Here is a 53,686-nt window from a genome sequence, read left to right as displayed (position 1 = left end):
GCACGAACGCTGCCAGTTAATACTGACGCAGCTTGTGATGGCGGGTTTATCAGATTATCAGTTCGGATGTTATAAACGCCTCCAATAATGGAGGCCCTGCTGTGGAAATGGGCGGCTGGTGGGTGTTGACGCACCCGGCCAGCCATTCGCTCATGTAAGAAGGTCACAAGCGAACCAGGGCCCACCGCTTTAGCGCTAAAGCAAAGTGAGCCTACCAGAGAGCCGCTTACTGATCTATGAAAAATACTGTAAAAATAAACAGTGTTGAGTTATTCAACGCCGATTGCCTGCACGTCCTTTCCCAAACGCCTGATAATTCCATCGACCTTATATGTACTGATCCCCTTATTTCCGGGTAAAGCCTGAGGGGTGGGATAACCAGTGGCGGGCGATGCCGATTATCTGGCCTGGCTGGATAAATGCCTGGCCGAGTTCTGGCGGGTGTTGAAGCCAAACGGCAGCATTTACCTTTTTAGTGGTCACCGCCTGGCGGCAGATATTGAGCTGCTGATGCGCAACCGCTTCAACATCCTGAATCATATCATATGGGCGAAACCGTCCGGTCGCTGGAATGGATGCAACAAAGAAAGCCTGCGGGCTTACTTCCCGGCGACCGAGCGCATTCTTCGCAGAGCATTACCCTGGGCCGTATAAACCCGACGGTTACGCGAAAGAATGTGACAGCGCCAAGCAGCACATTATGACGCCGCTGATTGATTATTTCCGTAATGCGCGTTCGTCGCTGGGCGTTACGTCGAAGCAGATAGCAGACGCCACGGGAAAGAAAAACATGGTTTCGCACTGGTTCGGTGCCAGCCAGTGGCAACTACCAAACGAGGCCGATTACCTGAAATTGCAGGAACTGTTTACGCAGCTTGCAATTGAGAAGCATCAGCGCCTCGAGCTGGACAAGCCTCACCATCAGTTGGTGGCCACATGGCAATCGCTGAACCGAAAATATTCAGAGCTTCTGGAAGAATTCAAGACGCTACGCCGCCCGTTTGCTGTTACATCTGCGTTCCTTACACAGACGTTTGGACACATAAGCCCGTCCAGTTTTATCCGGGTAAGCACCCATGTGAGAAGCCAGCCGACATGCTGAAGCAAATTATCAGCGCCAGCAGCAGGCCGGGTGACGTGGTAGCCGATTTCTTTATGGGCTCCGGATCCACAATCAAAGCGGCAATCGAATTAGGGCGTCGGGAATCGGTGTTGAGCTTGAAGAGGAACGCTTCAACCAGACTGTTGAGGAGGTAAAACGTTGGTCGCCATAGGGCGGCCTTTTTGCTACCTCTCATTGGTAATATTCAGAAATATCATCATAGTTTACATGGGTAAATGATCGCCTTAAGCTTCGTGGCTAGGTTCTTTAGCTCAGCGGTTGGAGCTCATGACTCATAATCGCCGGTTGTTGTTTCAAAACCTACAAGGACCACTAACCGCCACTAGCTCACAGGGAAGAGCGACAACCTCGATGTTGTAGTTCGGGGTTCGAGTCCCCGGTGGCGGACCAAATATATCCTGCTATACTCATTAATGTGTTTGAGGTAGCAGTAAGAGCAAGTGTAGACCTGCTGAAAGCATTCCTACTGACGCTATAGTCCGGGCGCGAAGGACTGAAAAGCTACGCAGCCAGCGCGAAGCCTGGCTCGCAGTTTGCGTCCATTGTATAATGGCTATTACCTCAGCCTTCCAAGCTGATGATGTGGGTTCGATTCCCACCGGTCGCTCCAACAAAGCTTTTCAGTCTGCGATGAAGGGATTTCCCGGAGCGACTGGAAAGCGCCTTACATTTATCTTTTATTTACATCTTATTGCCTAGAATTTGCGCATTACGGTTTGAAAGAGTTTGAACATGACCAATTGGCTTACTGTGGTTTTAGTGTGTTTTTGCCTTGCCGGTGCTGCGGGCTATATTTCGCTGCATTTCATAGCGTGAAATGCCAGAAGAGTATGGAATTTAACGCCTACGAGTTTTACGTAAGATGAGTGTTAATGCGGAATTTATTGATCATGATTTTACTCATAGCATCATTCCTTTGTGGGCTTGCAATTTACTATGATGTGATTCTCTCTTTTGAAAAAGACGCCCCTTTTATTGTTAATTAGTTAATCACTGTAATTCGCTTAGATGCATCCGCATGAGCACTGGATTTTAAATTGATATTACACTTATCAGCCTTTTCGAGCGCAAATTCCAGTGCTCAGCCGAATACAAACTTAACTCGCCATCAGTGCGGTATTTTTCATTTAAGGGCTGCCTACGTGCGGTTTTTTATGCAGCATAATCTATATTCCACCTGAGGGGAGCGCTGCTGCATAAATCAACCACTGGCGTGGGTCGTTTGAGTGGTGGGGGCGTCTCACGCTTCAGTAATATTCAGAAATACCCATATAGTTTACAAGGTAAAATGTTCTCCTTAAGCTTCACGGGTAGGTCCTTTAGTTTAGCGGCTAGAGTGAGTGACTCATAATCGCCAGGTCGCTGGTTCAAGCCCAGCAAGGGGCACCAACCGCCACTAGCTCACTGGGAAGAACGACAACCACGGTGTTGTAGTACGAGATTCGAGGCCCCGGTGGCGGACCAACAAAGCTTTCCAGTCTGCGATGAAGGGGTTGCCTGGAGTGACTGGAAAGCTACTCAGTCTTTAGACTACATTTAAAAAACAGATGGTTATTATTAGCTCCATCATAGATGGGAAGCGTGTCACTATGAGAATTTGGCTGATTGTATTCTTATTCTGCTGCTGTCTGATTGGCACAGGGTTAGTGTATTACAAAATTTTCTCAAAAGTGACTTCACAGTCAGAACATAGATATAACGCGGGTGACTTCCTGGTTGGCCCGTGAATTTATTGCTGTTCTTGCGTCACAAAAATATCTACATCCGCATGAGCACTGGGTTTTAACTGATATCGCACTTATCAGCCCTGTCGACCGCAAGCTCCAGTGCTCAGCCGAATGCAAACTCAACCCGCCTTGTGCGGGTTTTTTTCATTAAAGGGCTGCCATCGGGCGGCCTTTTTTGTTTCCCTCACACAGCACCCCGAACACGGAGGTGTGGAATGCACAGAACTATGCCTGACAAAATCGCATCGATAGCGGGGTACTGTACATCCGGCAGCCTCATTTGTTGGGGTGGCATAGCTAAATGGATGCATGACCTTGACTGGAACCTTGTTGCAGTTGTTGGCGGCTTCGTTATTGGCTTGCTGACTTTTTTCGTTAACTTTTATTTCAAACGTCGCCAGACAAAGGCCTATGAGAACGCGCTGGCGCGCGGCTATGTAACACCTCCGCCCCAGGACAACTAATCATGGCTTCAACTAAAAGTAAGCTCAGTGCCCTGATGCTGGGACTGCTGCTGGCCGGCGCATCTGCGCCTGTGCTCATGAGTCAGTTTCAGGATGAAAAAAGAGGGAACCAGCCCGATTGCTTACGCTGATGCTGGTGGTGGACGATTTGCGGCGTGTGACACGCGTTGACGGCAAGCCCGTTGTTAAGGGTATGCAGCTGACGCGCCAACAGTGCGACAAAATCGACAAAGCAGAGCAGTCAAAGGCTTTAGCATGGGTGGAGAAAAATGTTCGCGTATCCCTGACCGAGCCTCAAAAGGTCGGCATCGCTTCTTTCTGCCCCTGGAACATCGGCCCCGGTAAATGTCTGCCGTCCACGTTCTGGCGAAAGCTCAATGCGGGTGACAGGCACGGAGCATGCGCAGAGATAAAACGCTGGACGTATGACGGCGGCCGCGATTGTCATATCCGTTCGAACAACTGCTACGGACAGGTTCTACGGCGACCAGGAATCTGAGCTGGCATGTTGGGGGATAGACCTGTGAAAAATCCATTCTGGCTAATTCTGGCGTTTTTGGTGGCTTGCCTGGCTGGTGGCCTTATCTGGTCGGCAAATCACTACCACAGCAAGTATCTGGCAGAGCAAAAGCGTGCTGATCATGCGAGCTACTGGCAACGCGGCGCCAGCAAACGATCAACGAAATGCAGACCGCCAGCGCGATGTGGCCGCTCTGGACTCGAAATACACTCAGGAACTGGCCGATGCCAAACAGACTATTGAGCAGTTGCAGCTTGACGTTGCTGCTGGTGATAAGCGGCTGCGCCTCAACGCCACCTGCCAGCCAGTGCGTTCCTCCACCAGCACCACCGGCGTGGATGATGCAACCGGCCCCGGACTTACTGACGCCGCTGAACGGGATTATTTCCGTCTCAGGGAACGAATCGAAACCAGCAACAAGCAAATAGCAGGGCTGCAAGAATACATCCGGCAGCAGTGCCTGAAATGAATATGTTGTTGTAGCCCGACTGGCTGTAGGCGCTGGCATCAGATAAATAATCAGACGGCATCTGATGCAAATTGGTCTTTAGGAAATAGGTGCTATGGAATAAATCAGCAACAAGTGTAGCCATTAAATAACATAAAACCGAAATTGGAGTGATAATGTTTCAGATAGATACCGTAACCAATTTAAAAAAAATACTTTCCCGTTATTAAAAGGGGGCTTGCTGCAACTTTATATTCTCATCGTTTTTTGTGTGCGGAGAATGACTCTTCAATAATCCCTTTGGATTCAGTCAAGTATGAATCTGAATATTCAATTGAAAATACGTTAAGTTTACTTAAAACCTTTAGGGGTTTTTATGTAGATAGTAATGGTGCGTATTTTACAGGGGGATCACCTAATGACAATGATGGTAAATCAGGTGGTGGTCAAAGAAATCAGGGTGAAGCAGGAAGTGATAATAGTGTTACTATGAGTGCAACTAATAACAGGCCACATATTTCAGGTAATAACAGTTATTTTAATAATTATTATAATAACTTCTATAACAATAATTATAATAATCATTATAACAATAACTACAACAATCACTATAACAATGATTACAACAATAATTACAATAATAACTACAACAACAATAATAATAACGGGAATAACAATCATATAATACAACCATAATGGCAATCATAATAAATGCTCTGACTTGAAATAAAGCCACTGGCATCCGCTGGTGGCTTTCATGCATGGCACACGAGATGGTCTTTAATTGATGGTAGTGATAATCAATATCATTGACGGGTCCTCCCGGTGGGGTAGCCTGCCACGGGGCGGCTTGCTCGCGGGAATCGGCTAGTTTTTCGGATCCATGGGCATCATCATCATGTGGTAGGTTCTTGTTTTTATGAGGGCCGTTTTTCAAAGATGTCGAATCGTTTAAAAAGTGTTCACCATCATGGCCAGGAAATTGCCTCTCTCAAACTCAATATCAACCAACTGGCGGCCATTACCGATGTTCACCGCCAGACGGTCGCCGCCCGGCTTAAAAATGTAGAGCCCGCGGCGGGCAGTAACAGCAAATTAAAGCTCTACCTCATCACGATATTCTGACCGAACTGATGATCCCGACGGTATCAACCAACCTGGAAGATATGCCGCCGTCCGATCGCCTGGCTCACTGGAAGGCCGAAAACGAAAGGCTCAAATTCGAGCAAGATACCGGCCAGCTTATCCCCGCGGATGAGGTCGCCAGAGAGTTTTCACTGATGGCAAAGCCGTCGTTATGGTGCTCGAAACCCTTCCCGATATTCTTGAACGCGACTGCGCTCTGCCGCCGGTGGCGGTTTCTCGCGTCCAGAGCGTGATGATGATTACGTGACCAGCTGGCTCAAAAAGTCCTGGATGCAAGAAGAGGAGGCCGAAACAGAGGAGGACTGATGGCTAAGCGGGCATCAGCAAGTGGTATCCGCCGCGACGTTTCCGGCATCCTTCGCGCGCCGCGCAGAATGGAAGTTGCCGATGCGGTCAGTGCTTATATGCGTGTCCCCATGGGGCAGGTAACTCCGTTCCATGGGATCCTGATCTGGCGCCCTATGTCATTGAGCCGATGAACTGCCTGGCGTCGCGTGAATATGATGCCGTGTCTTTGTTGGCCCGGCGCGAACGGGTAAACGATTGGCCTGATTGATGGCTGGATCGTCTACACATTGTGTGCGACCCGGCAGATATGCTGGTAATTCAGGTTTCAGAAGAAAAGGCCAGGGAGCATTCGAAGAAGCGCCTGGACCGACGTTCCGCAGTAGCCCGGAAGTGAAAACACGGTTAAGCCCGCGAAGAAACGATAACAACGTATATGACCGCACATTCCGCGCCGGGAACTACCTGAAGCTGGGCTGGCCGTCGGTCAATATCATGTCGTCCTCTGATTATAAAAGCGTGGCGCTCACTGATTACGACCGCTTCCGGAAGATATTGACGGTGAAGGTGATGCATTCTCGTTGGCCTCCAAGCGAACAACTACTTTCATGTCGTCGGGCATGACGTTGGTGGAGAGCTCACCAGGGCGTGACGTGCGCGATACGAAATGGCGTCGAAGCTCGCCACATGAGCTCCTCCCACCACGGGGATCCTTTCGTTATACAACCGCGGTGATCGCCGCCGGCTTTACTGGCCTGCCACATTGCGGGGAATATTTTCAGCCAGAAATGGACAACATGGCCGGTTACCGTGAAGTGGCCGACCCTGTTGCTGCCAGCGAGGCGGCCGTGCTCCAGTGCCCGGCCTGTAAAGGCAAAATCACACCGGATATGAAGCGTTCCCTGAACATGAAATGCGTGTGGCTCCGCGACGGGCAACGTATTGATGCTGATGGAGGCATATCGGGGGAGGGGCGGCGGTCCCGTATTGCTTCCTTCTGGATGGAGGGGCCGGCAGCCGCTTACCAGACCTGGGCGCAGTTGATTTACAAGTTTCTTACCGCTGAGCAGGAGTACGAGGCCACGCGCAGCGAAGAAACGTTAAAAACAGTGGTAAACACCGACTTTGGCGGCCATACCTCCCGCGATCCAGCATGGAGCAACGGAAAAGCGAACTGCTGGAACAGCGCGCTGAAGATGTCCTAAGCGAAGCGTTCCCGATGGTGTCTGCTTCCTGACCGCGACAGTGGACGTTCAGGCCGGGCGAAACCGCCGGTTTGTGGTCCAGATTACCGGTTATGGAGCCATGGGGAGCGCTGGCTGGTGGACAGGTACAACATAAAGCAGTCGCTACGCTGCGATGGTAATGGTGAAAGCCTGCAAATTGATCCGGCAAGTTACCCCGAGGACTGGGATCTACTGCTGACCGACGTTTTCAATAAAACGTGGCCACTGGCCTCCGACCCGACAAAGGGCATGCGGTTAATGGCGATGGGTGTCGATTCCGGCGGCGAAGATGGGTGACCGATAACGCCTATAAATTCTGGCGGAAATGCCGCCGGGATGGACTGGGTAAAAAGGTCTACCTCTTCAAAGGCGACAGTACCACCCGCGCTCAACTCATTAAACGCACGATGCCTGATAACACTAACCGACCGGACGCCGTGCGCTGGCTGCCGGTGACGTTCCTCTCTACCTCCTGCAGACCAATGCCCTGAAAGACCGTGTGACAATGCGCTCTGGCGTGATTCGCCTGGCCCTGGCTATGTGCATTTCCCGTCATGGCTGGGAAGCTGGTTCTATGAAGACTGACCTATGAGGAGCGGCGGTGACGGTAAGTGGAGCAAGCCCGGGCGGGGCGCGACGAAGCGTTCGACCTGCTGGTTTACGCGGATGCTCTGGTGATCCTGCACGGCTACGAAAAAATTAAATGGCCGGATGCCCCTGAATGGGCGCAGCGGAACACATGGATTGAATCCTTACCTGGAGAGATGCTGCTCCGCCGCTCCCGGCAACGATCGCTAAGCCAGCCAGTAAAAAGAACGGCGCAAGCGCGACAAAACTGAACAAACTAACCCATGGAAAACCTCAGGAGGCTGGGTATGAACCAAAGCGATATTGAAGCCATGATCCAGCGCTACAGTCAGGCGGAAATGGCCGTCCTGGACGGAAAATCAATCCGGTTTAACGGTCAGGAAATGACGATGGAAAACCTCTCCGAGATTCGAAAAGGGCGGCAGGAATGGGAGCGGCGCCTCTCTTCACTGAATCAGAAAAGCAGGGGCGGCCCGGTTACCGCCTGGCGAGGTTTAAATGACAATTCTGGATAACGTAATCGGCGCCTTTTCACCGGGCTGGAAGCAGCCCGGCTGCGCGCCAGGGCCATGATTCAGCCTATGAAGCGGTAACACTACCCGAACACATAAAGCGCGCCGGAAACAGGACGGCTGACCAGCTAAGCCAGATGGGTCCGTGTCGCTCCGGGAGCAGGCCCGTTTTCTCGATAACAACCATGACCTGGTGATTGGCATCTTCGATAAGCTTGAAGAGCGGGTTGTGGGATCAAAGGGGATTGTTGTTGACCCTCACCCAAAGCTGGCGAACGGAACGGTTGCCAAGAAACTGGCGAAGGAAATTCGTAAGAAATGGGAGAATGGTCTGTCAGGCCGGAGGTTACCGGGCAGTTTACCCGCCCCATGCTGGAACGCCTGATGCTGAGGACCTGGCTCCGCGACGGGGAAGTTTTTGCTCAACTGGTACAGGGGAGCGCCACAGGACTGGTTCCCGTGGCCGGGGTGCCTTTCTGGCTTGAAGCTCTGGAGCCTGATTTTGTCCCAATGACCAGTGATGCCGCAAAAAAGCTGAATCAGGGCATCGTGGTTGATGACTGGGGGCGGCCTAAAGCGTATCAGGTTTATAAAAGCCTGCCAGTGGCTGGCCGGCAGTTCGATACGAAAGAAATTGACGCGGCCAATATGCTGCACCTCAAATTTACCCGTCGTTTGCACCAGACCCGCGGCACGTCATTGCTCTCTGGGGTGTTAATGCGTCTGAGTGCTCTCAAAGAGTATGAAGATTCTGAACTGACGGCGGCGCGTATTGCGGCAGCCCTTGGGATGTACATCAAAAAGGGGATGGTCAGAGCTTCGACACAGAAGATAAAGCGAGCGTGACAGAGAGCTGGAGATAACACCGGGCATGTTGTACGACGAGCTACAGGCCGGTGAAGAAATCGGGATGATTAAATCCGACCGGCCAAACCCCAACCTTGAAACCTTCCGAAACGGCCAGCTACGCGCTGTTGCCGCTGGCAGTCGGCTCAGCTTTCCAGCACGGCCCGGAATTATAACGGCACTTATAGCGCTCAGCGCAGGAGCTGGTGGAGTCAACGGACGGCTATCTGATCCTGCAGGACTGGTTTATTGGCGCTGTTACCCGACCCATGTACCGGGCCTGGCTGAAATGGCGATTGCCAGCGGCGAGATTAAAGTTCCTCGCGGCGTTGATATGGACTCCCTCTATAGCGCGGTTTATTCAGGGCCGGTTATGCCATGGATTGACCCGGTGAAAGAGGCCAATGCCTGGAAAACGCAAATCCGGGGCGGCGCCGCTACCGAATCTGATTGGGTACGCGCCAGCGGCGTAACCCGGATGAAGTTAAGAGCCGCCGAAAAGCTGAAATTGACGAAAACAAAGAACTGGGACTGGTGTATGACACCGACCCCGCCAACGACAAAGGAGGCACCAGTGCCGAAGCTAACCACAGGACGGCCGCCGTCCGAAAGCCAGCGTAAAAAATAGCTGGTTTCGTATGCAAGCCGGCACCACAGGGGATGCCGATATTTTTATCTATGACGAGATTGGTTATTGGGGGTAACGGCGAAACAGTTTGTCAGCGATCTGAAAGCACTCGGTGAAGTCAGCCACATCAATCTTCACATTAACTCGCCCGGTGGCGATGTTTTTGATGGCATCGCCATTTTTAATGCGCTGAAGCACCACGGCGCGGCGATCACGGTGCATATCGATGGACTTGCTGCGTCTATGGCGTCGGTCATTGCCATGGTGGGTAACCCGGTCATCATGCCGGAAAACACGATGATGATGATCCATTATCCATCACACTACCTCATGGGACGCATGAAGAACCGGATTCATTCATTAACTACTTGTTAATTATGGAGAAGAAAGAAATGTTGTTTGCATTGCTTTTCTACTGTTTTCGGCGTTGCAGCTGAGTGTGTATTGCAATGTGTATTGCAGAATGAGGTTTTATGGCTGGCGAGAACAAGTTAAGCGACAAGGCGTTAAAAGCCTTACATGGTAAACCCCAGCGGCGTCAAAAGATGGTGGCCGATGGTCGGGGACTGTCTGTCAGAGTCAGCATGAGTGGCACTGTAAGCTTTGTTTATTTCTTCAGACATTCTGGCCGACAGAGTTCCCCTGTCTGGATGACGTTAGGCAAGTATCCAGATATGACACTCAAACAGGCCAGGGAGAAAAGGACGAGTGCAGGGGATGGCTGTCACAGGGTCTTGATCCACGGATAGAGAACAAACTCACCAAAGAGAGCCTGTTCACGCCTGTGACTGTTAAGAACGCTATCGATTACTGGTTTGATAACTATGCCAGGGAAAAACGCAAAGAGACGGTGCGCCTCTATCGCCGTTATGAGAGATACATCTTTCCCTACATCGGTGGGTTTCCTGTCGAAAAATGTGGACTGTCTGACTGGATAAAATGCTTTGATCGGGTAAAGAAAGTAGCACCGGTTCAATCTGCAGCGATGCTTATCGAGCTTAAACAGATCTTCAAATACTGCCGGGTACGTCAGTATGTGCGGTGTAATGTGCTGGATGATTTGAGTCCTGGCGATATCGGTAAGTATCAGAACAAGAGAGAGCGGCTGCTTGAGGAAAGCTATGTTGCTGACCTGTGGGGTGTTTACTTTCATGGTAAGGGTAAAACCCGCGTAATGAATTACAAAAAACGGATGGCGATTTTGTGTCTTGTGTTTGGATGCCGACTCAGTGAGGTTCGCCTATCCAGGTGGGATGAATGGGACTTCGATAAATGGCTTTGGACGGTGCCGAAAGAGCACAGTAAAAACGGTGAAGAGATTATTCGTCCCGTTCCTCAAAAAATGCGTCAGTGGTTTGTAAACCTGCACGAAGAGACGAAAAGGCGCAGTTGCATACTTGGCGAACTGAAATCTGATTCAACCGTCAGCACAATGGGGTGTACAAACTTTACCTCCCTGAAACATGAAAAACGTTGGTCACTACATGATTTGAGACGCACGTTTTCTACAAGTCTTAATGAGATGGGCGTTGATTTTATTGTCGTAGAGCAGTTGCTGGGCCACACAATAAAAGGAGTGGCCGGTATCTATAACCGCAGCAAGTATATTTCTCAAAAGCAAGAAGCGCTGGACCGATGGGTTGATTACCTTGATGGGCTGGTGGGTGAAGAAAATACAGTTAAGGTGATTAAGAAAAGGAGTGCCTGATATGGCTATGTTGTCCGTTGTGAAAAAGAAGATCTCCAGTACATTCCTGAGCTTGACCGAATGATTCGCGAACCTGAATGCCGTGCGATGACTACGTTGTCTAACTCAACACGCTGGCGTATGGAACAGGAAGGAAAATTTCCTAGACGTATTAAAATTGGACCTTCAGCTGTTGCATATCGGCTGTCTGAAGTGCAGATGTGGATTAGTGGTAAGTGGTGCGCAAAATAATGAACCGAGTATAATTTAATATTCCCAGCTAAAATAGCTGGGAATAAATAAATCTCATCATACTTTACGGTATGAATTTCTCATCAATAGTGAAGATTTTATTTAATTTGTCTTTAACTGGGATGCGATAAAATGTTATGTAAATTTCCCCGAACTCTTTTGGACAATGTAACTTTTCAGTTACTTTGTGGTTGATTATTTCTCTTAATGAGATTTTTGCGTAAGCTAAGCCGCCATATTCCTTTGGAATTATAAAAAAATCAAGATTGATTTTATCAAAATCCTTTTTAAATTCCTTTTCAACGTACTCGAATAAATGGAGGTATTCATGAAGTTCGCTCTCGTGAAGAGTGAATTCAAGTTCCTCACCTAATGTATGATACTTAGCATCGATCATATTTATTTCGTTATCGAACGGAAGGAGGTAGAAGTCTGGACGTTTAGCACCCAATGCATCCATGTTAAGCGGTTTTGACCATTTTTCTTGATGAACGTGAATGAACGGCTGTTTAGTCGCTTCCAAGTGGAGTATTGCGACTTGTTCACCATAATTTCCTGAATATGTTGAGTCTTTATCCTCAAATTCTTTTTGTAATTGTTTTCTCACATTATCTAAGTCTGTCATATAAATATCCTGTAAAATATGATTAACGCTAATAATTTACATATACCTAAACTCAAAGCAGAGCTAAGTACACCATTTGTTCATTGAACCTTAGGGAAGTACCGAGTGAGGTTTTACTTCTACCGTTACTCGGCTATTAGATTTCAGCTCTTATCACTTTCTTTAGCTTTTTTGCGCTGTCGGCGTTTGATCTCGCCTTTTGCGGCTGTAACAAGAAATCCAGCGGTACTTTCACCAACGTACCGTAGTTGCTCTATATCCTCCATTACTTCATGGGGGATTCTTACAGTGGTCATTTGCGATTTTGCATTCTTCGCACCAGTAGCCATTTCTGAAACTCCTTATGTTGGGTGTATTTCAGTATACGCAAAAAAAGTGAGAAGAAAAGGCTTGAGGTGTATTTCACTTTGGGCTAGTTTGAAAGAGGAGGTGAAATACACCTTGAAAGTGCGAAGCCCGGGAGTGCGTCAACACTAACCGGGCTTCTAACCTAACCGTTAACTGGAGTAACGACTATGGCTGGAATACAGCATACCCAAACTCACCCCAAATTTACATGGCTATTCCTTGGCACGCCGCGAGGTCATTCTTGTCTCCCGATAGTTCTGCGCACCGTTGCAGACAATGAAGATACCGCCCGTGCAGCGTTCTGCGGCTGGGACTTGACCTTTGCCGCCAAAATACGAACCGAAAGCCCGCTCTCAGTGTCGTTTATGGATCCTGAGAATCGAACCCTATGGAGCATTCTGGGTAGCGATCCTTACAGCAATGAAGCTGTGGCAATGGAGGTGCGCCATGCTTAAGTTCAAAGATCTTAGTCTCGAAGATGAACTGCGTAAGGCGGTCAGCCTTTTGGCCGCATCTGCTGAACTGCATGGCGGCGCGGAAGAAGAACATGAAATGTCTTTCGATCTGCTCTGCAAAGTTTTGTACCGCCTCCGTCAAATCAAAGAAGCGTATGAGGGGGGCTGTGACCATGCTTAAAGTTATCGATTTGGATGCCTACTATGCAGATCAGCAGCGTGTTCATGCCCTGATTGGCTCAACCTCTGCGCCAGTACCTGCTACTCCGGAAAACATATCGCGTACCCGCCTTCTGCGTGTTCAAACTGGTTTGAGGCACATATTGACTGAGGTCATACCACAAATTACCGATGAGCAGGAACGCCAGGAAGTTTATTTGTGGGTTGATGGCATTTTTTCCATCACTCGTTTTGAAGAAGCGGATGCGGGGAGGGGCGGCGATGATCAGTAACGTCAAATTCAATGAACTGTCTAATCTGGTTGGCCTGCTGTCGTCTCGCATTGATGAGCTTGAGAGCCAGCTCAAAGCGCTGGCCGATACCCAGGGCGGTGATATTCCTCCGGGCATGGCGCCGGTAAGTACCCTTGCGGCAGAGTTTGGGATCTCTACCAAGAAGGCCGAAGAACTGGCGCACAATACTGGCGTCCTTCTGATTAAGCAGAAGTCCGGCGGCTTTATTGCCAATGATGGGAAGTTCAGGGAGGCGGCCAGGCTGGTACTGCGCTCGGCGAAGCGTAAGCACGGATCCGCTTACTGGTTCCATCCGCTGCTTGGCAAGTTCCAAATGAGCGGAGGGATTCCAAAGTGAGCGTGCAATTAACAGCTGTAGAAACGGTGTCTGATGCCCTGTTTGCTTGCTCGTATCTGTGGGCGCATGGTAAGCCATACAGCCGTAGCGAGCTGGATAAAGCCATCCACCAGCACAAAGACCCGACGACCCGGTATGGCAAGCTGGTGGCCCGTCTTAACCATCTTTACGGCATGACCTATGAGTCACTTTGCGAGGCTGGTTATCTCGATACTGATAAAAAACGCATGATCACTGCCCGGCGCTCCGTTCTGGCTGAGGAAGTCGGTGAAGATGAGATGAATGCTTTGCTGTCGGACATTCAACGCATTCAGCGCGTTTTTCCTGATTCTGCCTTAGGCACAAAGCGCACTAAGCTCCCGCTGTCCCGCGGCTCTGAGGGGTTCGATGTTCGTCAGGACTATGTGCTTAAACACTTCCTGCCGGCGCAATCGCTCTGCAGCATTTACGGCCCCAGCGGCTCGTATAAGAGCTTCCTGGCGGTATCGTGGGCCTGCCACATTGCCAGCGGCATCGAGTGGGCTGGTAAGCGGGTTACCCCCGGTGCCGTGCTGTACGTGGTTGGCGAGGGTGGTGTGGGCGTTCCCCGTAGGATCAGGGCATGGGAGCAAGTGAACTGCCGGAAGGCGGATAACCTCTGGCTGGTTAATCGTCCGGTATTCCCGGTACGTGAGTCCGAAGTATCCGAAGTGCTTCTGGCCGCGCGACAGATTGAGGCTGAGTGTGGTGTACCGGTTCGCCTGGTGGTGATCGATACGCTGGCCCGCTGCTTTGGTGGTAACGATGAGAACGACGCCCGTGATATGGGTGCGTTTATCGAGGGATGCGACACCATCAAACAGAAAACAGGCGCAACGGTGCTGGTGGTCCATCACTCCGGCAAGGATGAGGCAAAAGGTGCCCGCGGTTCCAGTTCGTTCCGTGCCGCCCTGGATGCTGAATTTAACGTTAAGCGTGAGGGGGAGGGGAAAGCGCTTATTCTGGCCTGCACCAAGATGAAGGACTCAGAAGAGCCAGAACGCAAGGCCTATGACCTGCGAACCGCTGAGCTTTATACCGACGAAGATGGCGAGCTGATTTGTTCTCTGGTCGTCAGGGATGAACCACGAGAGGCCAAAGAGATAGATCCTGACCTGATTGGCGTTTCAAAGCTCTCAGGAAATCACATGGCTTTATGGCAGGCGATACGAAGCCGAACGGCGCAAGGTGAGTCCTGCACCCGGGCAATTCTCCGTGATGACCTGAAAGCAACCGGCATTGATACCAAGCATTTCACTCGATGGCTGCAGAAGCTGATCGATGATGGCCTGATTATCCAGAACGGGGAAATTGTGACTATCCAATCTTTACGTGAAGTGGGGAATTAAGTGGGGGGCATGTGGTAGTGATGGGGAAGTGAACCCCTAATTACCCACTTTCACCCTGTATACACGGAGGAAGTGGGTAATTTACTGCAAACCCTTGCCATTGCTGGCCTGAGAGTGTATTTGTCAAAATGGTGGTGGGTGGTAAGTGGGAATAAGTTAAAGTGGGTCGTAAGTGGGAATTTAAGATTCATTCATTAGGGAGTATGTTTGGTGAAACAATTTCAATTAAAAAGAAAACATCATTATGTTTGGGCATATTACCTTAAGGGATGGGCTGAGGATGAGAAAAACGTTTGGTATATATCTAAAAAAGGGAACCCAAGCTTTGATAGTGTTCGTGGCATAGGTTGTGAAAAACACTTTTATAAAGTAGGTGCAGTTAGCAAGGGTGATATTGAATTGATGAAACTTTGGTTGAGTGGATGTTCTGCAGAGTTAAGGTCTTTACATCTTCAATTGATAGATATTGTGTGTTGGGCACAAAATAAAGCTAAAAATTTAAACGATATTGCACTTTCAAAGTTGAATGTTGATTTAAATGAATTAATCTCAAATAATTTATTTGAGAATTATATGTCAAGCCAGGAAAACAGTGCTGTTGATGTAATGAAAAAACTAAGGGTTGGTGACTTAACCTGTTTAGATGATAAGGAAGAACGCTGGCAGTTTAGTTATTATATGGGTTACCAGTTTAGCAGAACAAAACGCATGAGGGATGCATTAATCTATTCGGTGAAGATTAGTCCATTTGATGAAAGCGTTAAAGTGCGATGGCTTGATTTTTATTCTAAGCATTGGTGGTTTGTTTGCTCTTTTATTGGGACTAACCTTTCCAAGGATATTGCATTGAATGAAAACAGAAAAATAAAAATATTAACAAATCATACGGATAAATCCTTTATAACATCAGACCAACCAGTGGTTAATTTAAATCCTGATGGAAAAGATGGAGAAAATATAGATTATTACTATCCAATATCTAGTGACCGAGCATTACTTATATTAAATTCTGGTTTGATTGATTTTTGTGAAAGTATAACAGATGCGAATGATGTCGACTTTTTGAATAAAAAAATAGCAAGTTTTGCTGGTGATACTATTTTTGCAGTTAATAAGGAAGCATTGTTGGCATATAAAAATGAATTCAATAAACGAGAGTATAAATTTCCATAACATGTTGTTTCGAAAAATTTCCTTACGGTGCGAGATTTTTATGCAATGTGATTAATCTGTTTTTCTGATGAAACTCATTTTACTTACCACTTTTAGTGATCAATAATCGTTCTTGTACCATCATTCACGATAGGGGCAAGAAGATGTCAGAACAAAGCAATAAGCAGCATGATAAAGGCGGAACGGTCCATATTGATGCTGAGACGATGAGAAAGATAGAAGAGTACCAGGCATACATTCGTGAAAAACACCCGGAGATGCCCGTTCCCACTAAAGGCCAGATTGTGCGTAGCAGCGTGACTTACTGGCATCACCATACGCTGGGGGCATGGGTATGAAAGGCTGGTACACCATCAAAGCAGCGAGCGACGGCGCCAGTGCAAATATCAGCATTTACGAAGAGATCGGCGGCTGGGGAATTACGGCCCAGCAGTTTTCCGAAGACCTGAAAGCCCTGGGTGATATCTCTCATATCAGCCTGCACATTCACTCTCCTGGCGGGGATGTGTTCGACGGCATCGCAATCTACAACCTCCTGAATAAACACCCGGCAAAAGTCACTGTGCAAATTGATGGTCTGGCGGCGTCTATGGCTTCCGTTATTGCTATGGCCGGTGACCGTATCGTTATGCCTGAAAATGCACTCATGATGATTCATAAGCCGTGGGGTATTTCCGGCGGGAACGCTAACGACATGCGCGACTATGCCGAGCTGCTGGACAAGGTGGAAAGCGTTCTAATTCCGGCTTATGCCCGTAAAACGGGTAAATCAGCCGAAGTACTTGGCGCCATGCTTGAAGATGAAACCTGGATGGACGGACGCGAATGCGTGGCACAGGGTTTTGCCGATGAACTGTTACCTGCCGTCAATGCGATGGCCAGAATTGAATCGAAACGAATTGAGGATTTTGAACATATGCCAAACGCACTTAAAGGGATGATCACCAGCCCAAAAGGCTCCACCAGCAGCGCGGTACCGGAACAAAACCGCATTAACGGCATTAAAGATCTCTTCGCTATGTTTGGCGGCAAACATGACACGCTTAAGATGCAGTGCCTGGAGGATGTGGAATGTACCCCGGAAAAGGCGAAAAACATACTGCTGGCGGCTCTGGGAAAATCGGGCACGCCATCAAACAAAACCACTGATGCGCACATTTACGCAGGTAACGGGAACATCACAGGCGACAGTATCCGCCAGGGACTTAATGCACGGCTGGGCCATGAACGTGCTGAGCGTGGTAATCCTTACGCAATGATGAGCCTGTTTGAAATGGCTCAGGCTTCGCTGGTGGATCGTGGTATCAGCATTAGCGGTTTCGGTAACCGTTCGCAGATTGTCAATCTGGCCTTCACTCACAGCAGCAGTGATTTTTCCCATATCCTCGCTGGTGGTGCTGAAAAGTCAGTGCTGACCGGCTGGCAGAACAGCGGCGAGACATTCCAGCAGTGGGCTAAGGCAGGATCACTGCCTAACTTCCATGAGGCTAAGCGCGTTGGCCTGAATGGTTTTTCAGAGCTGGCAAAAGTGCCGGAAGGTGCAGAGTATAAGTACGTCACGACCAGTGACAGCGGCGTACCCATCGCCCTGGCGACATACGGGAATATCTTCTCTGTTACCCGGCAGGCAATCATCAATGACGACCTGAACCAGCTGACCACTATCCCACAGGCAATGGGCCGCGCTGCTGCCCGTACCGTTGGCAATCTGGTTTATCTCCACCTTACTACTAACGCTAAATTCACCGATGGTAAGGCGCTGTTCCATGCTGACCATCACAACCTCATTGCTAAAGGGATGGATACTGACGGCCTGAACGAGGCTCGCAAGGCTATGCGTTTGCAGCAGGACGCCAACGGCGACCCTATCAATGTGATCCCCGCTTATATCCTGGTGCCGGCCGCGCTGGAAGGTGCAGCCAACCGCGCAGTGCTTTCCGCTTCCTCACTGTTCCCTGTAGACCAGAACGGCACGCTGAACCAGAACCCCGGCATTATCAACGTGGTGAAGGATATGGCGCAGGTGATTGTTGAGCCTCGACTGGATAAATCCAATAACAAAGAGTGGTATGTGGCCGCGGCGAAGGGAACTGACACCATTGAGGTTGCCTATCTGGATGGGATGGACGTCCCGTACCTGGAGCAGCAGGAAGGCTTTACCGTTGATGGCATTGCCTGGAAGGTGCGCATTGATGCTGGCGTGGCTGCGCTCGACTACCGCGGCATGGTCAAGTCTGGTGGTGGCGCGTGATGGCGAGATGGGCGGCTGAGGCCGCTCGTTTTCAATGGGTCCTCCGGGCGGGGCTTCCTGCCACGGGGCGGCGGCATCGCGGGAAACGGCGCGTTTTCTGATTCTATGGGTATCATCATCATTCGTTAAATTACTGATTTTTATAGTGTGAAATTTGGCGGTAACGGAAAAGATGATGGTTTGTGTGTTTTTTGTTCATCATCATGAGGCTTTTGGCGATGAAAAAAGTGCAGATGACGATAATTGAGCTGGCAGAGGTCACCGGCGTTCACCGGCAAACAGTTTCAAAGCGCCTGGCAGGTATACCGCCGCTCCCCGGTAGTAGCAGTAAGAGAAAATTTTATGATCTCAAGTCAGCCCTATCAGCAATTTATAAAGGTAAGGATAAACGGAATGATTAATGCCGAAGTGATGACAACCATTAAGCTGAGTGGCTCTCTGGCCAAAATTTTTGGAAGAGAACATCAGCGGCTTATTAGCTCAACACGGGAAGCATTTCGGGCGCTGGCAGCCACGCTACCTGGTTTCGAAAAGTACATGAATACAAGTAAATCGCGAGGGCTGACGTTTGCCATTTTCGTGGATAGCAAAAACATCAACGAAGACGATCTGGATTTCCCTAATGCTGGCCGAACTATCCGAATGGTGCCGGTCATCATGGGCAGCAAAAAGGCTGGGATGCTTCAAACCATTCTTGGCGCGGTGTTGGTTGTCGTTGGGGCTCTTGGCGTAACCATAGGTCAGGCATGGGGCGGCGGCGCATGGGGGCCAGCTGCGATGAAAATTGGGGCTGCTATGGTAGCTGGTGGCATTGTACAGATGTTATCACCTCAAGCTCCCGGACTGTCTAGCAAGCGTGACTCAGACAATAAAGCCTCATATGCATTCGGCGGCGTGACAAATACTGCAGCGCAGGGATACCCGGTTCCGCTGGGGTACGGTAAGCGCCGTATTGGTGGCGCCATAATTTCGGCGGGGATCTACGTCGAAAATAAGATGTAATAGTGTAATTTATAGAACTGTCATTTAATTGTCTTAGCTTCCTTAAATTTGAGTGAATTATTCCATTCATCAATCACATCTTTTCCCAATGGCAGGTTGAAAACGTTTTTTATAGTTTGTTTGATACCTGATTTCAATTCTATTTCATTTTTATCATTAAGAATGGTATCGAAGGATAAGAAATCTTCGATACCACTGATATTTCTATTTTCTTTTAATGCGCGTATTGTTCTCTCTTTAAAGTAAGTATCACATCTAGAACCGAAGATGACACCTTTAACTAGTGAAGGATCGTGGTGAAATATCTCACCATTGGATTGATGCGGGGAGTATAAAACCAGGCGACTTTCTTTTTCATATTCCCAATGGTTATTTTTAGTGAAAAAATAATTCCCATTATCGATAGTGTTTTCGGAGATCACTTTCCAAAGATCAATTTGTTCAGGGCTGTTTGAGTATCTGACATCCATCATCTTCACATCATACTCACTCTTTCCGAGAATATGTGTTTTAAGTTTAGTTGTGTTATCTTCAAAATCATATATTAATATGCATCCTTTAAAACCATTGGCATAATGAGACCACATAAGATAATTGAAAGGGTCCCTGCTAAAGGATACGGAAATGAAATTTGTATTATTCTTGATATGAATAAACTTATCCATTAATAGTGAGGCTGCGGAGGTAACATCCGTTCCTTTTGCTAGTTCATTGTTTTTTATAATGTCTATTATATTGCGTTTGTATATGGTTTTATCCTCGACTATTTTTGCGAGGCTCTTTCCCTTAAATAGGTTATTTATTGAAATATAGAAATCATCACCTTGTGGTTTGGAAATATAATCCATTAACAAAACAAAACCATTATCATAACTGCCAATAAATTGTTTCCATAAATCTATGCCATCCCAAAAAATGGGATTGAACCATAAGTCCATTGGATCATTTAGTGAGCTATTGGCGGCAAAAAAAAGCTCGTTATAACGTATTGATTTATCAAAGTTCGCATCATTTCTGAAATATTTGAAGTAATACATGCTCAGTTCATCGCTCCTTTGAATTTGTGTGTATTGCAACGTGTATTGCAGCTCATCAGCAAGAATCCATTTTAATAAAAAAATGCCTTTTGAACCAGTTAGTTGTTTTCAAATCATTGCATGATGATCCACAAGCCCTGGGGCTTTGCCGGTGGGGATGCCAACGACATGCGCGACTACGCCGATCTGCTGGACAAGGTTGAAAGTGTCCTGATCCCTGCCTACGCGCAAAAGACCGGTAAAACCACCGAAGAGATTGCCGCGATGCTGGAGGATGAAACCTGGATGGATGGCGCTGAATGCCTCGCCCTGGGTTTCGCTGACCAGACCACCCCCGCTCTGCAGGCAATGGCCTGTATCCATTCAAAACGTATTGAGGAATTTGAAAAAATGCCAAACAGCATTCGTAACATGGTCACCCCACCACGTAACACCGTCCAGCGTGATCCACAGAAGCCAAATGCTCAGGCGCCAGTAAACGCACCTGATCCTGTCGACGAAACCGCAATCCGTGCGCGGGTGATGGCCGAGCAAAAAGCCCGCGTTACCGGCATTAACGACCTGTTTGCCATGTTTGGCGGTAAGCATAGCGAACTGCAGGCCAGCTGCGTGGCCGATTTGGATTGCACCGTTGAAAAGGCGAAAGACCAGCTGCTGGCCGCCCTGGGCAAATCCAGTACACCCTCCAACAAAAACAGCGCCGCGCACATTCACGCCGGGAACGGAAACTTTGTCGGGGATGGTATTCGTCAGGCGCTGATGGCCCGTGCAGGCTATGAAAAGCAGGAAAGCGATAACGTCTACAACGGCATGACCCTGCGTGAATATGCCCGTATGGCGCTGACTGAGCGCGGGATTGGCGTTTCCAGTCTTAATCCGATGCAGATGGTTGGCCAGGCGCTGACGCACAGCACGTCGGATTTCGGCAACATTCTGCTGGATGTGGCGAATAAGTCGCTGCTGCTGGGCTGGGAAGAAGCCGACGAAACCTTTGAACAGTGGACCAAAAAAGGCCAGCTCTCTGACTTTAAAACCGCGCATCGCGTCGGTATGGGTGGTTTCCCTTCATTGCGTAAGGTTCGTGAGGGGGCAGAGTATAAGTACATCACTACCGGCGATAAAGGCGAGACTATTGCGCTGGCCACCTTTGGCGAAATCTTCTCTGTCACCCGTCAGGCAATCATCAATGACGATCTGAATCAGCTCACTGATGTTCCGATGAAGATGGGGCGCGCGGCGAAAGGTACAATCGGTGATCTGGTTTATGCCATTCTGACCACGAACGCGAAACTGTCCGACGGTAAAGCGTTGTTCCACGCTGACCATAAAAACCTGTCCAGCGGCGCCATTTCAGTCGCCAGTATCGATGAAGCCCGGAAAAGTATGCGGCTGCAGAAAGAAGGCGAACGTACGCTCAACATTCGTCCGGCCTACATGCTTGTTCCGGTTGGGCTGGAAACGCTCGCAAACCAGACTATCAAGTCTGCCAGCGTGAAAGGGGCGGATATTAACGCCGGCATCAACAACCCGATTCAGAACTTTGCGGAAGTGATTGCTGAGCCGCGCCTCGATGCTGCTGATGCCGCTGCCTGGTATCTGGCTGCAGCGAAGGGGAGCGACACTATCGAGGTGGCTTACCTCAATGGTATCGATACGCCGTACATCGACCAGCAGGAAGGGTTTAACACTGACGGTATTGCCACGAAAGTCCGTATTGATGCAGGTGTTGCGGCGCTGGATTATCGCGGCATGGCCAAATCTTCCGGCAAGTAATCTTCTGCGTTTTACCTCCTCGCCCGTCAGGGCTTTTTTTATACCCAAAATCAGCCCCGGCAGGGGCTGAATGGAGAATGTTATGGCTAAAAACTTCGTGCAAAACGGGAACACGATCCCGGTAAACAATGCCGGAAACAGTGAAATCCTGAGTGGAGATCTGGTGGTTATTGGTTCGCTTGTCGCGGTGGCAATTAAGGATATCCCTGCCGGCGGTATCGGGGATGGTTTTGCTTCCGGGGTGTTTCTTCTGCCCAAACTGGCTGCTGATGATATCGCCGCCGGTACGGCGGTGTTTATTAAAGACGGGAAAATCCAGCTCGACAAAGCGGATGCGGTCGCTGCGGGCGTTGCCTGGGAAGCTGCGGGTACTGGCGTGACCGTCATTGAAGTAAAAATTAATGGCTAACGCCTTTGACCGGCTGGCGGCTCGCATGGATGCGGCCACCATCGTGAAGATGGGCAAGACCGCCACAATTAACGGACAGGACTTCGATGTTGTCCCGGCGGAGCAGTTGGAAGAAATGGGACCTCTGTCCGGTAACGGTACCGCGCTGGTGGTTTTCTCGACTACCTACAAACCCCGCCGGAACGACGAGGTGACCTGGGAGGGGAAAACCCTGATGGTGACGCGTTTCGATTCGTTTAACGGCAAACCGAGGATCCACCTTGAGTAAGGGGGTTTTATGTCAGTCAAGGGCCTGGAAAGGGCAATCCAGAACCTGAACAGCCTGAGCCGCATGATTGTGCCGGATGCCACCGCGAAAGCGTTAAACCGGGTGGCGGGGCGAACAATAAGCCAGGGCAGTAAGCAGGTGGCTAAAGAGGTAACCGTCGATGATAACCGCAAAAAAGGGCTCCCGGTTCGGCTTGTCCGGCAACGCTCAAGGCTCAAAAAGGCTCGCCATGATCGTCTCGTCGCTTCAATAAAAATTAACCGCGGCAACCTGCCGGCAATAAAGCTCGGCGCAGCTCGAGTAAGGCTATCACGTCGTAAAGGTGCGAAACACGGGCAGGGGAGCGTGCTGAAAGTGGGGCCTTATACCTTCCGCAATGCGTTCATCCAGCAACTGGCTAATGGCCGCTGGCAGGTAATGCGGCGTGTCGGGCGCTCCCGCTACCCCATCGATGTTGTGAAAGTTCCCCTGGATGCGCCGTTAACGCAGGCATTTACCACCATTTCAAAAAACCTTATCCAGAGCGATATGCCAAAGGAATTGTCAGCCGCACTTAAAAACCAACTGAGGATCCACCTGAAGCGATGAGCAAACACAGCGCTATACGTGCCGCCGTCCTGGCGAAGCTGAAAGCCGATATCTCTGACTCCGTCACCTGGTTTGACGGGCGGCCGGCATTCCTTGAAGAGGGGGATCTTCCTGCTGTGGCGGTGTATTTGTCAGACGCCGAATATACCGGTGCCACGCTTGATGCTGACGACTGGCAGGCAGTTCTTCACATCGAAGTTTTCCTGAAAGCAACAAATCCTGATACCGCGCTCGACAACTGGCTGGAAGAGAAGGTTTATCCGGCTACGGAGGAGATCCCCGGACTTGAAGCGCTTATCGAAACGATGACCCCGCAGGGCTATGACTATCAGCGCGACGATGAGATGGCCACCTGGGGATCTGTCGACCTGACCTACGCTATCACCTATTCAATGTAAGGAAATCACTATGGCAACCCCAAATCCTCTCGCGCCGGTTAAAGGTGCGGGAACCACGCTCTGGCTGTATACCGGGACCGGCGATCCCTACAGCAACCCGCTGAGTGATGCCGACTGGACCCGTCTCGCAAAAATCAAAGAGATCACCCCGGGTGAAATGACCGCAGAATCCTACGACGACACCTACGTCGACGATGAGGATGCGGACTGGAACTCGACCGCTCAGGGGGCAAAATCTGCCGGCGATACCAGTTTTACTCTGGCCTGGAAACCGGGTGAATCCGGCCAGCAGGGGCTGGTGGAGTGGTTCAACGAAGGCGACGTCCGTGGTTACAAGATTAAGTACCCAAACGGCGCGGTCGATGTGTTCCGTGGCTGGGTAAGCAGCCTGGGTAAAGCTATCCCGGCAAAAGAAGTGATTACCCGTTCTGTGAAAGTCACCAATACTGGCAAACCATCCCTCGCGGAAGATGACCGCTCCTCATTCGTTCCGGTAACAGGCCTGACTGTTGCTCCGGCGACGGTCGCGGTTGAAGCAGGCAAGACCAAAACGGCGACATTCACGCTGCAACCTGCCGGCGCGACGGATAAATCCCTGCGGATTGTCTCGTCCAACAAAGCGATCGCCACCGTCACTGTGCTGGATAACGTGGTCACCATCACGGGTGTTGCCGCAGGAACGGCGGAGATTATCGGCATGACGCCGGATGGTAATTTCGTTGCGATTGCCACAGTCACAGTCTCCTGATCACCACTTCAAAAGGCCCCTTTAGGGGCCATTTTCACGGGCAAAAATAATGGCGAATCCGAAGGTAAAAATTATGTCGTTTCTGAAAAAAGAAAATCTGTCGATTGGCGGAGAATCTGTACTGCTTTTTGAGCTATCCGCGCTGCAGCGCGCTGAATATTTTGAGTATCTCGCCAGCCTTGAAGCGGATATTCCTAAAGATGCCTCTGAAATGAAGATGGGCGCTCTGGTCGTTAAAAAGAACGTCCAGTCAAATGCCTGGCTGGTATCCCGTTCCTTATGGCATAGCACACCGGATCGGGATGAAGAGGAATTGCACCGTGAAGTGATGCGTACCTGGTCGTCTGAGGCGCTGAATATGGCTGTTGAAAAAGTGCTTGAGTTGAGCGACCTGATGCCAAAGCCCCCGGTAGAGGCAGAGTTTGACAATACGGCGCTTGGTGATGAATCAGCAGATGCAGAGTTTGACAATACTGCGCTCGGTGATGAATCAGCAGAGGCGCGCCCCCTGGAAAAATAGTTGCCCGTGAGCGCGCCTTTATTCATCGGCTGGCGCGGGAGTTCCGGCGGGCAGACTGGCGGCGGATGCTCAGTGAAATGAGCGCCTCCGAATTCGCCGGCTGGGTTAGCCACTTTGCAGCAACGCCGTTTAGTGACGAGCTGCTGGACGCTGAGTTTGCCACCACTAAGGGGCTCATCGTGGCGATGCTGACGGGCAATAGCGATATTTCGGATGCTGATTTCAGTCTGCTGACTGGCGAAGTGGGCGAGCCCGAACCAGAAAAGACGGATGAAGACCTGATGTTAGCGGGTGAGGGGGTTTACGGGGGAGTACGGTATGGCCCAGCAAATTAGCGATCTGGTAATTAACCTGGATGTCGACAGCGCTTCCTTCTCAGAACAGGTAGCCCGGATCCGGGGCCAGCTTAAAGGGATGGCCGATGAGTCTGATAAATCCCAGGGGCGAATGGCGAGAGCGGCACAACTTCAGGCTGCCGCGCTGAAGCAAATGGGTGAGGCTGGCGTTAAGGCCGCCAGTGATATCCAGGCAAAACAGTCCGTCGCCGCTGACGAAATGGCGGTTGCATGGAAGAAATCAGCTCAGGCTGTCGATGAAACACACCGGCGCGTAGCGGAATATAGCCAGAAGCTTCAGGATTCGACGACGCAAACTGCCGCGACTGCGAAGCAGCAGGATGAACTGGCCGAGGCGTTTTACCGCGAAATCGACGGCGCCCGGCGGCTTACCAGCGAGACGCAGGCGCTGGCCGGTATGCAGGCGCGTCTGCGTGCGGCGCGCGGACAGGGGAAAATTTCACAGCAGGATTATCTGGCGCTGATAACCCGCACTACTGAGCGGCAGAAAGAGCTGCGGCTGGAAGAGGAAAAAGCCAGTGCCGCCCGCGTCAATTTCATTCAGAAACTGAAATCGCAGGTTGCCGCACAGAACCTCTCTAACGCCGAGATGCTCCGCTACAAAGCCGCGCAGCTTGGCGTCAGTGATTCAGCTGATATCTACATCCGCAAGCTTGATGCGGCGAAAACAGCTACGCATGGACTGGGGTTGCAAAGTGCAGCCGCCCGGCGGGAAATTGGCATCCTGCTTGGCGAGGCGGCACGGGGTAACTTTGGTGCGCTGCGGGGTTCCGGTATTACGCTTGCGAACCGGGCCGGGTGGATAGATCAGCTTATGACATTGCGGGGGCTGGGGATTGCCGGGGTTGTCGGTGGGATTGCCGCCGCCGTGTATACCCTGGGTAAGGCCTGGTACGAGGGGAGCCAGGAGTCAGTCGAGTTCAACAAGCAACTGATCCTGACGGGAAGTTATGCCGGTAAAACCTCCGGGCAACTGGCTGAGCTGGCAAAATCAATTGCAGGGACTCACGGATCGCAGGCAACCAGCGCTGCCGTGCTGGCGCAGGTGGTGGGGAGCGGTAGCTTTAAAGGTTCTCAAATCGAGAGCATTACCCGCGCCGCAGTAGCTATGCAGGAAGCTACCGGGAAAGCGGTCGATGAGACGATCAAGAATTTCCAGAAGCTGTACGATGCGCCAACGAAGGGTTCCGCTGAGCTGAATGCACAGATGCACTACCTCACCGCGTCCCAGTTCCAGTACATCTCCTCGCTCGAGCGCCGCGGCGATAAAGAAGCCGCAGGACAGGCGGCGGCCGATGCCTATAGCCGTGCGGAGCAGCAGCGTAGCCAGCAGATTCTGGATAACCTGGGGCTTGTTGAGCGCGCAGCTTTAGCGACCCGCAATGCCTTTAAAGGTATGTGGGATGAGCTGCTGAATATTGGCCGGGCTGGTAGTGACGCTGCCACGCTACAGACCATGAAAGATACGCTGGCCGAAATTCAGGAGAACGGCAAGCAAGGGCTTTGGGGGCGTTTCAAAAATAACTCGATGGGTGTCGATAAAGCGCAGCTTGAGGCCAACATCAAAAACCTTGAGTTCGTGATCAAATCCCAGGAGGGCTACAACCAGAAAAAAGCCGAGTTCAACCAGATCAATAAAGACGGTATTGATGCACAGGTATCGTTCAACAAATATCTGGATGCCGGTACTACCCAGACTGAGAAGCGTGCGCTGGCACAGAAGGACCTGAACAAAGCCATTGCGGATAATGCCAAAGCCGCGGAAGCAACGCAGACCCTGGCAGAGGATAAAAGGGTTCGTCTCTGGACACCGGAGGAAATAGCGACAGCTCGCGCTGGTATTGAGAAGCTCTATAAGGATCCTAAAACGGCGAAAGCCAAAGGGTATGTGACTCCTGCCGGGGATCGGGCGGAGGATAACAACCAGCGCGACCTGCTGGCGTTGCAGTCACAGCTTGAAGTCCTGAAACAGCACAAAAGCGTCACGGACAGCATCAGCCAGCAGCGAAAAGAATTATGGACTGCGCAGGCTCAGTTCACCGTTCTGGAAGATGCGGCGCGCACCAGGCAGTTGTCGAAGCAAGAACAATCCCTTCTGGCCAGTAAACAGCAGGTACTTCAGCTTGCAAACCAGAAAGCGATTCTTGGCGATCAGATTGTTGCTCAGGAGCAGCTCAACAAGCGGATGGATACCGCGTCGAAATACGTAACGCAAATGGCTGAGAAACAGTCTGCTCTGGTTAACGGTGCAACGATGAGCGACAGGATGGCGGGGCGTGAATCTACGTTCGCTCAGCTTCGCAGCGGGTGGCTTAACGCTGGCGGCACTCTGCAGGATGCGGGTTATCAGCAGCAGCTCAAGGCAGCCAAAGATTACTATGCAGCAGAGGATCAGTTGCGCGGTAACTGGAAGACCGGGGTGGAAAAAAGTTGGGCTGATTACTCTGATGCGGCCACGAACAGCTATGAGCAAATGAAGAACGTGGGGGCCGCCGTTCTGAATGGCGCCTCTTCACAATTGACATCTTTCTTGACGAGAAGCGGGGCCAGCTTTAAGGACTGGACGAAGTCTATCCTGAGCATGCTGGCTGAAATTCTGGTTCAAATGTCTCTGGTGAATGGAGTTAAAGCTGCCGGGAATACTTTTGGTTTTGGAGGGCTTACTGCCAATGCCAAAGGGGGAGTGTATAACTCAGCTTCCTTAAGTGCTTTTAGTGGCAGCATCGTCGATCGGCCTACGTTTTTTGCATTTGCCAAAGGCGGCGGCGTGATGGGCGAAGCCGGGCCGGAAGCCATTTTGCCTCTACGCCGTGGAGCAAACGGCAAGCTAGGCGTTGTTGCCGGTAATGCTGGTGGTGGAAACCCAGTCTTCAATAACACAATCATTCTGCAGAGTGACGGCACAGCCACATCCCAGACTTCAGGCGGCAGCGATGCTATGAATCAGGCGATGATGAAAATGCTCGAGCAGTTTTGCCAGAACAACCTCGTTAAGGCCATCCGTCCAGGGGGCTTGATCTTCAACGCAATGAAATCCCGCTAAAGGTGGCCTATGGCAATCGATACATTCACCTGGCCGACACAAATCGCCAGCCAGCCGGCGACTGAATACAACCGGACAATCCGGAAGATTCAGTTCGGCGACGGTTACAGCCAGGTTTCTGAGGATGGCATTAACTCGGAAAAAATTAAATTTCCGTACTCCTACCGTGGGCCGCTGGCGACGGCGAAGGCCATCAGGGACTTTTGCCGTCAGCACTGCACCCGGTCATTTATCTGGACACCGCCGCACGGTGAGAAGGGCTTATATCGCGCGGCGCCCGACTCGATAAAACTGGTGCCGAACGGTAAAACGCAGGCAACGATATCCGTGACATTTGAGCAGAGCTTTTCTGCCGGGGGAGTGTGATGTCCTTAAACAGTGATTATCAAAAACTGGAGCCGGGAAATACCGTCCGGCTTTTTGAAGTAGACGGCACCGCGTTTGGCGTGAGCGATGTTTTACGCTTCCACGCCTATACCCTCCCTCATACCCCTGAAGAGATTGAAGCCGCCGGCGGCGATGAGTCAAAGTTAGCGGCTAAAGCTATCTGGTGGCAGGGGGAGAAATACTCGGCGTGGCCATGCCAGATAGAGGGCATCGAGCTTTCAACGGATGGCACCGAGGCACAGCCGAAACTTACCGTTGCAAACCTTGATGGTTCCATTACTGCCCTTTGCTTGGCTTATGATGATTTGCTCCAGGCAAAAGTCATGATCCATGACACATTAGCGCAGTATCTGGATGCCGCTAACTTCCCCGCGGGTAACCCGTCAGCCGATCCTACACAGGAAAAGCTGCAGGTCTGGTATATCGACAGCAAAAGCTCCGAGAACAACCGCTCTATCGAGTTTACGCTGAGCAGTCCGATGGACCTTCAAGGCCTGATGATCCCAACGCGCCAGCTGCATTCGCTTTGTACCTGGTGCATCAGAGGCAAATACCGATCCGGCGACGGGTGTGATTATGCCGGAACGCGCTACTTCGACGACAAAAATAACCCTGTCGGGGATCTGTCGCTCGACAAGTGCAGTGGAACATTGCGCGGCTGCAAGCTGCGTTTTGGCGAAGGCGAGCCTCTCCCTTTCGGTGGGTTCCCGGGTACTTCGCTAATCAGGAGTTGATATGCGTGAGAAAACGATCAATGCCATCCTGGCACATGCGGCCGCTGAATATCCTCGTGAATGCTGCGGAGTCGTAGCGCAGAAAAGCCGGGTTGAGCGTTATTTCCCGTGCCGAAATCTGGCAGCCGAACCGACTGAGCATTTTCACCTTTCGCCGGATGATTACGCCACGGCGGAGGACTGGGGGACGGTGACGGCCGTAGTTCACAGCCATCCTGATGCAACGCCACAGCCGAGTGAATTGGACAAAGCGCAGTGTGACGCTACGCTGCTGCCCTGGCATATCGTGAGCTGGCCAGAGGGTGACCTGCGCACCATCCAGCCGCGCGGAGAACTCCCGCTGCTGGAGCGGCCGTTTGTCCTCGGTCACTTTGACTGTTGGGGGCTGGTGATGAGCTACTTCCGGCAGAACCACGGTATAGAACTTCACGATTACCGCGTTGATTATCCCTGGTGGGAAGATGAGTACCTGGAGAATTTCTACCAGGATTGCTGGTATGAATGCGGCTTCCGTGAGTTCGACGGCGCACCGCAGCCTGGCGACATGGTTATCATGCAGGTGCAATCTAATAAATGGAACCACGCCGGGATCTTGCTCGAGGGCAACATGCTGCTGCACCACCTTTACGGCCATTTGAGCCAGCGCGTGCCTTATGGCGGCTATTGGCAGGAAAGAACAATGAAAATATTGAGATATAAATTACTTTTTTAGGCGTCTATGGTAGAGAGGAACAGCCTGATAACCCGGCGATGCCGGGTTATCAGGAAAAGAAGAAATATGAAATTGCTTTATAAGCAGCAGTACCAATTCCTATTATCGTCGGGACACCGAGTAAAACAGCTAGTTTTGCTTCAGTGATTTTTTTGTCTACAGTATCTGATGAAGGTTTCTTGGACAGACTATCTTTAATACTATCAAGCCGTTCCAAGACTACGATCATATTCCGATCGATTGTTTTTACATCAGTTTTAAGCTCATCTACATCACGGCGGATATAGCTGATGTCAGATTCAAGCTTAGCAACACGAGCTTCGAGCATGCTTCCTCCTCCTCCATCGCCGTCATTGTAAGAAGGATTATGGGGGATGCTTACATGATCTTCAATTGGTTGCTTTGTATTGATGTCGATTGCTCTGGCCATGATTACGTTGTTTTCTTCATTTCGTTATTCATCCAATCTTCAGCGAGAGTGAAGAAACCACTGCATTCATCAATTATTTCTTTTTCGGAAGAATCAGCTTTACCTGCGAAAAGGCGAGCTTTAAGGGTGTAAATACCAGCGGAGGGCATAACAACATCTGTAAGATGGTTAGTAGCTATTGCGACAAAGTCATCACGATTCGAGACTGCAGTATTGATCAGCTTCGAGTCGACAGCCTGAGCATCCTCGGGCGTCAACGACTTACCATCAAACAATACATCAATATCGTAGCTATAGTTTCTTTTGCTGTTTAGCATCAAGCCAATTGAGACGTAGAACATCATTTTTGCTGGGAATTGACTGGCTTGCCATCCGATATCAGGGATAAATGGGCCTGAGGCAATCATGCCAGCACGTATAAAGGTTGGGTATATAAAAGTTAATTTTGGATGGTCATTGTTCATGAGCGTTCCATACTTGCAATGAAGCTTGTAAAATTGTAATAGAGCAATCCTATCCTGAGTTAAAGGTTGAGCAAATCCTGACAAATGATCAGTGCTTTGCAATCCAAGTAGTTCATCCTGCTTAACTGAGGTTTTTTCCGCTACTTTATCTCCGTGTTAGGATTGATTTTAACTTTTATCAATGGGGGTAAGGATGTGAAAAAAATTGCAGTGTGCGGATTGTTAATACTTTCTGGTTGTTCGAGCATGCAGGAACTCAGGAAGGAGCCAGCATCTAATTCTTATCAGTCGAAGAAACAAATCGATGCTGTTGCTGAATGCATACTTGGTGGATGGCAAGAACAAAGCCAACAATACGGAAGCGTTTTTATTCAGCCTTATGACGGCGGTAAAACTGTATTTACGCAATCTCAACTTGAGGTTGCTGATTTAAAACCGATAGGTGAAGTTACCAAGATAGAATTTCGTCATCAGGGTGGGCTTTTCAGCTATCGTATTAATAGCCGAACTAAAGTAATAAAACGCTGTATCTAACCAATAGCTAACCCGCATCATGCGGGTTTTTTTATGGTGAAAATATGACAGAAGTAATGACAGTAATTGAGCTTGGTGGTGTTCTGGGAAAAACTTTTGGAAAAATCCATCAACGACTGATATCTCGAACTGGTGAAGCAGCAATTGCACTCAGCAAAACACTGCCTGGCTTCGAGAGTTTCATGATCAGCAGTAAACGTAGGGGACTTACTTTTGCCATATTCAGAGGCAAAAAAAATATAGCTTTTGATGAGATGGGTTTTCCCACCAAGGGCGACGTTGTGAGGATTATGCCTGTAATCATCGGCAGTAAACGCGCAGGGCTTTTACAAACTATTTTAGGAGCGGTTTTAATCACTGCTGCCGTCTTCGTTTCTGGAGGTATTGGTGCTGCGTTTACGGCTGGCGGCTTAACAGGTTTCGCTGCAACTACTGGTGCATCGTTGGTACTCGGAGGCGTTGTACAAATGCTTTCCCCACAACCTACGGGCCTGGCCAGTAAACAGGGTGCTGACAACAAAGCCTCCTACGCATTTGGCGGCGTGACTAATACTGCCGCGCAGGGATACCCGGTTCCATTGGGGTACGGCAAACGCCGCATTGGCGGAGCGATTATCTCCGCTGGGATTTACGTCGAAGATCAGCAGTAACTAACATCTCTTTCCATCAGGCCACCTCAGGGTGGCTTTTTTTATGGGCGCAATATGACAACTGCAACGCTTATCAAAGGGAATAAGGGCGGCGGCTCTTCCCCGCGCACACCTGTTGAACAACCTGATGATCTCCAGTCCGTCGCCAAAGCAAAACTATTGCTGGCTCTGGGGGAGGGCGAGTTTGCTGGTGGTCTTGACGGTAAGAGCATTTTTCTGGACGGCACACCGCTGGAAAACGCCGACGGCTCGCAAAACTTCAGCGGTGTAGCTTGGGAGTTTCGTCCTGGTAGCCAGGCGCAAACTTATATCCAGGGCATGCCGGGGACTGAGAACGAGATCAGCGTAGGCACAACAGTTTCAAGCGCCACTGCGTGGACGCACACTTTTACTAACGGCCAACTTTCAGCAATCCGTTTGCGCCTGAAATGGCCGTCATTGTTTAACCAGCAGGACAACGGTGATCTTGTTGGGTATTCCATCAACTACATCATAGAGCTGCAGACCGATGGCGGCACCTGGCAGACGGTCGTGAATACTGCCGTTACCGGGAAAACCACGTCTGGCTACGAGCGCAGCCACCGCATTGATTTGCCACAAACCGGTAGCACCTGGACAGTACGCCTGCGTAAAGTTACGGCAGATGCCAATAGCGCCAAGATCGGCGACACAATGACGCTGCAGAGCTACACCGAAGTTATTGATGCAAAGCTGCGTTACCCGAACACCGCTTTGCTGTATGTCGAGTTTGATTCCAGCCAGTTCAACGGCAGTATTCCGCAGGTTTCCTGCGAGCCAATGATGCGCATTGTCCGCGTACCGGATAATTATGATCCGATTGCCCGGACATATAGCGGGACCTGGACCGGTGGTTTTAAATGGGCCTGGACGAATAACCCGGCCTGGATTTTTTACGATATCGTCATTACCGATCGCTTTGGCCTGGGGCAGCGACTCACGGCAGCGAACATTGATAAATGGACGCTTTATCAGGTCGCGCAGTATTGCGACCAGATGGTGCCGGATGGCAAAGGTGGCAGCGGTACCGAACCGCGCTATACCTGTGACATTTATGTGCAGGACAGGAACGACGCATACACAGTTCTGCGTGACTTTGCCGCCATATTTCGCGGGATGACCTACTGGGGAGGTAACCAGATTGTCGCGCTGGCTGATATGCCGCGGGATATCGACTACAGCTACACTCGCGCCAACGTCCTGAATGGCGAGTTCAACTATTCCAGCAGCACGACGAAAACCCGCTATACCACTGCGCTGGTCTCCTGGTCCGATCCGGCGAATGCGTATGCTGATGCCATGGAGCCTGTGTTTGAGCAGGCGCTGGTCGCGCGCTACGGATTTAATCAGCTCGAGCTGACGGCGATCGGCTGCACCCGGCAGAGCGAAGCAAACCGGAAAGGGCGCTGGGGTATCCTGACGAACAACAAAGATCGGGTTGTAACATTTTCCGTCGGGCTCGACGGAATGATCCCGCAGCCTGGCTACATCATCGCTGTCGCTGATGAGATGTTGTCCGGAAAAGTAACCGGCGGCCGCATTAGCGCCGTGAACGGTCGCGTTGTTACTCTTGACCGAAAACCGGATATTGCCGCCGGCGGCCGCCTGATTCTCAACTTGCCATCCGGGGCGTCACAGGCGCGAACTATTCAGGCAGTAAATGATAACGTGGTTACTGTAACCACGGCCTACGGCGAAGTGCCGCAGGCGGAATCTGTCTGGGTTGTTGAGTCCGATGAGCTCTATGCACAGCAGTATCGTGTTGTGAGCGTATCCGACAATAACGACGGCACATTTACGATTTCCGGCGCGTACTACGATCCCGACAAGTATGCTCGTATTGATACCGGCGCGCTGATTGATGATAGGCCTGTAAGCGTTATCCCGCCGGGTAACCAAACGGCACCGGCAAATATTGTTATCAGCTCTTTCTCGCTCGTGCAGCAGGGTATCAGCGTGGAAACGATGCGCTGCAGCTGGGACCAGGCGCAGAACGCTATTGCATATGAAGCGCAATGGCGCCGCAACGACGGGAACTGGGTGAACGTACCGCGCAATTCCACCACCTCGTTTGATGTGCCGGGGATTTACGCAGGCCGCTATCTGGTGCGCGTGCGCGCCATCAACGCTGCGGAAATTTCCAGTGGGTGGGGTTACTCCGAAGAGAAAACGCTGACGGGGAAGGTGGGCAACCCACCGAAGCCGGTGGGATTCATGGCCACGCCGATCAACTGGGGTATTCGGCTCAACTGGGGATTTCCTGCCAACACAGCCGACACGCTGAAAACGGAAATTCAGTACACGGCTAACTCAGATCAGTCCAACCCATTATTGCTTAGCGATGTTCCGTACCCACAGGCGGAATATACGCAACTCGGCCTTAAAGCAGGACAGGAGTTTTGGTACCGCGCGCAGTTAGTAGATAAAACCGGTAACGAGTCAGGCTGGACAGATTGGATCCGTGGCATGGCTAATGACAATGCCGATGATTACCTGGGGGATATTGCGGATGATTTCCTGACGTCTAAAGACGGGGAGCAGCTTACCAGCGATATCAATACCAACATTGAAGGAATCTTGCAGAACGCGTTGGCGAACCACGGAACGGTTGAGCATCAGTTTCAGCAATACGGGACAGTAAGAGCAGACATACTGATCGTAAAAACGACTATTGCTGAAGTTGATAAAGCAATGGCTGAGCTTTCGACGACCGTCCAGGCGCAAATTGAGGATGTTACGGCAACGCTTGAAGATAAGTTGACGGCCACTGTGGATGCTGACGGTGCTACAGCGATTCATACGCTTAAGGCTGGAGTGCGGATTAACGGCGTGATGTACAACGCGGGAATGAGTATCGCAGTGCTGGCGGAGACGGGCAAGCCGGTGGTTACTCGCATTGGCTTTAATGCCAATCAGTTTGTGTTGATGAGCGGCAGTGGAGATACGCAGTATTCTCCATTTGCTGTGATAAATGGTCAGGTATTTATTAGTGATGCATTTTTCCGAGATGCCAGTATTGAGTTCGGGAAAATATCAGATTCATTGAAGTCAACTAACTATGTTGCTGGTTCATTAGGGTGGAATTTACCTAAATCAGGGAATGCTGAGTTTAATCAAGTGACCGTTCGGGGTGCTATTTATGCGACGAATGGACAGTTCGGATTTAGTAACAATGGAACAGGCGTATCTATTGACGGAAAAGGCGTGACTGTCAATTTGACAAATGGCGGCCGAATTGTTCTGGGGGAATGGTAAATGCCAAGAGGTTTATTAATTGATTTAAACGACGGCTCTCCAAGGATGGAGATAACAGCTGGTCTGCGTTGCCCATCATTTAGCGGTGAGACACAAAACCAGGGAGGGATAAATACCCTTGCTGTCAGAAAAACACCTGGTTCGACAATGCTCATGCTCCCGCGGACAACGACATTTGCCAGCATAGCTCCCACACAGCTAATTCCTGAGATAAGTATGCTTACAGGGTTTACTGATAATCAGAATGGAACCATAACTCAGTCGTGGTGGAGTTCTAACCCAAAACGGGGGCCAGCTCTTGGCTCTTCAATGTATGTAGAGGTTCTTCCCATTTCGCAATTTGGCAATCGAGGGCTTTTAATTAGTGAGTCAACTGAATCGCCACGGATAATCTAGACACTTCCGAGCCGTTGATAATACTGGTTTTCATATTCTGTCGGTGACATCTGATTGCTCGAACCATGCCGACGCTTACTGTTATAAAACATTTCGATGTAATCAAAAATATCGCTGCGGGCTTCTTCCCGCGTTCCGTAGATCTTTTTCTTTATCCGTTCGCGTTTCAGCAACTGGAAAAAGCTTTCTGCAACCGCATTATCGTGACAGTTACCGCGACGGCTCATGCTCCCCTCCAGGCCGTGTGATTTCAGGAACGACTGCCACTCATGGCTGGTGTACTGACTGCCCTGGTCCGAGTGAACCAGCACCTGTTTTTGGGGATTACGCCGCCATAAAGCCATCAGCAGTGCATTCAGGACAATGTCCTTTGTCATCCGGGATTGCATTGACCAGCCGATAATTTTGCGTGAGAACAGATCAACAACCACAGCAAGATACAGCCAGCCTTCGTGGGTCCTGATGTAGGTTATGTCCGTTACCCAACGCTTATCCGGAGCATCCGGATTGAACTGTCGCTGGAGCCTGTTGGGCGATACGATACTGGCCTCGCCTTTGTGTGCCCGCGGGCTCCGGTACCCGACCTGAGCCTTTATCCCGGCACGATTCATCAGTCGCCAGACTCTGTTCACTCCGCACTGTTGCCCGCTATCCCGCAAGTCCAGATGGATCTTGCGATAACCATAAACGCAACCGGACTCCAGCCAGAACTGTTTGATCTGTCCCGTCAGTCTCAGATCTACCTGGTGGCGCTGAGAATACGGTTGCTTAAACCAGGCGTAAAAGCCACTGGGATGAACATTCAGCACCCTGCAGAGCAGACGAACAGGCCAGCAACGGGAGTTGTCACGAATAAAGGCGTACCTCAGTCGGACAGCTTTGCGAAGTACGCCGCGGCTTTTTTTAATATGTCCCGTTCATCAGTAACCCGCTTCAGCTCTTTCTGGAGTCGGCGGATCTCGGCCTGAGCATCTGACTGTTCTTTATTAGTGGATGAGTCCGGACCGTACTTCTTTATCCAGGCGTAAAGGCTGTGGGTGGTGATATCGAGACGTGTTGCAACGCTGGAAACAGAATGACCGCGACCAATAACCTGTTTGACTGCTTCAATTTTAAACTCTTCGGGATAACGTTTACCGCTCATGGGCACCTCTCTTTAAGTCATCTTAAATGACTCCGAAGTGTCTGTTAAACCCGTGGCGATTCAACTTTCCCCAAAATTCTTCCCAAAAACACCACCTCATTTACCCAGTTTTAGAGTCGATGACTACCCAGTCTTTGCCTCGATCGTCGTTATATTTGTCAGTCATCTTTGAAGACCGGTGACCAAGTAATTTTTTTGTATCTATCCCTTGCTCTCTATACATTCTCTCCGATAAAGAACGCAGCTCGTGGAAGGTTGGTGCTGTTCCTTCCTCCCATTTAACACCGCATTTGTTTCTGACTTTTTTGAACGTGGTGGTAACCGATGCCGGTGAGCTTTATGCAGTATCAAACAGTCCGGCAATAGAAAAACCTGAAAGCGGAATCAACGTTAACCTTCAGTTTCGTTTGGCAGTGTCTGAAACATCCAATATTGAGCTGAAGGTAGCAACAGGTGATGGTTTGTTTCTTCGTCAGGATGCAAACCTAGGTGATGTGAAAGACAAAGAGAAGTCCAGAGATAATTTAGGATTGAAAGGGGCTGCTATTCTGGATGTGGGCAAGACTGAAAATTCTGTGGCAGCAGGTGACGACAGCCGGATAGTAAACGCCTTGCAGAAGGGGGATAATCTTTCAGAATTGACTGATGCAGTTACAGCACGTATTAATCTCGGGTTAGGATCGTTAGCAGTCCAGAATGCAAATAATGTAAATATTACCAGTGGGAATGCAAAGCTAGCAATGCTTTCTGCATCAGAAGATATTAAGGCAGGGAAGACAATAATAGTAAATGGTGTAGATTATATTGAAAGGAATGGTGTTCAAAATAATTCAGCAAGCAAAACAAATATCACTCAGGGGGCCAGGATTAATGGTGTTAACGGGCAGCTTGCTGACATTTATTTATGGGAGCAGATCGGCCAGTATCTAGCTCTGTCTCTTCGTGTCTCATCGGGTGGAGTAGATAAATATTTTAGCTTCAAAAATGATGGTACATTTACGCCTGCAAGCTACTCGAATTTTGATATTAGGTATTATTCTGCAACAAATCCACCACCTGCTCTTGAATAAGGAAGCCCAAATACATGGCCTGTAAACTCTCTTGTATTTGCTGCTATTGCAAATGATGGTGGGAATTATCCAGCCGGAACTAGATTTGCTGGTTCAGCATTAGCACCGTCAAGTTTATTTTATTCCGCGGTAACTCGTGCAGAGTTTCACACTGGTGGAAATAACTGGCTTGTAGGGACTTGGGTTAGCCTTGGTGATATTCAATCAACTGAAGGTGCTATTGCTTCAATGACTGCATTCAGAAGGATTTTATAAAATGAATATAATTAACATCAGAAACCCCGTTTTTTCTTCTTCAGATAATATGGCTATAGATGTGCTGGTCGATGTATATGAGTTAGGTCGTGATATTTTATTCACTGCATCACCAGCTGATTCAACTGGATGGAGAAGTAATATACGCCGATGCCATTTCTGGGAAGTTTGCTACTGTAGCGCCGTATGTTGAACCTGTTCAGACCCCAGAGCAGAAATTATATCAGTTTCAAATCATGATTCAGACACTCAATGACGAGGTTAACTCAGTTATAGCACCCCTGGAAAGAGCTGTGAAACTGCACATGGCTACTTATGCTGAAACTGTAAAGTTAGAGGCATGGGAGAGGTATAGCGTAGAGCTTAGCCGTGTTGACACGTCAAATCCTGACGCTGCGTTGCCTGATAAACCTGAATAATATAAACTCCTTGCTCCATTTGCCAAAATAGAACAGACAAAAGCTATGCAAGTTAAAAGGTTGCAGCATATAGATGCTATTCGTGGGGTTGCATGTTTATTAGTGGTTTTTGCACATTATAGTGAGCAGACTACGCTTTTGAACAACATCAGTCTTTTTAGCTATCTTGGGCTTGGGCAGGTTGGAGTTGTTACCTTTTTTATGATTAGCGGGTTTGTTATACCATTCTCTATAAAAAATGAACCGGGGCAATCATTCAATTTCATCACATCTAGATTTTTTAGACTCTACCCCGCATATTGGATCTCTGTAATTTTGGCAGTTTGCTCATATTATTTCTATCGAAATACACCGACAGACTTCGGAACTATAGTAGCAAATCTAACGATGCTCCCAGGTCTGTTTGGTAAGCAAAACTTGTACTCTATATATTGGACGCTTCTTGTTGAAGTTGCGTTTTATACAGTTTGTATTTTATTGTACTTTATCGGATGGTTGCATGACGTAAGGAAAATGTTCTTTTCCTCGATGTTGTTGCTGTTACTGTCTTTGCTTTTCGCTTTTGTTAGATTTTATACAGGCAAAGGAATGCCGGTTGGTGTCATTTTTGCTGTTTCTCTTATGATCTTTTCTTATGTATTAAGAAAGTGGTTGCACGATGGTCAATTAGAAGCCAGAAAATACGCTTTGTTTTGGACTGCTTCGTTTGTCTTATTAATGCCACTGATAAGTGCGATGACTTATGGGAAGGGGAATTCAGAGCAAAATTATATCTATTACATTGTCAATTATTTTCTTGGTATCGTTATATTTGTTGTGCTTGCATATAAGTGTAGGATAAAATCATCACTAATGCTTTTCATGGGAACAATTAGTTATTCAGTTTACCTAATTCATCCATTTTTTGTTGATATGTTTTCCTACGTTATTGGCTCGGGCAAAGAGTTTAAAATTTGGCAATTTTCTATATATGTTGCTTTTGTGCTTGTAGCATCCACCATTAGCTATTTTGTAGTAGAAAAGAACTCGCAGAACCTAGGTGAAAAGGTGAAATCCTATTTCAGCAGTCGTGGAAATACCGCGAAAGTTTCTTGATTAGTAATCTAAGTTGGTGGGCTGGCGGGAGTGGCGTTCCTCGCCAATTTCTTGTCTGAAAAGGCAAAATGCCGGCAGTAATTCCCCCATTTCTCCCCAACAATTCCCCAGGCAAAATTCAGGCACAAAAAAACAGCCGTAAGAGGCTGGTTTTCAATGTTTAGTTGGTCGGTACGAGAGGATTTGAACCTCCGCCCCCCATATCGGCATCTCAAGTAATGAGTCAGTGCGCTTAGCCAGTACCGAGATTACCTCGGAGTGGCCAGTCATGGCACTAAATACCACACCTACTATTCCAGCCCAAGCGGTCTCACAAAAACTGGACGCAAAAATCAAGGCAAAACGGAATAATTTATTCATATGCGGCTCCTTACTTTCAAGATTCGATAACACCATACTCATGGTACGTAGCAGTGTTAGAGATAGAAAAATAAGGGCTGGAATAAACGATGTGGCGGTTAGGCTTTGGATCATGATACTAGCTAAACGCACTTATTGAACAATATCAATTTTATCCACTTATATCAACAAAACCACCTCCAAAACTTACGCCATTTAGGAGCAGTGGAGGGCGTAACTTATTGATTGCTAATAGTTGGCAATCATATCTTATTGGCAAATTGGTAAAAAAAATCACTTAAGTGAATGATAGTATTTTAAAATATGCGTGATTTAAAAAGCCTTTTTGATCTCGCATATTCAAGTGGAGGATACTTACTTCAACCGAAAAGTGGTTATCAAAACCCAAAAATAATTAAATACAATCAACTGGTTAGCCTGTGGCTAAAAATGTGTGACGAAAGCATTATTTCTAATATTTTTATCTAAAAATCAATGTGTTATGATTTGTTTCATGAAATACTGCTGCGTCATATGGAATGGTTCGAAGCCGCAGACCTTATCGTTAAAGGTATGGAAGGCGCAATCGACGCGAAGACCGTAACTTATGACTTCGAACGCCTGATGGATGGCGCTAATCTGCTGAAATGCCCAGAGTTTGGCAACGTTATCATTAAACACATGTAATCAGCGCTGCTGATGCTGTGAAGAAGGGAGCCTTTTGGCTCCCTTTTTTAATTTTAGTCTGCATTTGTAATGGTCCGCAGCGTTCTGATATCTCTCTTTACCGCCAGATGAATTTTTTAGAAAGCCGGGGTCGGTATTTTATGAGCAAATCTCTCATGATGTTAAATTTAATCGATGAGGATCATCATGAAAATAATCCTCACCGTTTTTCATATTTTTTTAGCATGCCAATATAGCCACTCCCGACCAGCTGCAGAGAATGAACCTATTACTGGCGAGTTAATTGCAAATGGTTTGACTGCAGAGGCTTTTGAAGACACGAGTGATTCAGCTTTTTTATATACGAAGTATGATCGGATATACTGCAATTTCAAGCGATAAAGAAATTATCCATAAACGGCTGAAAGGTGGGTAAACGATTTCTATTCATTTTATCTCACTTATTCGCAATTGTTGAACCAATATTGAATCTTGAGGTTATATATTATAACCAATTAATAATTTCAGAGCCGGTAAACATGCCTAAATTTTTAACCGCGCCAGTGCTGATGAGTACTGCATCTGCGTTACTTTTATCCACGGTTGCCCTCAATAGCATTGCAGTAGAACGGCCTGCCTTCATCTTGCCACTTGCCCCGGAGCACGGGCTGGCGGAAGCGTCTCATGAGTATTTGCTACGCTATCCTTCTTTCAGCGGCGTTGACGGTAAAACACAACGTGAAGATACAGCCGCCATATTTATTCCCTTTGGGCAAGTTCCGCAGGGGGGCTGGCCAGTCGTGGTATGGGCGCATGGGACTGTTGGCGTTGCCACTCATTGCGCACCTTCGCTTAACACCCGCACCGATCGTGATAAACAATATTTAAATACATGGTTATCTCTCGGTTATGCCGTGGTGGCACCAGATTACGCGGGTTTAGGATCTAAAGGTCTGCACCATTATCTGGATGCACGAGGAGAGGCCTGGAGCGTCCTTGACGGCGTTCGTGCCGCTCTAAAAGCCTTTCCTCTTAAAAACGATCTGATACTGGTCGGGCAGTCTCAGGGGGCGCATGCCGCTTTTTCAACCGCGGGTTTTCAACCGCAGTATGCGCCTGAGTTAAATATCCGTGCGACGGTGCTAACAGGTACTCCCTACTTCGATAGTGCTACCTCAGCGGCAGATGTGTTACCGCCAGAGAACGGAGCTGAGCCTGTTGTGGGTGACCCAAAAATACCCTACATATTTTATATTTATCTTTCCGCTGCGGATGCTAACTCTTCACTTAAACCCTCGGATTATTTTCAGGAAAAAGCATTACCGTATTTGAAAATGGCTAATCAAATGTGTATCAAGCCTCTAACCGAAGCTACAACACAGGCAGGTTTAAATGCAGGTAATACGCTAAAGCCCGATATTGAATCATTGCTCAGCGCACAGGTTCACTCGCTGAGCTACCCCACACTGAAGCTCTCGCATCCGGTATTTATTGGTATTGGTGATAAGGATGTCAATGTACCCACCGCAATGCAAATGCGATTCGCTGAAGCGGTGAAAGCCGCGGGCACATCAGTGGCTGTGCATGTTTATGAAGGTCTTGATCACAGCGGCACGGTTAATCCGTCTCTGCGTGATTCCGTTCCCTTCATCCTTAACACGAGAACTTTACCCGCAAACAGAGGGTAGGGCATTTTGCGGGTACAACGTAACGTAAGACTTTGACCATCTTAAGGCGGGGAGGGTACAACAGGTCCTATTCCGGGCGGGCTGGCCGGAATAGACACACTGTCGCAGGTAGCCCACGACAATGCTCACATGTTTACTCCCGACTTCAAATCTTGCTATCTAGCCTGTTAGCAGTAGCTGATCCCAATGACAGATTGAATGCTCGTGGCTCTACCTTCTCTAGTGTGTTTTACGGGTAAAGAAAAGCGTGGCGGTCCCGACGGTAATCCCGAATTTCTTCATCTCTGTTTTATTAAAAAGATGCATGTTGTCCTGAAGGTACATCCAGTCGTCAAAATGCAGCAACCAGGTGCTACCGTCGGCTTTCACATTCATACTGTAACGCCAGTTGAAGGCGTTGCCTGATGCCTGCCCTTTCGCCACACCTTCAATATCATCTGCGGTCCCTTCGTAGTTGTCGGCGTGGGTGCGTCGGATGTGCCAGACGCGTTGCTGCCGCTCACCATTGTCATAGACAAAATGCTCGTTAAGCGTCAGCGTGGTGCCGATAATCTCTCCAACAATCTCAGCATGGAAGCGACGCACCTGCTTACCGTTACTATCTTGCACCATGCCCCACGCTTCGGTTTTTCCCTGGAAATAGTGGAAAATATCAAGTTTTGGCTCTTGATGCTGATAGTCGGTAATTTCTGTACTACAACCCGTCAGCAGTATGAGTAGCATAAGGCCCAACGCGAGAGTGCGGTTCATTTTTCACCTCCGATCAGTTGCCTGCGTAGTTCAGGGTATTGCGTGTGGGGATCAAGCCAGATGCTCATAAAGTCACTGCAGAATGCTTCGGACTGGCGGACTCCCAGTTGGGCAAAACTTTTTTGCGTCGCGCTGGCGCGATACCAGAACTGTCCCTGCTTGTTGTTAACCACAAAGGCGAGTTGCGAATCGGGTGTAACATCGGGCCAGAGGGCGTGGAGCATGCGTAGCCAGGACTCGCTCTGTGGCTCGCGCGCCAGAACGCCTTGTGCCTGCCACTGGTCGCGGGTAGCCTTGACTAGCTCGTCGCGGTCGCCAGACAAAGCATCATCAATAAAACGGTTCTCATCGTCGTTTCCCCATTAGAAAGAGAAAAAACAGCATCAGGCCCAGCCAGCCCCACGCCATCCAGAGCAGGACAATAGGGGGCGGCTCCAGAAACGTAATGGCACCCAGGTGTTTGCCGAGAAGGTAAGCCACCGGAGCACTAAACGTAGCCAATAACGTCAGCAGCCACCGTGAAAACGTTGTTACGCTGAGCAGTTTGGTCCAGACTGTGGCGAACATCAGCCACAGCGCCACCATCCACAGTGGCAGGAGGCCGTTGCCGTTGAAGTGTATCAGCCCTATCCACGCCCAGAGTGCATCAAGACCGCTTCCTGCTGCGGCGAGCAGCAGGGCGTAAAGACGGTGTACAGGCACTAGCGTCAGGCAAGCGAGAATTGCGAGAGTGAGCCACAAAAAAAGGCCTCGCTCACGAAATAGCACCACCAGCGTCCAATAGAGATCGAACGCGATTGCCATCAGAAACATGTGCACATAGCGGTTCATACCCGTTCTGCGGTTAGTTGTACCACGCTGATGGTGCGCGCATTAAATCCGGCCTCGCAGTAGCCAAAGTAGTAGAGCCACATACGGCGGAACTTGTCATCAAAACCCAGCTTTTCAATATCCTGCCAGGCGTGGACAAATTGCTGACGCCAGTGCGCAATAGTGCGGGCATAGTCCGGTCCCATGTCGTACAGGTTGCGTACGACAAAATCAGTATGGCGGGTCATCAGATTGTTCATTGCCGTGATGCTCGGCAAAAAGCCACCGGGGAAGATGTAGCGCTGGATAAAATCGACGCTTTTGCTGTAGTCGTGGTAGCGCTGATCCTGAATGGTGATGGCCTGGATGGCCATTTTACCGCCCGGCCGTAAACGTGCCTGACAGGTACGGAAAAATGAAGGCAGGTAACGTTTCCCTACGGCTTCGATCATCTCGACCGAAACCAGCTTGTCAAACTCGCCCGTCAGGTCGCGATAATCACACAAGAGAACTTCTACTTTGTCTTGCAACCCCGCACGTGCAATCCGCGCTATTGCCCAGCGGTACTGCTCCTGTGACAGCGTGGTGGTGGTGACGCGACAGCCATAGTGACGCGCCGCATACTCCGCCATTGCCCCCCAGCCTGTGCCTATCTCCAGCAAATGATCGCTGGGGGTCAGCGCTAATTGGTTGCACAGGCGCGCCATTTTTGCGCGCTGAGCCTGGGTAAGATCCTGTTCATCGCCGTTGAACAGCGCACTGGAATAAAGCAACTCTTTATCAAGAAATTGGGCATAGAACGCATTACCCAGATCGTAATGGGCGGAGATATTGTCCCGTGCCTGTTTACGGTGATTACGACGCGTCCAGTGGCGAAGCCGCTCAACAGGTTTGCCCAGCAGCCGAAAACCTCTTTCGATTCCCCCCAGTACATGGGCGTTAAGCGCCAGAATTTGCAGTAGTGGAGTGAGCTGGTGAGTCTCCCATTCCCCTTCTATCCAGGCCTCGGCTGCGGCCAGGCTTCCTCCGGTAAGCAGACGCCAGTACACGCCGGGGACGAGGATTTGTACTTCAGCACGAAGTGAGGCGGAGGCGTCGCCAAATTGTAAGCAATGCGTGCCTTCACGAACGGTCAGCGAGCCTACACGGATGCCGCTCATCAGACGCAAGAGCAACCATCGCGCGATACGGACGTTGCGCGGGATGTCGAGGTCAAGCGCAAAGGCGGGATCGGTCATGGGCGTTAGCTCCTGTTAGCGGGATGATTGTAGAGCGGCAAGCGCTTGAGCCACAGCCGCAGAGCCTGCCAGTAAATTGCCAGAACGGTTTTAAGGGTCATCAGCGGTATTCGCGCCAGCAGTGACGTCAGATTTTTTTGCGTCAGCGGCTGCCGGTTGAGTAGTAATGTAGCGTCAAACACCTTAGATTCCTGGTGGTTTTCTATATGCATGTGTAGCGTTTTACCGGGACTGTTAAAACGCCAGTGGTAGGTCATGTCCATTGGATTAAACGGCGAGACGTGAAACGCCTTCTGAATCGGTCGCACCGCACTGGCGTCCACTGCGTAATAGTGACGCTCGTTCCACGGGGTATTGCGTACTTCAACGAGCACCCAGCAAAGCGCGTCTGAGCGATCGAAGCAGTAATAAAAATTGACCGGATTAAAGTGAAGGCCGAAATAGCGTAGTTGGGTCAGAAGCATGACGCGTCCATCAGAACGTTCTCCTGTCAGCTTTTCCAGCCGACTGAGAGTGGTTTCTTTTAGCGGAGAACCGAGCGGATAATCCACATCGTAAAATGCAGCGACGGCAAACTGATTACGTCGGATCCCCACAAGCGGCAGGCCATCAAGCTCATCAAGATCGAACAAGGCCATAAAGACGTTGTAACGAAAATGGTGGGCTTTAGGCTGAAAGCGGCGGTGGCGCAAAACGCCGTGATACAGGCAACTGTTCATTTTATTTGCCCGCTCCATCGGCGATACCTTTCACTACATCCAACGCGCTACGCACCCCGTCCTCGTGAAATCCGTTGTACCAGTAAGCGCCACAAAACCAGCTTCTTCTGCGCCCGTTAATTTCACTGCGGCGTGCCTGGGCGCGCCAACTTTTAGGATTAAACAGCGGGTGTTCATAAACGAAGCGATTCCAGATGTGCCGTGCTTCTATTGGCGTATCCGGGTTGAGGGTTACGCAGAACAGAGGGCTTCCATCTGGTAGTCCTTGCAGAATATTCATATTGTAGGTAACGCATGCGCTGGCCCTATCGTGAGCGCTAAGTCGATAGTTCCAACTTGCCCAGGCTCTCTGGCGCAAGGGTAGCCAGCGTGAGTCGCTGTGAAGTACAACCTCATTGCGCTGCCAGCCGATGTCTCCCAGGACTTCTCGCTCGGTGTTCGATGGGGCCTCAAGCATCGCCAGCGCCTGTGCTGAGTGGCAGGCAAAAATCACCTGGTCGAAGGTATGACTTGAGTCTGCTAGCGCTATCTTAACGCCTTCGTCATAACGGATAATTTGCTGCACCGGCGAGCTAAGGTGCAGGTTCAGGCGATCGCCAAGTTGGGCTAGTATAGCGCGGACATATTCACGCGAACCGCCAGGTACCACATACCACTGCGGGCGGTGGGTGATATCAAGCAGGCCATGATGCTCAAAGAAGCGTAAAAATAACGGCAGTGGAAAGCGGCGCATTTCCTGCAGCGAGGATGACCAGATGGCTGCCCCCATCGGTAGAATGTAATGGCGCGCGAAAAAGTTGCTGAACTTTTGCTGATCCAGAAAGGTCTGCAACGTGGTGTTTTCATCGGCGCTGACTAACGCCTGTTTCGCAACGCGATTAAAACGGACTATCTCTTTTAGCAGCCCCCAAAATACAGGATTTACAAAGTTACGGCGCTGAGCGAACAGAGAGGTCAGGGTATGGCCGTTGTACTCCAACCCGCTCTGTGGGTTATGTACAGAAAAACTCATTTGCGTTTTTTCGCCGCGAATGCCCAGCTCGCTGAGCAGGCCGATAAAGCGGGGATAGGTGCGATCATTGTAAACGATAAACCCGGTATCGATGGCATATTCACCCTGGGGCGTGCTGACATCCACTGTGGCAGTATGCCCTCCTGCGGTGGCTTCTGCTTCGAAGAGGGAGACCTGGTGGTGGCCGGCGAGGCGCCAGGCACAAGTTAACCCGGCGATGCCACTGCCGATAATTGCGATTTTCATGAACGCACCATCCTGCGCAGCAGCACGCGCTGCAAAAAAACAGGGAGGCTTGCCAGCAACCGCATAATTACGCTGAAGCCTGCCGGAAAGGCGATATGATTTTTGCCTTTTGCCAGGCCGCGACGAATAGCCTTTACCGCACTCTCTACGCTCACCTGACCGGGCATTGCAAAATCATTTTTACGGGTCAGCGGCGTGTCAACAAAGCCCGGTGAGACCACTGTCACGTCTATGCCTTTTGGCTCCCAGTCCATGCGCAGGCTGTTGGCAAACCATGTCAACGCGGCTTTGGAGGCGCCATATGCCTCAGCTCTCGGAAAATGAAGCCAGTGTGCCATAGAGCTAACCAGCACCACTCGGTTACCCGAAACCAGTTGTGCCTGAAGTGCCGCAAGACAGTTTACCGGCCCAAGGAAATTTGTCGTCATCACTCGCTCTACTAGTGCGGCGTCCACTTCACCTTTATCTAAATATTCACACGTTCCGGCGCAGAGAATAATCAGGTCGGCATCACATCCGGCCAGCGCCCGGCGACAGGCATCCCTGTCTGTCATGTCGAAGAGGCGTAGGGTAATGTTTGGGCTGTACCTCTGCAGGGCTTCAAGCCTGGCTAAATCCCTGCCACAGGCAATAATGTGGCAGCCTTCATCGGCCCATGATTTTGCCAGCCCGGCTCCAATCCCGGAGCTTGCGCCCGTGATGAGGACAGTCATCATGAGCGCACTCTCCTTTTCACTGCGCGGACCGCGCACCCCAGAAAGGGTATGCGTTCATATATCATCTCTCCCGCATCGTAGTAGTCGCGCTGGCGAACGATTAGGTTGTTCTGAATATCCACAAGAGAACACCCCTCCAGGGCGAGCGCTTCTCCTCCTGCAATACGGGGATGAGACCAACGCATAGTCCAGGTCACGACAACGCGATGATTATGGCAAATGGGCGGGTCAACGGAAAAACGACAGTACACTACGTTGGCCAGCAGACATGAGAAATACCGCTCGATGGCAGGTAGCCCCTCATGTTTACCAAATGGATCGACAAGTGTAGCGCCGGGATCATACAGTTCGACCAGCGCTGAGGGTGGCTGGATATCCAGCTCCGCGTAGTAGTTAATAAACCGACTGATAACAGATGTTGTTGCACTCATGTGGCTCACCATGGCGGCAGAGATAAAGATGTCATTGTCTATTTAAAATTTGCACAATAACTAATATTTGTCGAACTTTAGGGTGGGATATATTTTTATATTTAATTATTTCTGATAGTTGATTATCTTTTTTTTTGCGCAGTTATTTTGCTGTCTTTAGGCATCTTACACAGGAGAACTGCCCAGGACGGGAATTTATGATTAACGACGGGCATGTTGGATAGGCGAGATTAAAGAGAGATTATGTCGAGTGTAGTCACTTGCTTCTGCCAGGTGTCAATCTGCTTTTGGCGGGCAGCTGTGATTTTGCAACTGGTGACCAGGATCCATTTTCTCTCGGGGAAGATTTCTGGAGCCAGAACAGAAGGCGAGGAGGGAAGCACGTCAATACGATTACCCTGACCTGTGTGTTTGAGCGCTTCCAGCCATATTTCACATGTATCGGTCAGGTGCCAACCGGTAATCAGATAATTTTCGCCCGGTGCTTTTTTGTCCCCTTCAAGACAGAACGCGGTGTAGGCAATTATCATGCCATCGAGAATCGCACGCAGGGTCAGCATTGCCGGTATGTTGGCTGCCACCCGGCTACGCAGCGGGCGCAAAACTTCCGTGACCAGTTCCGGGTGGGGATATTCACGGCCTGAATCGTAAATTAACTGGCGCAGGGACTCGATTTTTCCTTCCTTCAGCCGCTGCAGCATCGTGTTCTGCAGGGTAAGCCAGTTGTTTGTACTGCGTGATTTCGGGCGAGCCAGGAGAGGTTTAACTTTGCTGACGGGAACCCCTTTTCTCACCCAGTCAAGGATTGTGAGAGCCTGCTGGATGTCATCATCACTATACTGCCGATGCCCGCCATCGGTTCTCTGAGGTTTAAGCAGGCCGTAGCGACGTTGCCAGGCGCGAAGCGTGGTTGCGGTGATCCCGCAAAGTCTGGCAAATTCTCCGATGGAGTAAGGCATAAAAATACACCTGATGACAAATAATGTTCTTAATATACTACGAATGATCCCGTGTTGAATGAAGTGTGGGGTGTTTACACTACACTTTACTTTCAATCGCGCAAATGAAAGGAGTTCTCATGAAGCTATGGCCTGTAGCGACCGGGGTTGCTATCGCGTTGACTTTAGTGGCCTGTAAATCACCCACGCCTCCGCGAGGTGTCAAACCTATCACCGGCTTTGATGCGAAGCGCTATCTGGGAAAATGGTATGAGGTGGCGCGTCTGGAAAATCGCTTCGAACGTGGCCTTGAGCAAGTGACGGCCACTTACGGGGAACGCAGTGATGGCGGGATTAGTGTTCTTAACCGCGGATTTAATCCTCAGAAAAAACAGTGGAGTGAGAGCGAGGGTAAAGCCTATTTTATCGGTGCGCCGAACATCGCAGCGCTGAAAGTCTCGTTCTTTGGCCCGTTCTATGGTGGCTATAACGTGATTAAGCTGGATGAAGATTATAAGTATGCGCTGGTTAGCGGCCCTAACCGGGACTATTTGTGGCTCCTGTCTCGTACATCAACTGTTCCTGAAACGGTGAAACAGGATTATCTCGATACTGCCCGCAGCCTGGGTTTCCGGGTAGAGCGATTAGTCTGGGTCAACCAATAATCTGACGAATGCAGAAAGAGCAATGCTCTGGTAAATTGACGGCGGCTACTGAAGAGGTTTATTCCTTATCGTATGATTTACCGTCAATTTTTTCAGTTCAATTGCAGATTACCGCGTTTTTTTTAAAGAATCCTGCTTACCAGGGTTGCATTGCTCTTGAGTACCTGGAAGGTAAAATCTGCCATTGGAATCAGGATCCGAGCCTCCCGGGCACCCGGGCCGGCCCGGCGTGTTATCAGCGCTGCCCCCGTCAGAACCGTTTCCTCCATCAGAACCCTTGCCCCCATTCGCAGCACTTACTGACAAAGTTAAGAGCATCAAAAAACAGAAAATTAAATGTCTGAACATGTTTATATCTCCTTCATTACCGTCTCAGAATTTTCGCGAACGTTTACAACGTGGGGGGCACTATTCTGACAGGCCAGTTAATGTTTCCTGCATCGTTCAGGCATGGCCGCGAGAACAGAAATCCCTGGAATAGATGAATGTCGTTTGACTGAAGCCAACACCATTCCTCCATTTTCTCGACGCCTTCCGCAATAATCGTTATTCCCAGGTCTTCACAGCACCGAACGATAGACGCGACTACCGCCTGTTTTACCCCGCTTAGATGTATATCTCTGACAAGAGCCATATCCAACTTTATTTTATCCGGCTGGAATCGGGTTAATAATGTCAGCCCTGAATATCCGGCACCAAAGTCATCAATAGCCAGTCCCAGCCCAGCCGTGCGTATCTCTTTCAACGTTTGATAGAAAACATCAAATGCGGAGATAAATTCTGCCTCAGTCACTTCGATAATAACCTGTTCAGGTTTTAGCCCGGCTTCTCTGACTTGCTTAAGTAACGTATCTACTGCATCTGGAATAGCGCAGAGCGCACGTGGAAGAAGATTAACCGCTATCTTATCGTTTTTCTTCAGCATCTGTCCTCCCAGAGCAAATGCGTATGCCTTGGACTCGAGATCGAAAGCGTACAGCTTCTCTGGCGGAATACTCTTAAACATTTCCTCTGGCGAGCCTCCGGATGCGCTACGAATCAGAGCTTCATAAGAAGAGATCTTACCTGACAATGCGTGGATGATGGGTTGAAGCGCAAACTGGCAGGGATGGTTTGCAAAAGACTTTGGCCACTGTTTATCACTAAAGAGTGGATGGCTATTGTTGGTCCACAGAGAATAACTGAACTCTGGCTTCGGGATATACCTGCCACCATGTTCAATAAATGTTCTTATTAATCTGAACATTCGGTCATCGTAGCTGTTATCGCCTCTGAACAAACTCAAATAGCGTATTTTTTCCAACTCATCCTTTTTCTTACGGCGGCGTAAATCAATCAGGTTCATGCCCATATCATGAAAACGGCGATACGCCGAATAATCGCGCATCAACTCAACCACTCCGCAATGCCGCGTGTCGGCCCTTATGCTGGTGAAAAGTGCTTCAATGACAGCTTCTTCTCCTTCCAGAACCTGGAAAAATTCGCCACCATTAAAAAGCAGGATGCCCGTGAGATGGAGCCGGGTATTGTTACGACTCGCTGTATCGACGAGCATCTGAAGATCGGCTGGTGCCCAGTCCGAATTTACCTGGCTACGGTATATCAACGTGGTAAGCATCTTTTTTCCTTTCAGCCATTCTTTTAAGGCTCTTTACTCGAGAGAATGAAGCCACACCTGTCATGCTTTTGGTTCATTCGACGGGGACGGGGCAGGCCTCAGGCCTGTAGAAGCAAACGGCCTAATCATCAGCTGATTTTAGGGTACGCATCAGTCCGAGTTTTGACAATCACTATTCTGTCATATGCCAGCAGCGAATGCTGCGGTCTGAATGGGGGGGTAAAGACGGAACGCTGTTGTTGCGGAAAAAGGATGGAACTCATCTTTCCGATAACGTTAACTAGTCACTATGGCCTTTATCATTCACTCACAGAATGAGGTAAATTAACCAATGATTGTACTCAGACGAATGCTTGCGGAAGAGTATTCTTGCTATCTTAAATATTTCATTCCGGATTATGCGCAGGAAATTGCCTCAAACTATCCGCTTTCTGGTCATGATCCTGTAGCAAAAGCCGAACAGGAAATAGCCATGCTGCTCCCCGATGGCGTCAATACACCAGGACAAGTTCTCCTGTGTTTAATTGACCCGGTGGACAGCGCTGGGAGGCATGTCGGCTACCTTTGGTACAAACCCGATTTTGTTCAACGAAGCGTATTTATCTACGATTTTTACATCTTCAATGCTTACCAGGGGCAAGGCCTGGCTAAAAAGGCTCTCCTGGCTTTTGAACTGAGTTTGCAGGAGCAGGGGTTTGAGCAGATAAAACTCCGTGTTGCCGCAGATAACGCCCGTGCCCGGCATGTTTACGAAACGACGGGGTTTGGCATCACGGGCATAAACATGAGTAAAACGATAAAGCACTCGGAATAGAATTTACCCTATATTCAAGAATACTATGATGAGCTTGCGAAAATTATCCGACGAAACGAGGCTTTCATGTTAGTCACCCCCACAACGCGGCTCATCATTCGCTCATTTGAAGACAAAGATGCCGCGCCGCTGTTTGCCTATCTCTCATCGCCTCGCGCGCCCTGTTTTTATGACGAGAAAATAAACTCTCTTGCACAGGCTGAAGCAGAGGTAAGCAAAAGAGCCGGGGATCCTGGCCAATTTGCCGTATGCCTGAAGGAAACGGATGAACTTATCGGGCATCTTTTTGCTGATAATCATGATGAGCCAGATCCGAATACCTGGGGGGTTGGCTGGCATTTCAACCCGCGTTATGAAGGGCAGGGCTTTGCGACTGAATCCGTCACGGCCCTGTTCCATTATTTGTTTACTGTAAAAAAAGCCAGAAGGCTGTATGCCTATGTTGAAGATTACAATCATGCGTCTCTGAGGCTCTGCAAGCGTCTTCATATGCGGCAGGAAGGCTGTTTTATGGAGTTTGTTTCATTTACGACCGAAGACGGGACGGAAAAGTATGACAATACTTTCGTCTTTGCCTTACTCAGTAAAGAATGGAAAGTGATGGTCCAGGCGTTGAACTGAAGCTAAGCAGATGCCGAGTGCGTTTAAGCCACGCCGCCGGCCTGAAAAGGTCGGCAGACTTAGTATAAATAACTCAGATTGTCAGCAAGAAGGGGCATAAATAATGCAGTCTCTCCCATTCCTTTTCGCTTTATAAAGTGCTTCATCGGCGGCGGTAAGAATGTGGGACGATGAGTGATGATTCTTTTTTACAGCAACGCCTATACTCAGGGTAATGGATTCGCCGCTA

Annotated in this window: 54 protein-coding genes, 2 tRNA genes and 11 pseudogenes (1 of these 67 running past the window's edge); 49 read left to right on the top strand and 18 right to left on the bottom strand. The window is 49.6% G+C overall.

The annotated features are described in order from the left end of the window. The 15 genes and pseudogenes from FOC35_RS22680 to FOC35_RS22605 form a co-directional block, all read left to right on the top strand. Positions 1 to 88, top strand: a pseudogene (locus FOC35_RS22680) (TrmB family transcriptional regulator); the annotation flags it as partial. 148 nt (positions 89 to 236) lie between these two features. Next, positions 237 to 1,274, top strand: a pseudogene (locus tag FOC35_RS22675) (site-specific DNA-methyltransferase). Between the two features lie 165 nt (positions 1,275 to 1,439). Continuing rightward, positions 1,440 to 1,513, top strand: a tRNA-OTHER gene (locus tag FOC35_RS22670). 145 nt (positions 1,514 to 1,658) lie between these two features. Beyond that, positions 1,659 to 1,733: transfer RNA gene (locus FOC35_RS22665), tRNA-Gly, on the top strand. Positions 1,734 to 3,077: 1,344 nt separating this feature from the next. After that, complete coding sequence (locus FOC35_RS22660; protein ID WP_371810721.1) at positions 3,078 to 3,314, top strand: class II holin family protein; 237 nt, start codon at positions 3,078 to 3,080, stop codon at positions 3,312 to 3,314. Positions 3,315 to 3,316: 2 nt separating this feature from the next. Beyond that, positions 3,317 to 3,841, top strand: a pseudogene (locus FOC35_RS22655) (lysozyme). Between the two features lie 217 nt (positions 3,842 to 4,058). Beyond that, positions 4,059 to 4,262, top strand: coding sequence for an Rz1 family lipoprotein (locus tag FOC35_RS22980; RefSeq protein ID WP_172567778.1), 204 nt, complete (start codon positions 4,059 to 4,061; stop codon positions 4,260 to 4,262). 959 nt (positions 4,263 to 5,221) lie between these two features. Then, positions 5,222 to 5,734: pseudogene (locus tag FOC35_RS22645) on the top strand (DUF1441 family protein). Continuing rightward, a pseudogene (locus FOC35_RS22975) lies at positions 5,734 to 7,818 on the top strand (phage terminase large subunit family protein). Before FOC35_RS22645 ends, FOC35_RS22975 begins: the two co-directional pseudogenes overlap by 1 nt. Further along, positions 7,815 to 8,042 carry a hypothetical protein gene (locus FOC35_RS22625; RefSeq protein ID WP_254065408.1) on the top strand — a complete coding sequence of 76 codons (228 nt, stop codon included), beginning with the start codon at positions 7,815 to 7,817 and terminating at the stop codon, positions 8,040 to 8,042. Before FOC35_RS22975 ends, FOC35_RS22625 begins: the two are co-directional and overlap by 4 nt. Beyond that, positions 7,981 to 9,039, top strand: a pseudogene (locus FOC35_RS22850) (phage portal protein); the annotation flags it as partial. The gene FOC35_RS22625 and the pseudogene FOC35_RS22850, both read left to right, overlap by 62 nt. A gap of 484 nt (positions 9,040 to 9,523) precedes the next feature. Beyond that, positions 9,524 to 9,849 (top strand): annotated as a pseudogene (locus FOC35_RS22615) (head maturation protease, ClpP-related); the annotation flags it as partial. Between the two features lie 137 nt (positions 9,850 to 9,986). Continuing rightward, entirely contained in the window at positions 9,987 to 10,262 is a 276-nt protein-coding gene (locus FOC35_RS22845; RefSeq protein ID WP_371810720.1) for an Arm DNA-binding domain-containing protein, read from the top strand. 35 nt (positions 10,263 to 10,297) lie between these two features. Then, positions 10,298 to 11,221, top strand: a complete 924-nt coding sequence (locus FOC35_RS22610) for a site-specific integrase (RefSeq protein ID WP_254065334.1) — start codon at positions 10,298 to 10,300, stop codon at positions 11,219 to 11,221. Positions 11,222 to 11,281: 60 nt separating this feature from the next. Then, positions 11,282 to 11,452, top strand: a complete 171-nt coding sequence (locus FOC35_RS22605) for an AlpA family transcriptional regulator (protein ID WP_172570290.1) — start codon at positions 11,282 to 11,284, stop codon at positions 11,450 to 11,452. Positions 11,453 to 11,516: 64 nt separating this feature from the next. Here FOC35_RS22605 and FOC35_RS22600 read toward each other — a convergent pair whose 3' ends face one another. Both FOC35_RS22600 and FOC35_RS22595 read right to left on the bottom strand, forming a co-directional pair. Next, a complete protein-coding gene (locus FOC35_RS22600) occupies positions 11,517 to 12,077 on the bottom strand; it encodes a hypothetical protein (protein WP_172567771.1) in 561 nt (186 codons plus the stop codon). A gap of 143 nt (positions 12,078 to 12,220) precedes the next feature. Next, positions 12,221 to 12,406 (bottom strand): YlcI/YnfO family protein, encoded by a 186-nt coding sequence (locus tag FOC35_RS22595; RefSeq protein WP_172567770.1) that lies wholly within the window; start codon positions 12,404 to 12,406, stop codon positions 12,221 to 12,223. A 186-nt stretch (positions 12,407 to 12,592) separates the two neighbouring features. On the opposite strand from FOC35_RS22595, the gene FOC35_RS22590 reads away from it, so the two are divergent. From FOC35_RS22590 to FOC35_RS22545, 10 genes are all read left to right on the top strand, one after another. Next, the gene (locus FOC35_RS22590) at positions 12,593 to 12,880 is read left to right on the top strand and encodes a host cell division inhibitor Icd-like protein (protein WP_172567769.1); all 288 of its coding nucleotides are present in this window, start codon (positions 12,593 to 12,595) and stop codon (positions 12,878 to 12,880) included. Next, positions 12,873 to 13,061, top strand: coding sequence for a hypothetical protein (locus tag FOC35_RS22585; RefSeq protein WP_172567768.1), 189 nt, complete (start codon positions 12,873 to 12,875; stop codon positions 13,059 to 13,061). The genes FOC35_RS22590 and FOC35_RS22585 overlap by 8 nt, the downstream gene beginning before the upstream one ends. Continuing rightward, positions 13,054 to 13,332: a transcriptional regulator gene (locus FOC35_RS22580; RefSeq protein WP_172567767.1), complete on the top strand. Its 279-nt coding sequence runs from the start codon at positions 13,054 to 13,056 to the stop codon at positions 13,330 to 13,332. The genes FOC35_RS22585 and FOC35_RS22580 overlap by 8 nt, the downstream gene beginning before the upstream one ends. After that, the gene (locus FOC35_RS22575) at positions 13,322 to 13,690 is read left to right on the top strand and encodes a hypothetical protein (protein ID WP_172567766.1); all 369 of its coding nucleotides are present in this window, start codon (positions 13,322 to 13,324) and stop codon (positions 13,688 to 13,690) included. The genes FOC35_RS22580 and FOC35_RS22575 overlap by 11 nt, the downstream gene beginning before the upstream one ends. Next, entirely contained in the window at positions 13,687 to 15,057 is a 1,371-nt protein-coding gene (locus tag FOC35_RS22570) for a helicase RepA family protein (protein ID WP_172567765.1), read from the top strand. Before FOC35_RS22575 ends, FOC35_RS22570 begins: the two co-directional genes overlap by 4 nt. A 210-nt stretch (positions 15,058 to 15,267) precedes the next feature. Further along, positions 15,268 to 16,230, top strand: a complete 963-nt coding sequence (locus FOC35_RS22565; RefSeq protein WP_172567764.1) for a DUF4238 domain-containing protein — start codon at positions 15,268 to 15,270, stop codon at positions 16,228 to 16,230. Between the two features lie 143 nt (positions 16,231 to 16,373). Beyond that, positions 16,374 to 16,568 carry a hypothetical protein gene (locus FOC35_RS22560; RefSeq protein ID WP_172567763.1) on the top strand — a complete coding sequence of 65 codons (195 nt, stop codon included), beginning with the start codon at positions 16,374 to 16,376 and terminating at the stop codon, positions 16,566 to 16,568. After that, the gene (locus tag FOC35_RS22555; RefSeq protein WP_172570289.1) at positions 16,565 to 18,481 is read left to right on the top strand and encodes a ClpP-like prohead protease/major capsid protein fusion protein; all 1,917 of its coding nucleotides are present in this window, start codon (positions 16,565 to 16,567) and stop codon (positions 18,479 to 18,481) included. The genes FOC35_RS22560 and FOC35_RS22555 overlap by 4 nt, the downstream gene beginning before the upstream one ends. A gap of 218 nt (positions 18,482 to 18,699) precedes the next feature. Next, entirely contained in the window at positions 18,700 to 18,882 is a 183-nt protein-coding gene (locus tag FOC35_RS22550; protein WP_172570288.1) for a DUF1441 family protein, read from the top strand. Further along, positions 18,875 to 19,483 (top strand): tail assembly protein, encoded by a 609-nt coding sequence (locus FOC35_RS22545; RefSeq protein WP_172570287.1) that lies wholly within the window; start codon positions 18,875 to 18,877, stop codon positions 19,481 to 19,483. The genes FOC35_RS22550 and FOC35_RS22545 overlap by 8 nt, the downstream gene beginning before the upstream one ends. A 20-nt stretch (positions 19,484 to 19,503) precedes the next feature. On the opposite strand, the gene FOC35_RS22540 is transcribed toward FOC35_RS22545, so the two are convergent. Continuing rightward, complete coding sequence (locus FOC35_RS22540) at positions 19,504 to 20,520, bottom strand: DUF2971 domain-containing protein (protein ID WP_172570286.1); 1,017 nt, start codon at positions 20,518 to 20,520, stop codon at positions 19,504 to 19,506. A gap of 111 nt (positions 20,521 to 20,631) precedes the next feature. Here FOC35_RS22540 and FOC35_RS22535 point away from each other — a divergent pair. From FOC35_RS22535 to FOC35_RS22480, 12 genes and pseudogenes are all read left to right on the top strand, one after another. Then, positions 20,632 to 22,293, top strand: a pseudogene (locus FOC35_RS22535) (ClpP-like prohead protease/major capsid protein fusion protein); the annotation flags it as partial. 82 nt (positions 22,294 to 22,375) lie between these two features. Next, positions 22,376 to 22,702 carry a DUF2190 family protein gene (locus FOC35_RS22530; RefSeq protein ID WP_172570285.1) on the top strand — a complete coding sequence of 109 codons (327 nt, stop codon included), beginning with the start codon at positions 22,376 to 22,378 and terminating at the stop codon, positions 22,700 to 22,702. Continuing rightward, a complete protein-coding gene (locus tag FOC35_RS22525) occupies positions 22,695 to 22,970 on the top strand; it encodes a DNA breaking-rejoining protein (RefSeq protein ID WP_172570284.1) in 276 nt (91 codons plus the stop codon). Before FOC35_RS22530 ends, FOC35_RS22525 begins: the two co-directional genes overlap by 8 nt. Positions 22,971 to 22,979: 9 nt before the next feature. Next, entirely contained in the window at positions 22,980 to 23,558 is a 579-nt protein-coding gene (locus FOC35_RS22520) for a phage tail protein (RefSeq protein WP_172570283.1), read from the top strand. Continuing rightward, positions 23,555 to 23,956, top strand: a complete 402-nt coding sequence (locus FOC35_RS22515) for a phage minor tail U family protein (RefSeq protein WP_172570282.1) — start codon at positions 23,555 to 23,557, stop codon at positions 23,954 to 23,956. Before FOC35_RS22520 ends, FOC35_RS22515 begins: the two co-directional genes overlap by 4 nt. Before the next feature lie 10 nt (positions 23,957 to 23,966). Further along, complete coding sequence (locus FOC35_RS22510; RefSeq protein ID WP_172570281.1) at positions 23,967 to 24,704, top strand: phage tail protein; 738 nt, start codon at positions 23,967 to 23,969, stop codon at positions 24,702 to 24,704. 73 nt (positions 24,705 to 24,777) lie between these two features. Then, a complete protein-coding gene (gene gpG / locus FOC35_RS22505) occupies positions 24,778 to 25,224 on the top strand; it encodes a phage tail assembly chaperone G (protein WP_172567762.1) in 447 nt (148 codons plus the stop codon). 65 nt (positions 25,225 to 25,289) lie between these two features. After that, positions 25,290 to 25,559, top strand: a complete 270-nt coding sequence (locus tag FOC35_RS22500) for a phage tail assembly protein T (protein ID WP_254065332.1) — start codon at positions 25,290 to 25,292, stop codon at positions 25,557 to 25,559. Then, positions 25,543 to 28,623 (top strand): phage tail tape measure protein, encoded by a 3,081-nt coding sequence (locus FOC35_RS22495; protein ID WP_172570280.1) that lies wholly within the window; start codon positions 25,543 to 25,545, stop codon positions 28,621 to 28,623. The genes FOC35_RS22500 and FOC35_RS22495 overlap by 17 nt, the downstream gene beginning before the upstream one ends. 9 nt (positions 28,624 to 28,632) lie before the next feature. Further along, the gene (locus FOC35_RS22490; RefSeq protein WP_172570279.1) at positions 28,633 to 28,989 is read left to right on the top strand and encodes a phage tail protein; all 357 of its coding nucleotides are present in this window, start codon (positions 28,633 to 28,635) and stop codon (positions 28,987 to 28,989) included. Further along, the gene (locus tag FOC35_RS22485; protein ID WP_172570278.1) at positions 28,989 to 29,744 is read left to right on the top strand and encodes a phage minor tail protein L; all 756 of its coding nucleotides are present in this window, start codon (positions 28,989 to 28,991) and stop codon (positions 29,742 to 29,744) included. The genes FOC35_RS22490 and FOC35_RS22485 overlap by 1 nt, the downstream gene beginning before the upstream one ends. A gap of 1 nt (position 29,745) precedes the next feature. Beyond that, the gene (locus FOC35_RS22480) at positions 29,746 to 30,456 is read left to right on the top strand and encodes a C40 family peptidase (protein ID WP_172570277.1); all 711 of its coding nucleotides are present in this window, start codon (positions 29,746 to 29,748) and stop codon (positions 30,454 to 30,456) included. Between the two features lie 49 nt (positions 30,457 to 30,505). On the opposite strand, the gene FOC35_RS22475 is transcribed toward FOC35_RS22480, so the two are convergent. Beyond that, on the bottom strand, positions 30,506 to 30,886 hold the full coding sequence (locus FOC35_RS22475; RefSeq protein WP_254065331.1) for a hypothetical protein: 381 nt from the start codon (positions 30,884 to 30,886) through the stop codon (positions 30,506 to 30,508). Between the two features lie 2 nt (positions 30,887 to 30,888). Beyond that, positions 30,889 to 31,350: a hypothetical protein gene (locus FOC35_RS22470; RefSeq protein WP_172570276.1), complete on the bottom strand. Its 462-nt coding sequence runs from the start codon at positions 31,348 to 31,350 to the stop codon at positions 30,889 to 30,891. A gap of 195 nt (positions 31,351 to 31,545) precedes the next feature. Between FOC35_RS22470 and FOC35_RS22465 the strand changes: the two genes are divergently transcribed. The 4 genes from FOC35_RS22465 to FOC35_RS22840 are packed head-to-tail and all read left to right on the top strand — an operon-like array spanning position 31,546 to position 36,203. After that, complete coding sequence (locus FOC35_RS22465; RefSeq protein WP_254065330.1) at positions 31,546 to 31,884, top strand: hypothetical protein; 339 nt, start codon at positions 31,546 to 31,548, stop codon at positions 31,882 to 31,884. A gap of 44 nt (positions 31,885 to 31,928) precedes the next feature. Further along, the gene (locus FOC35_RS22460; RefSeq protein ID WP_172570275.1) at positions 31,929 to 32,534 is read left to right on the top strand and encodes a tail assembly protein; all 606 of its coding nucleotides are present in this window, start codon (positions 31,929 to 31,931) and stop codon (positions 32,532 to 32,534) included. A gap of 54 nt (positions 32,535 to 32,588) precedes the next feature. Further along, on the top strand, positions 32,589 to 35,807 hold the full coding sequence (locus FOC35_RS22455) for a host specificity protein J (protein ID WP_172570274.1): 3,219 nt from the start codon (positions 32,589 to 32,591) through the stop codon (positions 35,805 to 35,807). Then, positions 35,808 to 36,203, top strand: a complete 396-nt coding sequence (locus FOC35_RS22840; protein ID WP_256380164.1) for a DUF6453 family protein — start codon at positions 35,808 to 35,810, stop codon at positions 36,201 to 36,203. It abuts the gene before it with no gap. Here the strand turns inward: FOC35_RS22840 and FOC35_RS22450 are convergent. Continuing rightward, positions 36,200 to 37,347 (bottom strand): IS3 family transposase gene (locus FOC35_RS22450; RefSeq protein ID WP_172568949.1). Its coding sequence is split into 2 segments (ribosomal slippage): positions 36,200 to 37,110 and positions 37,110 to 37,347, totalling 1,149 coding nucleotides; the frame shifts between segments, so codons are not numbered across the junction. The two genes, FOC35_RS22840 and FOC35_RS22450, sit on opposite strands and share 4 nt — an antisense overlap. A gap of 100 nt (positions 37,348 to 37,447) precedes the next feature. Beyond that, positions 37,448 to 37,666 (bottom strand): annotated as a pseudogene (locus tag FOC35_RS22445) (tyrosine-type recombinase/integrase); the annotation flags it as partial. On the opposite strand from FOC35_RS22445, the gene FOC35_RS22440 reads away from it, so the two are divergent. From FOC35_RS22440 to FOC35_RS22420, 5 genes and pseudogenes are all read left to right on the top strand, one after another. Further along, positions 37,659 to 38,417, top strand: coding sequence for a hypothetical protein (locus FOC35_RS22440; RefSeq protein ID WP_172570273.1), 759 nt, complete (start codon positions 37,659 to 37,661; stop codon positions 38,415 to 38,417). The pseudogene FOC35_RS22445 and the gene FOC35_RS22440 overlap by 8 nt on opposite strands. Positions 38,418 to 38,761: 344 nt before the next feature. Continuing rightward, entirely contained in the window at positions 38,762 to 39,091 is a 330-nt protein-coding gene (locus FOC35_RS22970; RefSeq protein WP_371810716.1) for a tail fiber assembly protein, read from the top strand. 45 nt (positions 39,092 to 39,136) lie between these two features. Beyond that, positions 39,137 to 40,186, top strand: coding sequence for an acyltransferase (locus FOC35_RS22430; protein ID WP_172570272.1), 1,050 nt, complete (start codon positions 39,137 to 39,139; stop codon positions 40,184 to 40,186). Positions 40,187 to 41,041: 855 nt separating this feature from the next. Next, a pseudogene (locus FOC35_RS22425) lies at positions 41,042 to 41,212 on the top strand (NADP-dependent isocitrate dehydrogenase); the annotation flags it as partial. A gap of 518 nt (positions 41,213 to 41,730) precedes the next feature. Further along, positions 41,731 to 42,879 (top strand): alpha/beta fold hydrolase, encoded by a 1,149-nt coding sequence (locus tag FOC35_RS22420; protein ID WP_172570430.1) that lies wholly within the window; start codon positions 41,731 to 41,733, stop codon positions 42,877 to 42,879. 219 nt (positions 42,880 to 43,098) lie between these two features. Here the strand turns inward: FOC35_RS22420 and FOC35_RS22415 are convergent, their stop codons facing one another. The 9 genes and pseudogenes from FOC35_RS22415 to FOC35_RS22375 all read right to left on the bottom strand — a co-directional run bounded on the left by FOC35_RS22415 (position 43,099) and on the right by FOC35_RS22375 (position 49,760). Beyond that, complete coding sequence (locus FOC35_RS22415; protein ID WP_172570270.1) at positions 43,099 to 43,629, bottom strand: DUF3833 domain-containing protein; 531 nt, start codon at positions 43,627 to 43,629, stop codon at positions 43,099 to 43,101. Beyond that, positions 43,626 to 43,943: pseudogene (locus FOC35_RS22410) on the bottom strand (hypothetical protein); the annotation flags it as partial. The pseudogene FOC35_RS22410 and the gene FOC35_RS22415, both read right to left, overlap by 4 nt. 31 nt (positions 43,944 to 43,974) lie before the next feature. Next, the gene (locus FOC35_RS22405) at positions 43,975 to 44,460 is read right to left on the bottom strand and encodes a DUF2878 domain-containing protein (RefSeq protein ID WP_172570269.1); all 486 of its coding nucleotides are present in this window, start codon (positions 44,458 to 44,460) and stop codon (positions 43,975 to 43,977) included. Then, positions 44,457 to 45,677, bottom strand: a complete 1,221-nt coding sequence (locus tag FOC35_RS22400) for a cyclopropane-fatty-acyl-phospholipid synthase family protein (protein ID WP_172570268.1) — start codon at positions 45,675 to 45,677, stop codon at positions 44,457 to 44,459. The genes FOC35_RS22405 and FOC35_RS22400 overlap by 4 nt, the downstream gene beginning before the upstream one ends. A 5-nt stretch (positions 45,678 to 45,682) precedes the next feature. Next, a complete protein-coding gene (locus FOC35_RS22395) occupies positions 45,683 to 46,396 on the bottom strand; it encodes a DUF1365 domain-containing protein (protein ID WP_172570267.1) in 714 nt (237 codons plus the stop codon). 1 nt (position 46,397) lies between these two features. Then, positions 46,398 to 47,654: an NAD(P)/FAD-dependent oxidoreductase gene (locus FOC35_RS22390; RefSeq protein WP_172570266.1), complete on the bottom strand. Its 1,257-nt coding sequence runs from the start codon at positions 47,652 to 47,654 to the stop codon at positions 46,398 to 46,400. Continuing rightward, positions 47,651 to 48,370: an SDR family NAD(P)-dependent oxidoreductase gene (locus FOC35_RS22385; RefSeq protein WP_172570265.1), complete on the bottom strand. Its 720-nt coding sequence runs from the start codon at positions 48,368 to 48,370 to the stop codon at positions 47,651 to 47,653. Before FOC35_RS22385 ends, FOC35_RS22390 begins: the two co-directional genes overlap by 4 nt. Further along, the gene (locus FOC35_RS22380; RefSeq protein ID WP_172570264.1) at positions 48,367 to 48,801 is read right to left on the bottom strand and encodes a nuclear transport factor 2 family protein; all 435 of its coding nucleotides are present in this window, start codon (positions 48,799 to 48,801) and stop codon (positions 48,367 to 48,369) included. Before FOC35_RS22380 ends, FOC35_RS22385 begins: the two co-directional genes overlap by 4 nt. Before the next feature lie 230 nt (positions 48,802 to 49,031). Next, positions 49,032 to 49,760 carry a MerR family transcriptional regulator gene (locus tag FOC35_RS22375; RefSeq protein WP_172570263.1) on the bottom strand — a complete coding sequence of 243 codons (729 nt, stop codon included), beginning with the start codon at positions 49,758 to 49,760 and terminating at the stop codon, positions 49,032 to 49,034. A 119-nt stretch (positions 49,761 to 49,879) separates the two neighbouring features. Between FOC35_RS22375 and blc the strand changes: the two genes are divergently transcribed. Further along, positions 49,880 to 50,404 (top strand): outer membrane lipoprotein Blc, encoded by a 525-nt coding sequence (gene blc, locus FOC35_RS22370; RefSeq protein WP_172570262.1) that lies wholly within the window; start codon positions 49,880 to 49,882, stop codon positions 50,402 to 50,404. 391 nt (positions 50,405 to 50,795) lie between these two features. Here blc and FOC35_RS22365 read toward each other — a convergent pair whose 3' ends face one another. Further along, on the bottom strand, positions 50,796 to 52,022 hold the full coding sequence (locus FOC35_RS22365) for a diguanylate phosphodiesterase (RefSeq protein WP_172570261.1): 1,227 nt from the start codon (positions 52,020 to 52,022) through the stop codon (positions 50,796 to 50,798). Between the two features lie 331 nt (positions 52,023 to 52,353). Here FOC35_RS22365 and FOC35_RS22360 point away from each other — a divergent pair, with 331 nt between their 5' ends. Together FOC35_RS22360 and FOC35_RS22355 are read left to right on the top strand one after the other, a co-directional pair. Next, positions 52,354 to 52,836 (top strand): GNAT family N-acetyltransferase, encoded by a 483-nt coding sequence (locus tag FOC35_RS22360; protein ID WP_172570260.1) that lies wholly within the window; start codon positions 52,354 to 52,356, stop codon positions 52,834 to 52,836. 66 nt (positions 52,837 to 52,902) lie between these two features. Then, complete coding sequence (locus FOC35_RS22355) at positions 52,903 to 53,457, top strand: GNAT family N-acetyltransferase (RefSeq protein WP_172570259.1); 555 nt, start codon at positions 52,903 to 52,905, stop codon at positions 53,455 to 53,457. Positions 53,458 to 53,538: 81 nt separating this feature from the next. Here the strand turns inward: FOC35_RS22355 and FOC35_RS22350 are convergent, their stop codons facing one another. Further along, on the bottom strand, positions 53,539 to 53,686 hold the final stretch of the coding sequence (locus FOC35_RS22350; protein ID WP_254065329.1) for a GGDEF domain-containing protein. The gene runs 746 nt beyond the window's last position; only the last 148 of its 894 coding nucleotides appear in the window; the start codon falls outside the window, past its right edge; it ends in the stop codon at positions 53,539 to 53,541.

The organism is Cedecea sp. FDAARGOS_727 (genome assembly GCF_012273235.1).
Taxonomy (GTDB): Bacteria; Pseudomonadota; Gammaproteobacteria; order Enterobacterales; family Enterobacteriaceae; genus Cedecea; species Cedecea davisae.
Note: the sequence above shows the minus strand (reverse complement) of the source record. Positions and strands in the feature narration are given on the sequence as shown.

Bases quoted from the DNA above. Each gene is read 5' to 3' on its own strand.
- FOC35_RS22660 (WP_371810721.1), top strand. From the start codon at position 3,078: ATGCCTGACAAAATCGCATCGATAGCGGGGTACTGTACATCCGGCAGC.
- FOC35_RS22980 (WP_172567778.1), top strand. From the start codon at position 4,059: ATGCCAAACAGACTATTGAGCAGTTGCAGCTTGACGTTGCTGCTGGTG.
- FOC35_RS22625 (WP_254065408.1), top strand. From the start codon at position 7,815: ATGAACCAAAGCGATATTGAAGCCATGATCCAGCGCTACAGTCAGGCG.
- FOC35_RS22845 (WP_371810720.1), top strand. From the start codon at position 9,987: ATGGCTGGCGAGAACAAGTTAAGCGACAAGGCGTTAAAAGCCTTACAT.
- FOC35_RS22605 (WP_172570290.1), top strand. From the start codon at position 11,282: ATGATTCGCGAACCTGAATGCCGTGCGATGACTACGTTGTCTAACTCA.
- FOC35_RS22600 (WP_172567771.1), bottom strand. From the start codon at position 12,077: ATGACAGACTTAGATAATGTGAGAAAACAATTACAAAAAGAATTTGAG.
- FOC35_RS22595 (WP_172567770.1), bottom strand. From the start codon at position 12,406: ATGGCTACTGGTGCGAAGAATGCAAAATCGCAAATGACCACTGTAAGA.
- FOC35_RS22590 (WP_172567769.1), top strand. From the start codon at position 12,593: ATGGCTGGAATACAGCATACCCAAACTCACCCCAAATTTACATGGCTA.
- FOC35_RS22585 (WP_172567768.1), top strand. From the start codon at position 12,873: ATGCTTAAGTTCAAAGATCTTAGTCTCGAAGATGAACTGCGTAAGGCG.
- FOC35_RS22580 (WP_172567767.1), top strand. From the start codon at position 13,054: ATGCTTAAAGTTATCGATTTGGATGCCTACTATGCAGATCAGCAGCGT.
- FOC35_RS22575 (WP_172567766.1), top strand. From the start codon at position 13,322: ATGATCAGTAACGTCAAATTCAATGAACTGTCTAATCTGGTTGGCCTG.
- FOC35_RS22560 (WP_172567763.1), top strand. From the start codon at position 16,374: ATGTCAGAACAAAGCAATAAGCAGCATGATAAAGGCGGAACGGTCCAT.
- FOC35_RS22555 (WP_172570289.1), top strand. From the start codon at position 16,565: ATGAAAGGCTGGTACACCATCAAAGCAGCGAGCGACGGCGCCAGTGCA.
- FOC35_RS22550 (WP_172570288.1), top strand. From the start codon at position 18,700: ATGAAAAAAGTGCAGATGACGATAATTGAGCTGGCAGAGGTCACCGGC.
- FOC35_RS22545 (WP_172570287.1), top strand. From the start codon at position 18,875: ATGATTAATGCCGAAGTGATGACAACCATTAAGCTGAGTGGCTCTCTG.
- FOC35_RS22540 (WP_172570286.1), bottom strand. From the start codon at position 20,520: ATGTATTACTTCAAATATTTCAGAAATGATGCGAACTTTGATAAATCA.
- FOC35_RS22530 (WP_172570285.1), top strand. From the start codon at position 22,376: ATGGCTAAAAACTTCGTGCAAAACGGGAACACGATCCCGGTAAACAAT.
- FOC35_RS22525 (WP_172570284.1), top strand. From the start codon at position 22,695: ATGGCTAACGCCTTTGACCGGCTGGCGGCTCGCATGGATGCGGCCACC.
- FOC35_RS22520 (WP_172570283.1), top strand. From the start codon at position 22,980: ATGTCAGTCAAGGGCCTGGAAAGGGCAATCCAGAACCTGAACAGCCTG.
- FOC35_RS22515 (WP_172570282.1), top strand. From the start codon at position 23,555: ATGAGCAAACACAGCGCTATACGTGCCGCCGTCCTGGCGAAGCTGAAA.
- FOC35_RS22510 (WP_172570281.1), top strand. From the start codon at position 23,967: ATGGCAACCCCAAATCCTCTCGCGCCGGTTAAAGGTGCGGGAACCACG.
- gpG (WP_172567762.1), top strand. From the start codon at position 24,778: ATGTCGTTTCTGAAAAAAGAAAATCTGTCGATTGGCGGAGAATCTGTA.
- FOC35_RS22500 (WP_254065332.1), top strand. From the start codon at position 25,290: ATGCTCAGTGAAATGAGCGCCTCCGAATTCGCCGGCTGGGTTAGCCAC.
- FOC35_RS22495 (WP_172570280.1), top strand. From the start codon at position 25,543: ATGGCCCAGCAAATTAGCGATCTGGTAATTAACCTGGATGTCGACAGC.
- FOC35_RS22490 (WP_172570279.1), top strand. From the start codon at position 28,633: ATGGCAATCGATACATTCACCTGGCCGACACAAATCGCCAGCCAGCCG.
- FOC35_RS22485 (WP_172570278.1), top strand. From the start codon at position 28,989: ATGTCCTTAAACAGTGATTATCAAAAACTGGAGCCGGGAAATACCGTC.
- FOC35_RS22480 (WP_172570277.1), top strand. From the start codon at position 29,746: ATGCGTGAGAAAACGATCAATGCCATCCTGGCACATGCGGCCGCTGAA.
- FOC35_RS22475 (WP_254065331.1), bottom strand. From the start codon at position 30,886: ATGGCCAGAGCAATCGACATCAATACAAAGCAACCAATTGAAGATCAT.
- FOC35_RS22470 (WP_172570276.1), bottom strand. From the start codon at position 31,350: ATGAACAATGACCATCCAAAATTAACTTTTATATACCCAACCTTTATA.
- FOC35_RS22460 (WP_172570275.1), top strand. From the start codon at position 31,929: ATGACAGAAGTAATGACAGTAATTGAGCTTGGTGGTGTTCTGGGAAAA.
- FOC35_RS22455 (WP_172570274.1), top strand. From the start codon at position 32,589: ATGACAACTGCAACGCTTATCAAAGGGAATAAGGGCGGCGGCTCTTCC.
- FOC35_RS22840 (WP_256380164.1), top strand. From the start codon at position 35,808: ATGCCAAGAGGTTTATTAATTGATTTAAACGACGGCTCTCCAAGGATG.
- FOC35_RS22430 (WP_172570272.1), top strand. From the start codon at position 39,137: ATGCAAGTTAAAAGGTTGCAGCATATAGATGCTATTCGTGGGGTTGCA.
- FOC35_RS22420 (WP_172570430.1), top strand. From the start codon at position 41,731: ATGCCTAAATTTTTAACCGCGCCAGTGCTGATGAGTACTGCATCTGCG.
- FOC35_RS22415 (WP_172570270.1), bottom strand. From the start codon at position 43,629: ATGAACCGCACTCTCGCGTTGGGCCTTATGCTACTCATACTGCTGACG.
- FOC35_RS22405 (WP_172570269.1), bottom strand. From the start codon at position 44,460: ATGAACCGCTATGTGCACATGTTTCTGATGGCAATCGCGTTCGATCTC.
- FOC35_RS22400 (WP_172570268.1), bottom strand. From the start codon at position 45,677: ATGACCGATCCCGCCTTTGCGCTTGACCTCGACATCCCGCGCAACGTC.
- FOC35_RS22395 (WP_172570267.1), bottom strand. From the start codon at position 46,396: ATGAACAGTTGCCTGTATCACGGCGTTTTGCGCCACCGCCGCTTTCAG.
- FOC35_RS22390 (WP_172570266.1), bottom strand. From the start codon at position 47,654: ATGAAAATCGCAATTATCGGCAGTGGCATCGCCGGGTTAACTTGTGCC.
- FOC35_RS22385 (WP_172570265.1), bottom strand. From the start codon at position 48,370: ATGATGACTGTCCTCATCACGGGCGCAAGCTCCGGGATTGGAGCCGGG.
- FOC35_RS22380 (WP_172570264.1), bottom strand. From the start codon at position 48,801: ATGAGTGCAACAACATCTGTTATCAGTCGGTTTATTAACTACTACGCG.
- FOC35_RS22375 (WP_172570263.1), bottom strand. From the start codon at position 49,760: ATGCCTTACTCCATCGGAGAATTTGCCAGACTTTGCGGGATCACCGCA.
- blc (WP_172570262.1), top strand. From the start codon at position 49,880: ATGAAGCTATGGCCTGTAGCGACCGGGGTTGCTATCGCGTTGACTTTA.
- FOC35_RS22365 (WP_172570261.1), bottom strand. From the start codon at position 52,022: ATGCTTACCACGTTGATATACCGTAGCCAGGTAAATTCGGACTGGGCA.
- FOC35_RS22360 (WP_172570260.1), top strand. From the start codon at position 52,354: ATGATTGTACTCAGACGAATGCTTGCGGAAGAGTATTCTTGCTATCTT.
- FOC35_RS22355 (WP_172570259.1), top strand. From the start codon at position 52,903: ATGTTAGTCACCCCCACAACGCGGCTCATCATTCGCTCATTTGAAGAC.